The 56,547-nt window shown below is 70.7% G+C and carries 55 protein-coding genes and 3 tRNA genes (2 of these 58 running past the window's edge); 32 read left to right on the forward strand and 26 right to left on the reverse strand.

Translation table 11 applies throughout. From position 1 onward, the window contains the following. Positions 1-235, reverse strand: partial view of a nucleoside/nucleotide kinase family protein gene (locus V6S67_RS01100; RefSeq protein ID WP_334211489.1) — the 5' portion only. The gene continues 401 nt to the left of window position 1, outside the view; 235 of the gene's 636 nt are visible here — the first part of the coding sequence; the start codon lies at positions 233-235; the stop codon falls past the left edge of the window. Positions 236-468: 233 nt separating this feature from the next. Here V6S67_RS01100 and V6S67_RS01105 point away from each other — a divergent pair, with 233 nt between their 5' ends. After that, positions 469-1,119 (forward strand): SGNH/GDSL hydrolase family protein, encoded by a 651-nt coding sequence (locus tag V6S67_RS01105; RefSeq protein ID WP_334208489.1) that lies wholly within the window; start codon positions 469-471, stop codon positions 1,117-1,119. 13 nt (positions 1,120-1,132) lie between these two features. Here the strand turns inward: V6S67_RS01105 and V6S67_RS01110 are convergent, their stop codons facing one another. Then, on the reverse strand, positions 1,133-1,939 hold the full coding sequence (locus V6S67_RS01110; RefSeq protein WP_334208490.1) for a hypothetical protein: 807 nt from the start codon (positions 1,937-1,939) through the stop codon (positions 1,133-1,135). A 194-nt stretch (positions 1,940-2,133) separates the two neighbouring features. Between V6S67_RS01110 and V6S67_RS01115 the strand changes: the two genes are divergently transcribed. The 5 genes from V6S67_RS01115 to V6S67_RS01135 all read left to right on the forward strand — a co-directional run bounded on the left by V6S67_RS01115 (position 2,134) and on the right by V6S67_RS01135 (position 8,723). After that, positions 2,134-2,448: an MmcQ/YjbR family DNA-binding protein gene (locus tag V6S67_RS01115; RefSeq protein WP_334208491.1), complete on the forward strand. Its 315-nt coding sequence runs from the start codon at positions 2,134-2,136 to the stop codon at positions 2,446-2,448. Positions 2,449-2,866: 418 nt separating this feature from the next. After that, positions 2,867-4,327 carry a hypothetical protein gene (locus V6S67_RS01120; protein ID WP_334208492.1) on the forward strand — a complete coding sequence of 487 codons (1,461 nt, stop codon included), beginning with the start codon at positions 2,867-2,869 and terminating at the stop codon, positions 4,325-4,327. Between the two features lie 45 nt (positions 4,328-4,372). Continuing rightward, on the forward strand, positions 4,373-6,067 hold the full coding sequence (pelF, locus tag V6S67_RS01125) for a GT4 family glycosyltransferase PelF (protein ID WP_334208493.1): 1,695 nt from the start codon (positions 4,373-4,375) through the stop codon (positions 6,065-6,067). Further along, a complete protein-coding gene (locus tag V6S67_RS01130) occupies positions 6,064-7,140 on the forward strand; it encodes a putative glycoside hydrolase (protein ID WP_334208494.1) in 1,077 nt (358 codons plus the stop codon). Before pelF ends, V6S67_RS01130 begins: the two co-directional genes overlap by 4 nt. A gap of 128 nt (positions 7,141-7,268) precedes the next feature. After that, the gene (locus V6S67_RS01135; RefSeq protein ID WP_334208495.1) at positions 7,269-8,723 is read left to right on the forward strand and encodes a hypothetical protein; all 1,455 of its coding nucleotides are present in this window, start codon (positions 7,269-7,271) and stop codon (positions 8,721-8,723) included. Between the two features lie 171 nt (positions 8,724-8,894). On the opposite strand, the gene V6S67_RS01140 is transcribed toward V6S67_RS01135, so the two are convergent. Both V6S67_RS01140 and V6S67_RS01145 read right to left on the reverse strand, forming a co-directional pair. Continuing rightward, complete coding sequence (locus V6S67_RS01140; RefSeq protein WP_334208496.1) at positions 8,895-9,866, reverse strand: acyl-CoA thioesterase; 972 nt, start codon at positions 9,864-9,866, stop codon at positions 8,895-8,897. 94 nt (positions 9,867-9,960) lie between these two features. Continuing rightward, complete coding sequence (locus tag V6S67_RS01145; protein WP_334208497.1) at positions 9,961-10,530, reverse strand: TetR family transcriptional regulator; 570 nt, start codon at positions 10,528-10,530, stop codon at positions 9,961-9,963. 90 nt (positions 10,531-10,620) lie between these two features. Between V6S67_RS01145 and V6S67_RS01150 the strand changes: the two genes are divergently transcribed. Then, positions 10,621-11,655 (forward strand): NAD(P)-dependent alcohol dehydrogenase, encoded by a 1,035-nt coding sequence (locus tag V6S67_RS01150; RefSeq protein WP_334208498.1) that lies wholly within the window; start codon positions 10,621-10,623, stop codon positions 11,653-11,655. 1 nt (position 11,656) lies between these two features. Here the strand turns inward: V6S67_RS01150 and V6S67_RS01155 are convergent, their stop codons facing one another. The 4 genes from V6S67_RS01155 to V6S67_RS01170 all read right to left on the reverse strand — a co-directional run bounded on the left by V6S67_RS01155 (position 11,657) and on the right by V6S67_RS01170 (position 17,089). Beyond that, complete coding sequence (locus tag V6S67_RS01155; RefSeq protein WP_334208499.1) at positions 11,657-12,691, reverse strand: alcohol dehydrogenase catalytic domain-containing protein; 1,035 nt, start codon at positions 12,689-12,691, stop codon at positions 11,657-11,659. Between the two features lie 54 nt (positions 12,692-12,745). Beyond that, on the reverse strand, positions 12,746-14,371 hold the full coding sequence (locus V6S67_RS01160) for a BCCT family transporter (RefSeq protein ID WP_334208500.1): 1,626 nt from the start codon (positions 14,369-14,371) through the stop codon (positions 12,746-12,748). Between the two features lie 369 nt (positions 14,372-14,740). Further along, the gene (locus tag V6S67_RS01165) at positions 14,741-15,973 is read right to left on the reverse strand and encodes an MFS transporter (protein WP_334208501.1); all 1,233 of its coding nucleotides are present in this window, start codon (positions 15,971-15,973) and stop codon (positions 14,741-14,743) included. Between the two features lie 195 nt (positions 15,974-16,168). Further along, entirely contained in the window at positions 16,169-17,089 is a 921-nt protein-coding gene (locus V6S67_RS01170; RefSeq protein WP_334208502.1) for an AEC family transporter, read from the reverse strand. Positions 17,090-17,202: 113 nt separating this feature from the next. On the opposite strand from V6S67_RS01170, the gene V6S67_RS01175 reads away from it, so the two are divergent. The 5 genes from V6S67_RS01175 to V6S67_RS01195 all read left to right on the forward strand — a co-directional run bounded on the left by V6S67_RS01175 (position 17,203) and on the right by V6S67_RS01195 (position 22,095). Next, a complete protein-coding gene (locus tag V6S67_RS01175; protein WP_334208503.1) occupies positions 17,203-18,480 on the forward strand; it encodes an Nramp family divalent metal transporter in 1,278 nt (425 codons plus the stop codon). A 37-nt stretch (positions 18,481-18,517) separates the two neighbouring features. After that, positions 18,518-18,859 (forward strand): thiamine-binding protein, encoded by a 342-nt coding sequence (locus V6S67_RS01180; RefSeq protein WP_334208504.1) that lies wholly within the window; start codon positions 18,518-18,520, stop codon positions 18,857-18,859. Positions 18,860-18,912: 53 nt separating this feature from the next. Then, positions 18,913-19,449 (forward strand): GNAT family N-acetyltransferase, encoded by a 537-nt coding sequence (locus tag V6S67_RS01185; RefSeq protein ID WP_334208505.1) that lies wholly within the window; start codon positions 18,913-18,915, stop codon positions 19,447-19,449. 14 nt (positions 19,450-19,463) lie between these two features. Then, complete coding sequence (locus tag V6S67_RS01190) at positions 19,464-20,276, forward strand: spermidine synthase (protein WP_334208506.1); 813 nt, start codon at positions 19,464-19,466, stop codon at positions 20,274-20,276. Between the two features lie 88 nt (positions 20,277-20,364). Further along, positions 20,365-22,095 (forward strand): cation:proton antiporter, encoded by a 1,731-nt coding sequence (locus tag V6S67_RS01195; protein WP_334208507.1) that lies wholly within the window; start codon positions 20,365-20,367, stop codon positions 22,093-22,095. 84 nt (positions 22,096-22,179) lie between these two features. Here V6S67_RS01195 and V6S67_RS01200 read toward each other — a convergent pair whose 3' ends face one another. Then, positions 22,180-23,067, reverse strand: a complete 888-nt coding sequence (locus V6S67_RS01200; RefSeq protein WP_334208508.1) for a LysR family transcriptional regulator — start codon at positions 23,065-23,067, stop codon at positions 22,180-22,182. 129 nt (positions 23,068-23,196) lie between these two features. On the opposite strand from V6S67_RS01200, the gene V6S67_RS01205 reads away from it, so the two are divergent. Further along, positions 23,197-24,603 (forward strand): MFS transporter, encoded by a 1,407-nt coding sequence (locus V6S67_RS01205; protein ID WP_334208509.1) that lies wholly within the window; start codon positions 23,197-23,199, stop codon positions 24,601-24,603. Continuing rightward, positions 24,600-25,385 (forward strand): 3-hydroxybutyrate dehydrogenase, encoded by a 786-nt coding sequence (locus V6S67_RS01210; protein ID WP_334208510.1) that lies wholly within the window; start codon positions 24,600-24,602, stop codon positions 25,383-25,385. The genes V6S67_RS01205 and V6S67_RS01210 overlap by 4 nt, the downstream gene beginning before the upstream one ends. Before the next feature lie 81 nt (positions 25,386-25,466). Here V6S67_RS01210 and V6S67_RS01215 read toward each other — a convergent pair whose 3' ends face one another. Then, positions 25,467-26,918: an NCS2 family permease gene (locus tag V6S67_RS01215; RefSeq protein ID WP_334208511.1), complete on the reverse strand. Its 1,452-nt coding sequence runs from the start codon at positions 26,916-26,918 to the stop codon at positions 25,467-25,469. 124 nt (positions 26,919-27,042) lie between these two features. On the opposite strand from V6S67_RS01215, the gene V6S67_RS01220 reads away from it, so the two are divergent. Next, positions 27,043-27,657, forward strand: a complete 615-nt coding sequence (locus V6S67_RS01220) for a copper resistance CopC family protein (protein WP_334208512.1) — start codon at positions 27,043-27,045, stop codon at positions 27,655-27,657. 33 nt (positions 27,658-27,690) lie between these two features. Here V6S67_RS01220 and V6S67_RS01225 read toward each other — a convergent pair whose 3' ends face one another. Then, positions 27,691-28,344, reverse strand: a complete 654-nt coding sequence (locus tag V6S67_RS01225) for an FAD-dependent monooxygenase (protein WP_334208513.1) — start codon at positions 28,342-28,344, stop codon at positions 27,691-27,693. A 278-nt stretch (positions 28,345-28,622) separates the two neighbouring features. Here V6S67_RS01225 and V6S67_RS01230 point away from each other — a divergent pair, with 278 nt between their 5' ends. Further along, entirely contained in the window at positions 28,623-29,642 is a 1,020-nt protein-coding gene (locus tag V6S67_RS01230) for a universal stress protein (RefSeq protein ID WP_334208514.1), read from the forward strand. 9 nt (positions 29,643-29,651) lie between these two features. On the opposite strand, the gene V6S67_RS01235 is transcribed toward V6S67_RS01230, so the two are convergent. Beyond that, positions 29,652-31,190, reverse strand: coding sequence for a C40 family peptidase (locus V6S67_RS01235; RefSeq protein WP_334208515.1), 1,539 nt, complete (start codon positions 31,188-31,190; stop codon positions 29,652-29,654). A gap of 151 nt (positions 31,191-31,341) precedes the next feature. Further along, positions 31,342-31,713, reverse strand: coding sequence for a metallopeptidase family protein (locus V6S67_RS01240; RefSeq protein ID WP_334208516.1), 372 nt, complete (start codon positions 31,711-31,713; stop codon positions 31,342-31,344). A gap of 186 nt (positions 31,714-31,899) precedes the next feature. Here V6S67_RS01240 and V6S67_RS01245 point away from each other — a divergent pair. From V6S67_RS01245 to V6S67_RS01305, 13 genes are all read left to right on the forward strand, one after another. After that, positions 31,900-31,972, forward strand: a tRNA-Glu gene (locus V6S67_RS01245). An 87-nt stretch (positions 31,973-32,059) separates the two neighbouring features. Further along, positions 32,060-32,133, forward strand: a tRNA-Asp gene (locus V6S67_RS01250). Between the two features lie 70 nt (positions 32,134-32,203). Then, positions 32,204-32,276 (forward strand) — tRNA-Phe (locus V6S67_RS01255). 226 nt (positions 32,277-32,502) lie between these two features. Further along, positions 32,503-32,973, forward strand: a complete 471-nt coding sequence (locus V6S67_RS01260) for a hypothetical protein (RefSeq protein WP_334208517.1) — start codon at positions 32,503-32,505, stop codon at positions 32,971-32,973. Positions 32,974-33,085: 112 nt separating this feature from the next. Next, the gene (locus tag V6S67_RS01265) at positions 33,086-33,568 is read left to right on the forward strand and encodes an Asp23/Gls24 family envelope stress response protein (RefSeq protein WP_334208518.1); all 483 of its coding nucleotides are present in this window, start codon (positions 33,086-33,088) and stop codon (positions 33,566-33,568) included. Positions 33,569-33,575: 7 nt separating this feature from the next. Continuing rightward, a complete protein-coding gene (locus V6S67_RS01270) occupies positions 33,576-33,767 on the forward strand; it encodes a DUF2273 domain-containing protein (RefSeq protein WP_334208519.1) in 192 nt (63 codons plus the stop codon). Further along, positions 33,764-34,177 (forward strand): hypothetical protein, encoded by a 414-nt coding sequence (locus V6S67_RS01275; RefSeq protein ID WP_442884675.1) that lies wholly within the window; start codon positions 33,764-33,766, stop codon positions 34,175-34,177. The genes V6S67_RS01270 and V6S67_RS01275 overlap by 4 nt, the downstream gene beginning before the upstream one ends. Beyond that, entirely contained in the window at positions 34,174-34,782 is a 609-nt protein-coding gene (locus V6S67_RS01280; protein WP_334208520.1) for a DUF6286 domain-containing protein, read from the forward strand. Before V6S67_RS01275 ends, V6S67_RS01280 begins: the two co-directional genes overlap by 4 nt. Continuing rightward, a complete protein-coding gene (locus V6S67_RS01285; protein ID WP_334208521.1) occupies positions 34,779-35,420 on the forward strand; it encodes a hypothetical protein in 642 nt (213 codons plus the stop codon). The genes V6S67_RS01280 and V6S67_RS01285 overlap by 4 nt, the downstream gene beginning before the upstream one ends. 180 nt (positions 35,421-35,600) lie before the next feature. Further along, positions 35,601-36,950, forward strand: coding sequence for an ABC transporter substrate-binding protein (locus V6S67_RS01290; protein ID WP_334208522.1), 1,350 nt, complete (start codon positions 35,601-35,603; stop codon positions 36,948-36,950). 140 nt (positions 36,951-37,090) lie between these two features. Further along, on the forward strand, positions 37,091-38,056 hold the full coding sequence (locus V6S67_RS01295; RefSeq protein WP_334208523.1) for a carbohydrate ABC transporter permease: 966 nt from the start codon (positions 37,091-37,093) through the stop codon (positions 38,054-38,056). A 74-nt stretch (positions 38,057-38,130) separates the two neighbouring features. Continuing rightward, a complete protein-coding gene (locus V6S67_RS01300; protein ID WP_334211491.1) occupies positions 38,131-39,018 on the forward strand; it encodes a carbohydrate ABC transporter permease in 888 nt (295 codons plus the stop codon). A gap of 3 nt (positions 39,019-39,021) precedes the next feature. Then, on the forward strand, positions 39,022-40,032 hold the full coding sequence (locus tag V6S67_RS01305) for a LacI family DNA-binding transcriptional regulator (RefSeq protein WP_334208524.1): 1,011 nt from the start codon (positions 39,022-39,024) through the stop codon (positions 40,030-40,032). A 130-nt stretch (positions 40,033-40,162) separates the two neighbouring features. On the opposite strand, the gene V6S67_RS01310 is transcribed toward V6S67_RS01305, so the two are convergent. The 13 genes from V6S67_RS01310 to V6S67_RS01370 all read right to left on the reverse strand — a co-directional run bounded on the left by V6S67_RS01310 (position 40,163) and on the right by V6S67_RS01370 (position 54,276). After that, positions 40,163-41,002 (reverse strand): hypothetical protein, encoded by an 840-nt coding sequence (locus V6S67_RS01310; protein ID WP_104048764.1) that lies wholly within the window; start codon positions 41,000-41,002, stop codon positions 40,163-40,165. A 5-nt stretch (positions 41,003-41,007) separates the two neighbouring features. Continuing rightward, positions 41,008-41,817 carry an exodeoxyribonuclease III gene (locus V6S67_RS01315; protein ID WP_334208525.1) on the reverse strand — a complete coding sequence of 270 codons (810 nt, stop codon included), beginning with the start codon at positions 41,815-41,817 and terminating at the stop codon, positions 41,008-41,010. 26 nt (positions 41,818-41,843) lie between these two features. Beyond that, positions 41,844-42,668 (reverse strand): ammonia-dependent NAD(+) synthetase, encoded by an 825-nt coding sequence (nadE, locus tag V6S67_RS01320; protein ID WP_334208526.1) that lies wholly within the window; start codon positions 42,666-42,668, stop codon positions 41,844-41,846. Between the two features lie 105 nt (positions 42,669-42,773). After that, positions 42,774-43,772, reverse strand: coding sequence for a sugar phosphate isomerase/epimerase family protein (locus tag V6S67_RS01325; protein WP_334208527.1), 999 nt, complete (start codon positions 43,770-43,772; stop codon positions 42,774-42,776). A gap of 23 nt (positions 43,773-43,795) precedes the next feature. Beyond that, the gene (locus tag V6S67_RS01330) at positions 43,796-44,983 is read right to left on the reverse strand and encodes a Gfo/Idh/MocA family protein (RefSeq protein ID WP_334208528.1); all 1,188 of its coding nucleotides are present in this window, start codon (positions 44,981-44,983) and stop codon (positions 43,796-43,798) included. A gap of 31 nt (positions 44,984-45,014) precedes the next feature. Next, entirely contained in the window at positions 45,015-45,854 is an 840-nt protein-coding gene (locus V6S67_RS01335; protein ID WP_334208529.1) for a carbohydrate ABC transporter permease, read from the reverse strand. Then, positions 45,847-46,830: a carbohydrate ABC transporter permease gene (locus V6S67_RS01340; RefSeq protein ID WP_334208530.1), complete on the reverse strand. Its 984-nt coding sequence runs from the start codon at positions 46,828-46,830 to the stop codon at positions 45,847-45,849. Before V6S67_RS01340 ends, V6S67_RS01335 begins: the two co-directional genes overlap by 8 nt. A gap of 71 nt (positions 46,831-46,901) precedes the next feature. Next, positions 46,902-48,227: an ABC transporter substrate-binding protein gene (locus tag V6S67_RS01345; protein WP_334208531.1), complete on the reverse strand. Its 1,326-nt coding sequence runs from the start codon at positions 48,225-48,227 to the stop codon at positions 46,902-46,904. A gap of 174 nt (positions 48,228-48,401) precedes the next feature. Beyond that, a complete protein-coding gene (locus V6S67_RS01350; RefSeq protein WP_334208532.1) occupies positions 48,402-49,319 on the reverse strand; it encodes a sugar phosphate isomerase/epimerase family protein in 918 nt (305 codons plus the stop codon). A 40-nt stretch (positions 49,320-49,359) separates the two neighbouring features. Further along, positions 49,360-50,598: a substrate-binding domain-containing protein gene (locus V6S67_RS01355; protein ID WP_334211492.1), complete on the reverse strand. Its 1,239-nt coding sequence runs from the start codon at positions 50,596-50,598 to the stop codon at positions 49,360-49,362. Further along, complete coding sequence (locus tag V6S67_RS01360) at positions 50,598-51,692, reverse strand: ABC transporter permease (RefSeq protein WP_334208533.1); 1,095 nt, start codon at positions 51,690-51,692, stop codon at positions 50,598-50,600. The genes V6S67_RS01355 and V6S67_RS01360 overlap by 1 nt, the downstream gene beginning before the upstream one ends. Next, a complete protein-coding gene (locus V6S67_RS01365) occupies positions 51,689-52,762 on the reverse strand; it encodes an ABC transporter permease (RefSeq protein ID WP_334208534.1) in 1,074 nt (357 codons plus the stop codon). The genes V6S67_RS01360 and V6S67_RS01365 overlap by 4 nt, the downstream gene beginning before the upstream one ends. Then, positions 52,759-54,276 (reverse strand): sugar ABC transporter ATP-binding protein, encoded by a 1,518-nt coding sequence (locus V6S67_RS01370; RefSeq protein WP_334208535.1) that lies wholly within the window; start codon positions 54,274-54,276, stop codon positions 52,759-52,761. Before V6S67_RS01370 ends, V6S67_RS01365 begins: the two co-directional genes overlap by 4 nt. 114 nt (positions 54,277-54,390) lie before the next feature. Between V6S67_RS01370 and V6S67_RS01375 the strand changes: the two genes are divergently transcribed. The 3 genes from V6S67_RS01375 to V6S67_RS01385 all read left to right on the forward strand — a co-directional run. After that, positions 54,391-55,626, forward strand: a complete 1,236-nt coding sequence (locus V6S67_RS01375; RefSeq protein ID WP_442884676.1) for an ROK family protein — start codon at positions 54,391-54,393, stop codon at positions 55,624-55,626. Positions 55,627-55,738: 112 nt separating this feature from the next. Further along, positions 55,739-56,314 carry an orotate phosphoribosyltransferase gene (gene pyrE, locus V6S67_RS01380; protein WP_334208536.1) on the forward strand — a complete coding sequence of 192 codons (576 nt, stop codon included), beginning with the start codon at positions 55,739-55,741 and terminating at the stop codon, positions 56,312-56,314. 28 nt (positions 56,315-56,342) lie between these two features. Further along, positions 56,343-56,547, forward strand: the 5' end (the start) of a protein-coding gene (locus tag V6S67_RS01385; RefSeq protein WP_334208537.1) for an alpha/beta hydrolase. Its footprint extends 797 nt past the window's final position; the window shows 205 of its 1,002 coding nt (coding positions 1-205); the start codon lies at positions 56,343-56,345; its stop codon lies off the right edge, out of view.

Raw genomic sequence — 56,547 nt, forward strand, 5'->3', positions numbered from 1 at the left:
AGGTCTCCGGCGCGCCCTTCCGATCGAGCAGCCCGAGCCCCGTGAGGGCCTGGTCGGCCAGGTGGAACCCGTCCATGGGCACCAGGGCATGGGTGGCCGGATCGAGGGCGGCGACCGCGGCGGCGACGGTGGACTTCCCGGCGCCCGGGGCACCGACGATCCCGAGCAGCGCCCGCTCGCCGTCCTCCGGGCGGGGGAGGATCCCGCGCAGGTCGGCGGCGCTGCGGACGGACATGCTGGTCACGGCACTTCCTTCAGGGGTCGGGGCGCGGCGGTGTGCCGTCCCGTCCATCATGCCGTCCCGGACGGGCTTCGCCGGCGGGGACGGGTGATTGCCCCGGGAGGGCGGGTCGCGTAGCGGACCGAGCGGACGGGGTCCAAGCGACGGGGCTTGTACCCCGATTCCCGTGCCGCGGTGCATGCGGTGCGCGCTGGCGGCAGGACCGCCGGCCGGGCCACGATGGGGGGATGAGCGCACCGGGAGGCCGCACGGGACACGTGGTACTGCTCGGGGACTCCATCCTCGACAACGGTCGGTACGTGTCCGGGGGGCCCGACGTCGTCGCGCAGGTCCGCCATGCCCTGCCCCCGGGGTGGCGGGCCACGCTGCTGGCGGTCGACGGCGACGTCACCTCCGGCGTCGCGCGTCAGTTGCGCGCCCTGCCGGCCGACGCCACGCACCTCGTGGTCAGCGCCGGCGGCAATGACGCGCTCGGGTACCGCCACCTGCTCCAGCGCCCGGTGGGAGGTGTCGTCGAGGCACTGCTGGCCTTCGACGGTCCCCGGCGGGCGTTCGCGCAGGACTACGGGGCCATGCTCGACGGCGTCCTCGCGGCGGGGCTGCCCACCGGCGTGTGCACCATCTACGACACGCCCTCCTCCGAGCCGGGCTCCGCGGTGATCCGAACCGCGCTGACCTTCTTCAACGACGCGATCACGCGGGAGGCCTTCGCCCGCGGGGTCTCCGTCGTCGACCTCCGGCTGGTGTGCGACGACGACGGCGACTACGCGAACCCGATCGAGCCGTCCGTCCAGGGCGGGGCCAAGATCGCCGCCGCCATCGCGGCGTTCCTGCTGCCCGACCCGGACCACCGGCGACCGGCGGTGATCGTCCGGTGATGCGGCGGGACGGTCAGCCGGCGGGACGCAGCGAGGTGATCATCGCCCTGATCCCCTGGTACTCCTCCGTCTCCATGTAGGCGTGCGGGGTGTCGATGTGCGGCGGTTTCCCGGGGTACACGAGGAAGGGGTCGTAGACACCGCCGAAGGCGGCGCCGGACGGCGGCCACGGGAAGAAATGGGCGAGGGGACAGGCCGTCGCCCCCGTGGGCTCGGGGGCGGCCGTGATGCCGTACGCCAGCGTGGAGGCGGCCACCGGATCCGCGACGGCGGGGTCGGTGCGCCCCTCGAACACGAACCGCGGGGTGACCGTGCCCTGGGCGAGGGCCGGGAGCGGTTCCGCGTCGAGCAGGGAGTAGGGGAGTTCCGCGGGGCACACGGCCCCGGTGACCAGGTCCGTCTGCAGTGTGGCCAGCTGCCGGCCCGTGGAGTCCCCGACGACGACGGACACCCCCGCGGGCGGTGCCTCCGGGGCGTCCGCGACGGTCCACCCGGCCGGGTGGTCGAAGGCGAGGCTCCCGTCCGCCGTCGTGTAGGTCACCCACCCCTCCGGCGGACCGGCCGCGCCCGGCTCCGACGGCGCACCCGCCGGCGCCGAGGGTGTCGCCGGGTCCTGGGTCGGAGCCGGAGTCGGGGTCGGAGTCGGAGTCGGAGCCGGAGCCGGCGTGGGTGTCGGGGCCGGGGTGTCGGCCGCGGGACGGGCCTGCTGCGACTCGGCGCCCTCGGGCGCGGCGCCCGGACCGGCGCCGCAGCCGGTCACGAGGATCGCGAGGCCCACGGCCCCGGATGACAACAGTACTGGTGCGGTCGGACGACCCATGGCTACTCCTTCGTATCGCGGGTGGACCGTTCCATGGTGCTGTCTGTCCGGGCGCCAGGACAGGGCGGTGACCGAATCGTGGCACCGGGCGCGGGATCGTTGCCGTTCCGTGTGCACCCCGTAAGTGATCCGTGACCTTCCCGGGGAGCCCGGAATCACTGGACCGGCCCGGTGGCCGGTGCGATGGTTGGTCCATGGTCAGCGAAGACGACGTCCGGTCCGTGTGCCTCGCCCTGCCCGGCACCTCGGAGCGTCTGAGCTGGAACCGTCCGGCGTGGTTCGCCCGGACCCTCTTCGCACGCATGTGGGACGACACCGTCCTGACGGTCAAGACGGACGAGCGTGCTGCGCTGCTCGCGACGCAGCCGGGGGTCTTCCTGCTCCACCCCCACCACGAACGCTACGGTTCCCTGGTCCTCGTACGCCTCGGCCGTCTCGACCGGGACCAGCTGGGGGAGCTCATCGAGGATTCCTACAGGATCGCCGGCGAGGTGTCCGCCCGGCGGTGACTCCGGACGAGGCGTCCTGTGGCGTTGGTCACAGCGTGAGGGCGCGGGGCCCGACGGGGCGGTCCCGCCGGGGCAGGGATGCAGGTAGTGCGTGGGCCGGTACGCGAGTAGGGCGGTACGCGCCGTCAGGTAGGGATGGGGCGGAAGGGGTGCAGGTGGCTTCCTGAGGTCGCGGGATGCGTACTCGTGAAGCTGCCCCCGCGTGCTCGATACCTTGAACCAGGTGCTCGCTGGCAGAGCCGGCGACGATGCACCCCCCTCCCTGCGGAGCGGGTGGACGGACCGGCCCTGACGAGGACACACAGCTACCGGGACGGCTGACGCCATACCGCCGGCTGGAAGAACTCCCGTCCCACTTCCGTCTCACACGAGGCCGTCGATGCCGCCCTGCGCGGCGGAGAGCGGCCCAGGGGAAACCATGACCTCTCTGCAGTCCGTCCTCCAGGACTCCTTCGCCCGACGCCGCACGGTGGCCATCATCGTCGCGCTCCTGCTGACGGCCCTCGTGCCGCTCGCCGACACCGTCCTGCCCGCCGGCTGGTCCACCGCGCTGCTGGCCGCGGGCGTCCTCCTGCTGATGGTCACCCTCCTGATGCTCGCCCGCCCCGGCGCCTCGGCCGGCATCGGGGCGGCGGAGTCCGACGGCGGCAACCGCCGCGGCGCGGGACTCCTGCTGTACCTGTCGCCCGTGATCCTGCTGAACCTCGTCTACCCGCTGGTGAGCCCTGCCATGGCGGCGGTCAACGTCGGCGGGGTGCAGCTCACCCTCGTGGTGCTCGCGTCATCGATCACCGTCCCGTGGCTCGCACAGGCCGCCTGCCTCCCCGCCTATCGGGCCATCGGCGACCTCATGGCCGAGCGCGACATGGCTGCCATCACCCGCCGCTTCTGCACCACGTGGCCCGCGATGTTCGTCCAGTCGCTGCCGCTCGTCGTCGTCTTCGCCGTGCCGCTGTGGCTGGCCACGCGGTGGTCCTTCCCGGCCCTCGCCACCTACGCCGCCCTCTGCGCCCTCCACCTGCTCTTCGTGCAGTCCCTCATCCTCACCAACGTGGGGGAGCGCCGCGGTCTCTGGGCCCTCGCCTGGGCGGCCTACGCCGTGGCACTCTTCGCGGCACCCACCCTGTGGTGGCTCCCTCCGGTGCTCGGTACGCTCACGCAGGTCGCCACGATGGGCCGCGGCCTGGCCGCGGTCCGGCTCGCCCGGCGCCTCGACGCCCGCCACTTCTCGGCAGATCTCCTCCGCGGCCTGCTGCTCGGCGCCGTGCTCTGGGCCGACAAGTTCGTCCTCTTCCTCGTCACGGACGGCGACTTCCAGGTGGTGATCGTGTTCCTCGCGATGCTGCCCGCTGTCGTCGCGTACAACTACTACTTCGTGAACCTCGCTCCGCGGGTGGACCGGGCCGTCACCGACCTGCACCGCACGATCGCCGAGGAGCCGCTCACGCGCCTGGCGACGATGTCCCGGGAACTCAGCCGCACGGTGGACCGCGCCATCCTCAGCACCGGCGCCGTCGGCATGGTCCTCACCCTCGTGATCGTCCTGCTCCTCCAGGGCCTCCAGCCCGTGAACGTGCTGCTGGCCGTCTCCGTGGGCGTCGCCTCATGGGCCTTCATGATCCTTACGCTCCTCAGCTACGAACTGGACTACATCGGCGAGAAGGTCCTGCCGCAGATCCTGGGTGGCATCCACCTGGCGCTCTGCGCGGCGGCCTTCCTGCTGGTCGGGGCGGTGCAGGGCTCCACAGGAGCCGTGCTCGCGTACGGCGCCCTCGTGGTGGCGGACCTCGTGCTCGTCGCCGTCGCCTGGGTGCTCTACAAGCGGCACTGGACCCAGCCCGAGTACACCCTGTTCTGGCGCCACGCCACGTCCTGGTAGCCCCACCCCGCCCTACCGACCCGCACTCAGCGACAAGGAAGCCCCATGTACGTGTTCAAGACCCCGAAAGCCCGCCGCGCCGCACTCGCGCAGTCCCCGGCCGTCGTCCATCCGGCCCAGGCCGCCGCGCAGGCCTCCTACGCGGACGTCGACGTCGCCATCGTCATGGAGTCCACCTACCCGTACCTCAAGGGCGGCGTCTCGGCCGTGGTGCACGACATCGTGACGCACAACCCGGACCTCACCTACGGCATCATCCACATCACCTGGGACTCCTCCTCGCCGCAGGAGGACCTGTACGGCATGCCGGAGAACGTGGTGTGGGTGCGCCCCGTGTACCTGAGCATGCAGGAGCACCGCCACGACTTCATGGCGGTCTCCTCTAAGGACCTCGGCATGAGCCCGGCCGAGAGGTCGGCGCTCGCGAACCGCCTGTTCGACGCGCTGTACGCGCTGTCCGAGCGGCGCGAGGTGGAGCCGCTGTGGCAGCTGATCGACGAGGGCTTCAACGAGCGCACCCGCGCGTACCCCCTGTGGGCCCTGCTGGGCTCGAAGGAGTTCATGGAGGCGCTCTCCGTGCGGATGCCCCAGCTCGACCTGTCCCTGGCCGACTCCTTCTGGACCCTGCGGAACTTCCTCTCGCTCGCCTTCGCCATCCTCGGTGAGACCATGCCGAAGGCGCGTGTCTACCACGCCCACACCACCGGCTACGCCTCGCTCCTGGGCGCCGCGGCGGCCCGGGACCACGACACGTCCTTCCTGCTGACCGAGCACAACCTGTACGTGCGTGACACCGTCAACACCCTGCTGGACCGCAACATGGCGCTGTCCATCACCTCCGAGGACTACCGGACGTTCGACGTCACGCCGGACCAGCGGGCGTGGATGGCGTGGTGGACCGAGATGGGCCACTTCTGCTACCCGAGCGCCACCCTCATCACCTACCTGTACCCGACGGCGATCACGGAGGCCGCGCGCCTCGGCACCGACATCGATAAGGCCGTGGTGGTGCCCAACGCCATGGTGATCGAGGAGTTCGACGACAAGTACCGCTCACGGCGGGCCGCCCAGGAGATGCTGGAACGGCACGGCGACAACCACACCTGGAGGCTGGTCTACATCGCCCGTGTGGTCCCCATCAAGGGGCTGCTCGATCTCCTCTCGAGCATCGACACCCTGCGCCGGCACGGCTTCCCGAACCTCCACCTCGACGTCCTCGGTCCCACCGAGCACGTGCCGGAGTACTACGAGGCGTGCCTCGCGAAGATCGAGAGCCTCGGACTGCACGACCACGTCACCGTCCACGGCACCGTCAACGTCCGGGACATGCTCGACCAGTTCGACCTCCTCGTGCTCCCGAGCTACAACGAGGGACAGCCCATCGTGGTGCTCGAGGCGATGGCGGCCGGCATCCCCACCGTGGGCACCGACGTCGGCGGCATGCGCCAGCTGATCGGTGACGAGCTCAACACGCGGGACGGCCGCACGGTGGGACCGTGCGGTGAGCTGGTCCTCGCGGGCGACGTGGACGCGATGGCGGACAGGATCCGTGCGGTCATCGGCGACCTGGACCTGTACAGGACCTACGCGGAGAACGCCCGGGTCCGCGTCCAGGAGTTCTTCCAGATGCACGAGATCATGTCCTCCTACAACGAGATCTACCGGACGGTCGGTGACATCACCGACCTCGGCGCCCTCACCACCACCGGGCTCGGCGATTTCGTGCGGACGGGTTCATGACGGGGGTCGGTGCCTGGATCCGCTACGGCGACCCCCTGCTCCCGGGACAGCTCGCGTTCGCGGCGGAGCACTACCGGGTGGCCATCCTCCAGCCGTGGGAGCTGCAGGCCGCCGGGGAGCTGAAGCGCCTCCGGCCGGACATGACGGTGCTCTGCTACAAGTGCCTGTCCTCGACACGGAGCTACGAGCCCGGGCCGGTCTACACCTCCGGCGTCTCATACCGGGAGGCGGACACCGACGGCGCCTGGTTCGCCACGCGCCTGGACGGCACCCGGATCGAGTGGGAGCGCTACCCGGGGCACTGGCAGATGCGGGTGTGGGACCCCGCCTACCAGCGCCGCTGGGTGGACAACGTCGTCGAGGAACTGCGGGACTCTCCGTTCGACGGCATCATGGCGGACAACGACGTGTTCGACGACTACTACGGTCTGCGGCTGCCCATCGAGGGGGCCACGGAGATGGCGGAGCTGCGGGCGGCCCTCGGTGACCTCGTGCATGCGGCAGGGACGGCGCTCAACGCCGTCGGCAAGATCGTCGTACCGAACATCGCCGAGTCGCGCCGCGAACCGGGCCGGTGGGAGGCGCACGCCGCCTTCGGCGGAGGCTTCGAGGAGGTCTGGCTGGGATTCAGCCCTGTGGACCTGTTCGACCCGGTCACGGCTGAGGCGCAGCTCGCGCAGGCCGCGGGGCCGGGGCTGTCCATCCTGCGCGTCCCCACCGACGGCGACGACCGGCACCCCAACTTCACCTACGGGCTCTCGGCGTTCTGGATCTTCGGGGAGGGCCGCGGTGCCTACAGCGCCACGGCGCACGACGACTACAGCCGGCTCCAGCACGCCCCCGAACTCGACTGGCAGCTCGGCGCCCCGCGGACCGCACCCCAGGGCGGCAGGCACGCCTGGTGGCGGGAGTTCGACGGCGGGTTCGCCGCCGTGAACTTCAACCGGGACGGCAGGCGGCGCCGCAGGGTGCGGGTACCGGCCGGCATGGTGGACGCGGAGGGCCGGCCCGCGCCGTCGTCGGTGGTCCTGCAGCCGCAGCGCGGCATCCTGTTCCGCCGCCCGGCCTCCTGACGGGCGCCTCCTGGCGGGCGCCTGCCGACGCGCGTTCTCCGCGCCCCGTTGCTCAGGTTCTGCTCAGGATTGGCGACGGTCGCACCCCTGACCCGTCCCGACCCTCCCGGCGCAGCCATGATGTGCGTATGAAACCGAGTGCCGCTGGGGCAAGAATCGTTTCGACCGCGCTGGCCGCCGCCTTCGCCATCTGTTCCCTCACCGCACCCGCGAGTGCCGGCACCGTGCCCGCGGGCACCGGCCAGCAACTGCCGGCCTACCTGCAGGGGTACCGGCAGGGCCAGCTGCTCTGCCCGGGGCAGGCACTGACGGGCAAGGTCTCGGTCGCGATCGTCGATCCGATGATGGCCACCACGGATGCACCGGGCGACTGCACGCTCTCCGACATGAAGGCCGCCAACCCCGGCACCACCTTCCTCGCATACCTGAACATCGGCGCCATGCGGGACGCCGAGCCCTGGAACGGGGTGTTCAGGAACTCCTGCGCGGACACAGCGACGGCGGAGGGGAAGCGGTTCGCCGTCACCACGCCCAATCCGAGGGTGGCCGTGAACGAGGACGGCTTCGCCTCCTACCCGGGCTTCCCGTACCTCACCGTGGCGGACCTCTCCCCGGAATACGCCGACGCCTGCGCGGCGACGGCGCGGACCCTCCTCACCACGGATGCGCAGCAGGGCACCACGAACGCGCCTCCCGCGCGGTTCGACGGCATCTTCCTCGACGACGCCTCGATGTCGCCGTCGCACGGCCAGGACATGGTCGACGTCGGGCAGTGGGGGCCCTGGGGCAGCGACGACGCCTACGGCGAAGCCCTGATCTCCGCGGTGCAGCGCTTCGACGCGACGCTCACCCGCACCCTCGGCCGCGACGTCCCCGTCGCCGTCAACCTCGGCGTCTACCCGGCATGGCGCAACCAGGTGGACCTCGCCACCCGGCTCGCCGCCACGGGCAGTGTGGACTTCGCCCTCCGCGAGCACGTCGTGGCGAGCGGCACGGGTCTCCCGGCGCCGCTCGTGGACCTCGAGCAGGCCACCCTCGCGTACCGGACCATCACGGCCGCCGGGATGCCGGTGGTGGAGCACGACTACTCCGTGCCGCTGCGGGAACTCCCGGCCTCGGCCTACCGCCAGGGCGCAGACATCGGCTCGTCGGCCCCGTGCCTGCGCGACACGTTCGGGTCGAGGGCGTCGGTGGTGACCGCGGGCAAGAACCGCCGCACCCTCGACCACCGGATGACGCTCGGGCACCTGCTGCAGACCCGGACGGCCGTGACCCGGCAAATGACGGCCACGCTTTCCCAGGCGGAGACCGCCTGCCAGGACAACGCGTGGGACGACGACGCGAACTTCGAGACCGTGACTACGGCCTCGGTCGGCGCCGCCGACGCGCAGGTCGCAGCCCTCACGAAGGCCGTGACCGGCGGGGCCTATGCCACGGTCAGCCCGACGAGGTTCAGCGGGGTGAACGTGGTGAAGCTCTCGAACGGGAGCGTGGTCGCGGTCAACACCACCACTGCCTCACGCACCGTCACCGCCCACGGCAGGACGCTCAGCGTGCCCGCACGGTCGGCGACCATCGGCTGACACGACCGCCGGCACGACCGCCGGCACGACCGCTTACACGACGGCCGGCACGACCGCTGACACGACGGCCGGCACGACCGCTGACATGACCCCTGGCACGACCGCTGGCACGACAAGTGGACACGACGGCGGACCGGCCCTGGTGCTCGGCCGGCGCGCGGCGGTCCGTGCCTACGCGGGGTCGGCCGCCGCCCGCAGGTGGGTCGGGAGCACGCTGCCCGGCGCACGGCTGCGGATGAGGGCCAGGTTCCGGGCATGCTCGTGCAGGCGCCGGTCCTCCTCCGAGCGGGGCACCCACGGCGGCACCGGGACGGCGGAGCCCTCGTCGTCGCGCGCCACCATGACCGTGAGGCACGTGGTGGTGAGGTCCATCTCCCGCGCCCGGGGGCTGCCGGAGCGGACGTGGACCGCCACGTGCATGCCCTTGGAGCCCGTGTACACGAGGCGCGCCTCCACCTCGACGACGTCCCCGATGTGCAGCGGCTTCAGGAACCGCACGCCGCCGGAGAACACGGCCACGGTGTCCAGCCCGCAGTAGCGCGTGGAGCAGACGTACGCGGCCTCGTCGATCCAGTCCATCACCGTGCCGCCATGCACCTTCCCGCCCCAGTTCACGTCGGTGGGAGCCGCGAGGAACCGCAGTACCGTGCGCTCGGCGGTGCCGGCGTCCGTGTAGGCCTGGCGGTCCATCTCCTCCACGATCTGCTTCCGGACGTCGATGCGCGCCACGGCGTGCTCGCTGTCGAGACGCTCGGCGTCGGTCCGCGGCTCGAACGGAGGCACGGGGACGGGCCTGCCGTCGGGGCCGACCGCCACGAAGATCACGAGGCACTCCGTGCGCTTCCCGCCGTCGTCCCCCGACACCGAGCCGGAGGAGACGACGGTCCGGATGTGCATGGACGAGGTGCCGGTGTGCACGATCGTGGCCTCGACCTCCACGAGATCGCCGACCCTCACCGGGTCCGCGAAGTGGATGTTCCCCACGTAGACGGTCACGCAGTAGGTCTTCGCCCAGCCGACGGCGGCCGCGTAGGCGGCCTTGTCCACCCACTCGAGGACCGTGCCGGCGTCCACCGACCCGCTGTGGCCGAGGTCGTTGGGGGAGGCGAGGAAGCGCAGGGTGACCGTGTTCGAGGGCTGCATCACCCAGTATCACCACGTCCGGCCGGCATCCGGAAGCGTTCCGGGAGCCCGGCGGGCGGGCAGCCCGGATACCCGGCGGCCGGGCGAGGGTGCGTCAGGGCGTGATCAGGCGCTGCACGGCGAGGCGGATCAGCCGGCGCCGCTCCTCGTGCTGTGCCTCGTCGTCGTCGGGGGAGGCGGCGATGGTGGTGCTGACGGGGGACCACGTCATCGACAGGGCGATCACCAGCGAGAACAGGTGGGCCGGGGGGATGGCCGGGTCCACGAGCCCCCGGGCCTGGGCCGCCGCGATCGCCTCGAACTTCGGTCCGTCGAGAGTGCCGATCTCGGGGCCGAGCCCGCCGGAGGGCGCGCGCTCCAGCCGCGTCCACACCGCCAGCTTCACGATGAGCGGATGCGCGAGGTAGTCGTCGTACAGGCGCACGGCGTACCCGGGGAGGTCCTCCCCGTCGATCGGTACGGCGTCGACGATGGCGCGCAGCTGGTCGCGGAGCACGGCGCTGAAGAGCTGCTCCTTGTTGCCGAAGTAGGCGTAGAGCTGGGCCTTATTGGCGCGGGCGGCCGTGGCGATGCGGTCGATCCGCGCGCCGGCGATCCCGCGTCCGGCGAACTCCGCGGTGGCCGCCTCGAGGATCCGCTTCCTGGTCGCGTCGCTGTTGCCCATCCCCCCACCCTATTCCAACCGGTTGGTTTCTTTCTCCACCGATGTCGCGTACGGTGAAGAAAACCAAACGGTTAGTTCTGAAGGAGTCCCATGAGATCCATCGACGGCTACGCATCCGTGCACGGCGGCAGCGGCGTGGCGCCGTGGACCTTCCAGCGGCGGGACCTCCGCCCCGACGACATCGCGGTCGGTATCGACTACTGCGGCGTCTGCCACAGCGACCTCGACGCGCTCGCCTCGGCCGCGCAGGGACCGGCGCGCCTCGTGCCCGGCCACGAGTTCACCGGGACGGTCACCGGGGTCGGCACCACCGTCACGCGCTTCGCCGTCGGCCAGCGCGTCGCGGTCGGCAACATCGTCGACTCCTGCGGGACGTGCGCGGCATGCCTGGCCGACCAGCAGAACTACTGCCATGCCTTCCCCACCCTCACCTACGGCGGCGTGGACCGGCACGACGGCCTGCCCACGCAGGGCGGCTTCTCCGAGGAGTACGTGGTCCGGGAGGACTTCGCCTACACCGTCCCGGCGCAGCTGGACCCCGCCGCGGTGGCGCCCCTGATGTGCGCGGGGGTCACGGTCTGGGAGCCGCTGAGGCGCTGGCAGGTGGGCCCGGGCAGCACGGTCGGTGTCGTCGGGATCGGCGGGCTGGGGCACCTCGCGGTCAAGCTCGCCACGGCGCTCGGCGCGCGTGTCACGGTCTTCACCACGTCACCCGCGAAGGCGGACGCGGCCTACCTGCTGGGGGCCGACGACGTCGTGCTCTCCACCGACGACGCCGCCATGGCCGCGCAGTCCGATACGCAGGACCTGATCCTCGACACAGCGTCCACACCCCACGACATGACGCCCTACCTGCGGGCCCTGTCCATGGACGGCACGCTGTGCAGCCTCGGCATCACCGGACGCCTCGAGTTCGACCCCATGGCGCTGCTGATCGGACGCAAGAGCCTCGCCGCGGCAGGCAGCGGCGGCACCCGTGCCACGCAGGAGCTGCTGGACTTCTGCGGCGAGCACGGCATCACGGCCGACGTCGAGGTGCTGCCCATGGCCGCGGTCGACGAGGCACTCGACCGGCTGCGGCGCAACGACGTGTGCTACCGGTTCGTCCTCGACCTGAACGCGTAGGTCAGACGTCGATGACGGTCACGCCGGCGGAGCGGTCGCCCGCCATCGCGACGAGGGCGTCCGGGACCTCGCCGAGGGTGATCCTGCGCTCGATTAGGTCCTGCGGACGCAGCCGGTCCGCGGCCACGAGATCGAGCAGTCCCGCGTAGTCCTGCGCAGGCATGCCGTGGCTGCCGAGGATCGAGAGTTCCCGGCCGATCACCGCGCCCATCGGGATCACGGGATCGGACGGGAACAGGCCGATCTGCACGTGCCGGCCGCGGGGCCGTAGGGAGAGGATCCCCGCGGCGGCGGTCTCCTCCCGGCCGAGGGCGTCCACCGAGACGTCGAACCCCGAGGGGGCGGCCTCGGCCAGGGCGGCGAGCACCGCGGCGCGGGAGAGGCCGGACGAGTCGACGGTGCGGACGGCGCCGAAGCGGGCGGCGCGTGCGAGGGCGGCGTCGTCGATGTCCACCGCCACCACGCGGGCGCCGAGCGCCGCGCCGATCATGACGGCGCTCAGTCCCACCCCGCCGCACCCGACCACCACGAGGGACTCCCCGCCCTCGAGGCGGGCCTGATGGACCAGGCCGCGGTACGACGTCGCGAAGCGGCACCCGAGCAGTGCTGCGGCCCCGGCATCGAGGGAGGCGGGGACGGGGATCAGGTTGGTGTCGGCGTCGTGGAGCGCCACGAGGTCCGCGAACGAGCCCCAGTGCGTGAAGCCCGGCTGGGTCTGGTTGCGGCACACCTGGCCGTTGCCGGACCGGCACTCGGGACAGCGGCCGCACGCGCAGACGAACGGCGTGGTGACGCGGTCACCGACGGAGAAGCGCCGCACGCCGCCGCCCACCGCCGCGATGGTGCCCACCAGTTCGTGGCCGGGGACGTGCGGGAGGGTGATGCCGTCGTCGTGTCCGAGCCAGCCGTGCACATCGCTGCGGCAGAGGCCCGTCGCCTCGACGCGGACGACGACGCCGCCGGGCGGGGGGACGGGGGCGGGGACGTCCCGGAGGACAGGGCGGGCGGAGAACCCGTCGAAGCAGACAGCGCGCATCGCACCATTCTGCCTCGCGGGTCCCCCACCCGATGCATCGCTCCCGACGCCGGGTCAGCCCTGCGGCGGGGCGCCCCTGCGTGCGATCCGCGACCCGGTGCGCCGTGCGCCGGTGATGAGCGGGTCCTTCGCGAGGTCCATCATGAGTGCCACGCACAGGCCGATCATGACGAGCAGGAACGGGGCCGCGGCGATGATGGTGAGCGTCTGCAGGGCCTCCAGGCTTCCCACACTGAGCAGGACGGCGGCCACGCCACCGGTCAGGGTGCCCCACAGGATGGTCAGCCACTTGCGCGGGACGGCCGCGCCGAAGGAGGACAGCGAGCCGAGCACGATCGAGGAGGCGTCGGCACCCGAGATGAAGAAGATCGCCACGAGGACGACCACGAGGATGGAGGTCACGGAGGCCAGCGGGTACTGGGCGAGGAGCGCGAACATCGCCGACTCCTGGCTCTCCGCGTTGGCCGCGGCGATGTCCACTTCGTTGTTCTGCAGGTGCAGGGCCGAGCCGCCCCACACGCCGAACCAGATGATGCTGATGACGCTGGGGACGGCGACGACGCCGATCACGAACTCGCGGATGGTGCGCCCGCGCGAGATCTTCGCGAGGAACGAGCCGACGAAGGGCGTCCACGAGACCCACCAGGCCCAGTAGAAGATGGTCCACGCCGCCAGCCACTCGTGGCCGCCGAATGCGCCCGTGCGGGACGACATCTGGGGGAGGCCGATGAGGTAGTTGCCGGCCGACGCCGGGATGAGTTCGAGGATGAAGACCGTGGGGCCGACCACGAATAGGAAGAACAGCAGGGCCAGGGCCAGGACCATGTTGCCGTTGGAGAGCCACTTGATGCCCCGGCTCACGCCGCTGACGGCGGAGATGACGAAGCAGACGGTCAGGATCGCGATCAAAGTGACCTGCAGGGCCAGGCTGCTGCCCATGCCGAACACCTCGGTGAGTCCGCCGTTGATCTGCAGGACGCCGAGGCCGAGGGACGTGGCCGAGCCGAAGAGGGTCGCGAAGATCGCGAACACGTCGATGGCGCGCATCCCTGCCGGCGTGGGGCGGCCTCGGAACAGGGCCGTGAAAGCCCCGCTGAAGCCGGCGCCGCGGCCCTTGCGGAACGCCGAGTAGGCCAGGGCCAGGCCGACGACGGCGTAGATGGCCCAGGGGTGGATGGCCCAGTGGAAGAGCGTGTAGTTCATGGCCTGCCGCGCGGCCTCCGAGCTGCCGGGCTCGATGCCCTCGACGGGCGGCGCGAGGTAGTGGGAGATGGGCTCGGTGACGCCGTAGAACATGAGCCCGATGCCCATGCCCGCGCTGAACATCATGGCGATCCAGGACGCCCGCGAGTACTCGGGCTTCTCCCCGTCCTTGCCGAGGGGGATGCGCCCGTACTTGCTGAACGCCAGGAACAGGGCGAACACCACGAAACCGGTGGCGGTGAGCACGAACGCCCAGCCGAAGTTCGCGACGAGGCCGTTGAGCACGGAGGAGGTGATCTCGGAGAACGGGGTGGGGAAGACCACGGCCGCGAGCATCAGCAGGATGACGATTGAGAGCGAGACGAACAGAACCGGCTTGTCCAGCGCAGCCTTGGCGGAAGCCTCGCGCGGGGGGACCTCGAAGGGTGTCTCCTCGCTGGGCGGTGATCCGTGGATGGGCTCGGTGGAATTAGACATAGGGCTTAGGGTACGTGGGCGGCGGGACCCGGGTCCGGGTGGATCGCAGCCGGAATCCGCTTGCCGGAGCGCTCCGGCGGTGGTTCCGGCCGTGCCGCGCGGCGCCCCGCGCGGTCACGCGGGAACGCTCCGCCGGAGGGCACTGCTTCCCTGTCAGGGCGGCGATCCGGGGGGTGTCCGTCGGACGCCCGCGGTGCCGGGGGAGCCGCCTCCCGGGGGCCGCGGAAGCACTCCGGAGGAGCGCCGGGCGGGGCCTCCTGGGCGGCCCGCCGACTGTGACGAACACCCCATCGCAAAAGCTCCTGTGGTGCCGACCGGTCCCGCCCGGGTCCAGCAGACCCTGTCAGCCGATCCCGTCAGCCGATCCCGTCAGCCGGCCCGGAGCCGCCGGCGCTCCCGGCGGCCCGTGGCGGTGTCGGTGGTCAGGCTCAGCCCGAGACCCACGGCCACGAGGAGGATCATGACGAAGGGCAGCGCCTCGAGGCCGATCCCGTCGAGCAGGAGGCCGCCGAGCAGCGCTCCGCCGCCGATGCCCACGTTGAACGCCGTGGTCTGCAGGGCCGCCGAGAGGTCGCGGGTGCGGAAGGACGCGGTGCGCAGCATCCTGGTCTGCAGCATGGCGGGGATACCGCCGAACGCCGCACCCCAGACGATCACCGCGATGAGCACCACGACGGCGTTCGTGGTGGCGAGCGCGAGCGTCAGGACGGCGGCCATGACCACCAGGACGACGCCGGCGAACGCCTTGCGGGGGAAACGGTCGGCGGCGTACCCGGCCCCGACGAGCCCGATGATGCCCGCGCCGCCGTAGAGGAACAGGACGAGGGCCACGGAGCCCGGCTCGAAGGAGGAGACGTCCGTCAGCCAGGGGGCGATGTACGTGTAGAACGTGTTCTGGCCCGTCAGCAGGATCAGGATGACGGTGCACAGCAGGAGGACGCCGCGGAAGCTCGGGTCACGGCGCAGCGGGACGTGGGCCTCGCCGGCCGCGCGTTCCACGTGGTGGTTCACCGGCGGCAGGAACTTCACGATCACGAGGGCGAGGACGGCCACGACCACGCCGATGATGGTGAAGGCGGCGCGCCAGCCGAGGGCGTTGCCGATCGCCGTACCCACGGGGACGCCGAGCACGAAGGCGGCCGTCCCGCCGCCGGCCGTGATGGCCACGGCCTTGCCGAGCTGCTGGGCGGGCACGAGGTGCGCGGAGTAGGCGGCGACGACGGCCCAGAAGAGGCCGTGCGCCAGTCCGCCGAGGATGCGGGCGGCGACGAGGACCCCGTACGTGGGGGCCACGGCCGCGAGGATGTTCGCCGCCGCGATCACCAGCAGCACGACGACGATCAGGGACTTGCGTGAGAACCGCTGCGTGACGGCGGCGAGCGGCGTGGTGGCGACGACCACCGTGCCCGCGAAGATGGTCACGAGGTAGCCGGCCGTGGAGATGCCGACGTCGAGGTCGCGGGCCATCGCGGGCAGGAGGCCGGTGGGCAGGAACTCGCTGGTCACGGAGACGAAGATCGCTCCCGCGAGCGACAGCAGCCCGACGTAGGGGAACGGCGCGGAGGCCTTCGCGGTGGGCTTCGGCGGGAGGGAGACAGACAAAGGGGTACCAATCATGGGGGTGCGGCGGTCGTCGCCCCGGTTGCGCCGTCGAGAACCGGGAGGCGTCGGGGTCGAGGTCGATCGGAGCTCGACTCCACCGGTGGTAACACGGCGGGGCGGCGAAGCATTCCTGCTCCGGTGTCCGGCAGTGGTGCCGCCCCGCCCGCGGGTGCCCGGTCCGGCAGGTCAGGCGGGTCAGGCGAGGAGGGCAGCGACGACGACGAGCGCCGGGATGGCCAGCGCCGAGGACAGCAGGACGGTGTCGCGTGCCAGCGGGATGCCCCGCCCGTAGCGGCCGGCGAACATGAAGACGTTCTGCGCCGTGGGCAGGGCGGACACGACGACGGCGCCCAGCAGGCGCTCGCCGTCCAGCCCGAAGAGGTGATGGGCGGTCAGATATGCAGCGACGGGCATAAGTGCGGTCTTGAGGGCCGTCGCGGTGAGGACCTGCAGGCGGTCCGGCCCGGCCCTGAGGGGGCGGCTCCCGGGGAGGGACATGCCGAAGGAGAGGAGCACCATCGGGACGGCGGCGCCGCCGATCAGGGCGAGCGAGTCCCAGACCGGCGGCGGTGGCCGGAATCCCGTGGCGGACACGGCGACGCCCAGCAGCGACGCGATGATCATCGGGTTCCGGAACGGCTGGGTCAGCACCGCGCGGACGGAGGGTTTCCGGCTGGAGGTGAGGTCGAGGATCGTCAGGTAGAGCGGGGCCAGCAGGAGCAGCTGGACGAGCAGGACGGGGGCGATCAGGGTGGCGTCGCCGAGGGCGTAGACCGTGATCGGGATGCCGATGTTGTTGGCGTTCACGTACGAGCTCGCCATCGCGCCGATCGCGGTCTCCGCCGCGGGCCGGCGGAACAGCAGCCGGCTCAGCGCCACGTAGAGGGACGCGATGGCCAGCGATGAGATGAGCGCGATCGGCAGGTACTCGGAGAAGACGGACCCGAGGTGGGCGTCGGCCAGCACGGTGAAGAGCAGCGCGGGGTTGGTCACGAAGAACGCCACCTGGTTCAGTGCGAAGCCGGCCTGGGGTCCGCCGATCACGAGGCGCCCGGCGACGTAGCCCACGAGGATCACCGCGCCGACGACGACGAAGCCGCCCAGCACTCCCAGCATGCGTGCTCCCTCCCGTCCGGGCGGCCCTCGCCCACGAGTAGACCGTAGTGCACCGCAGATGCTCAGCCCGCTTGCTAAGCTCGGCGGGACCATCACGACTTCAAGGGGGCAGGGTGAGCGCTGAGCGCGTGGATTCCGACGTCGACGGACTCGAGAGACCGAAGTGGAGATTCGTCGGACCCGGGCTGCTCGCCGCGGCCACCGGCGTCGGCGCCGGTGACCTCGTCGCCACCCTGATCGCCGGCAGCCAGTACGGGTACGCGCTGCTGTGGGCGGCGGTGATCGGGTGTGTGCTGAAGATCATCCTCGTCGAGGGTGTGGGCCGCTGGTACCTCGCGACCGGGAAGACGATCTTCCAGGGCTGGCGGACCCTCGGCGCCTGGACCAGCTGGTACTTCGGCCCGTACATCATCATCTGGGGCTTCGTCTACGGGGCGACGGCGATGAGCTCGACGGCCCTCCCGCTCCAGGCGCTGTTCCCCGCCGTCCCGCTGAACGCCTTCGCCATCGCCTCCGGGCTGATCGGCCTCGCCCTCGTCTGGTTCGGCCGGTACGGCCTCTTCGAGAAGATCATGACGGTGATGGTCGGCATCATGTTCGTCTCCGTGGTGGGCTCCGCCATCCTCGCCACCCCGAACCTCCCCTCGATGCTCACCGGACTCGTGCCGACCCTCCCGGAGGGGTCGGTGTTCTACGTCCTCGGACTCGCCGGGGGTGTCGGTGGCACCATCACCCTCGCCGCCTACGGCTACTGGCTGCGGGAGAAGGGCTGGAACAGGCCCAAGTGGATGAAGGTCATGCGGGTCGACAACTCCGTGGCCTACACGATGACCGGCATCTTCGTGGTGTGCATGCTCATCCTCGGCGCCGAACTGCTCTACACCGCGAACATCTCGCTCCAGAGCGGCGACCGCGGCCTGCTGGACATGGGCGTGGTGCTCGAGGAGCGCTACGGGGTGGTCTGGGCGAAGGTCTTCCTCGTCGGGTTCTGGGCGTCGTCCTTCTCCTCGCTCCTCGGGGTCTGGCACGGCGTCAGCCTCATGTTCGCCGACTTCTGGGCGAACTTCCGCAAGCGGGCGGACGACCTCTCGGACGACGACGCCCCCGGTTCGCACAGCAGGCCCGCCCGCGCCTACATGCTGTGGCTCACGATCCCGCCGATGCTCCTGCTGCTGCTGGGCCGTCCGTTCTTCCTGATCCTGCTCTACGGTGTCCTGGGCTCGCTGTTCATGCCGTTCCTCGCCATCACCCTGCTGGTGCTGCTCAACAGCACCCGCCTGGCCCGCCAGTGGCGGAACCGGTGGCTGTCGAACGTGTTCCTCGCGATCACCACGATCGTGTTCCTCGTCCTCGGCGTCAACGAACTGGTGCAGGCGGTCACCGGGGCGTGACCTCCCGGCACCGGCGCCCGCGTGCCAGACTGGGACCATGCTCGTAGCCTTCAGCGTCGCCCCGTCCGGCTCCTCCGACCTCTCCCGCGAGAACCCCGACGGGTCGGTGCACGACGCCGTCGCCGCAGCGGTCGCCGTCGTGCGCGAATCCGGTCTGCCGAACTCCACGGACTCCATGTTCACCACCATCGAGGGCGAGTGGGACGAGGTGATGGCGGTCGTGAAGAACGCCACCGACGCCGTCGCCCGCTACGGCAGCCGGGTGTCGCTGGTGCTGAAGGCGGACATCCGCCCCGGGCGCACCGGCGAGCTGACCGGCAAGGTGGAGCGGCTGGAGGCCGCGCTCGCCGAGCAGGAACAGTTCGAGGGCCACTCGTGACCGCCGTCCGCCGTCCGCCGCATTCGGTGTCTTCAGGCCACTAAACTGGCACGGTGACACAGCCCCTGCTGACCCTGCCCTATGTCATCCGGCCGGCCACGGTCGACGACGCCGAGGCGTACGCCCGCACGCACGTCGCAGGGCTGCACGAGACGTACGAGCAGATCATGCCGCGCGAGTACCACGAGTACTACGACGCGGAGCTGCCGGCCCTGATCGAGCGGCGGAGGAAGGCCTTCGAGGATGCCTCGCGCACGCCCGGCAGCGCCCGGAGCTGGCTGGCGTTCGACGACGACGGCGAGCCGGTGGCGATCGCGACGTCCGGGCCCGGGCGCGACGAGGACAGGCCCGACTTCGAGCTGCACCACATCTACACGCTGCGCTCCACCCACGGCACCGGCCTGGGGCAGCGCCTGCTGGACACCGCGATCGGCACGAGGGCCGCCTACCTGTGGATCCTCAACGGCAACCCGCGGGCCGAACGCTTCTACGTGCGCAACGGTTTCACGCCGGACGGCACGTCCATGCTGTGCGGACCGACATGGCACCACCGGCCCATGTTCCGGATGCACCGCCCCGACCAGGAATGACGAGGCCCTCGAAGATGGCGAAGCCCACGGGGCCCCGGCCCGAGATCGGCGAATTCCCCATCGACACCGGGACGTGCGAACTCGAACCCGACCCGTACAACCCGCACGGCTGGGTGCTGCGCATCAACGGCGTGCCCAGCTCGCACATCGACCTCGAGGACCCGCTGCAGCTCGACTTCGAGTACATGCGGTGGATCGCCTCGCTCGTCGACTCCCGCTGGGCGCCCTCCGACCGCCTCCGCGTGCTGCACCTCGGCGGGGGCGCCTGCTCGCTGGCGCGGCGGTTCGCCGCCAGCCACCCCCAGGCCCGCCAGGTCGTCGTCGAGCTCGACGGACGCCTGGCCGAGCTGGTGCGCGCGTGGTTCGACCTCCCGCGGGCACCCCTCGTCCGGATCCGGGTGGGGGAGGCGCGCGCCGTGACCGAAGCCCTGAGCGAGAACAGCCGCGACCTGGTGATCCGCGACGTGTTCGCCGGAGCCCTGACCCCCGCGCCCCTGACCACGCGCGAGTTCACACGGGCCGCCAGGCGGGTGCTCGCGCCCGACGGCGTGTACGTGGTCAACTGCGGGGACGGTCCCGACCTCGCGATGGCCCGGCGGGAGGCCGCGACCATCGCCGCCGCGTTCACCTCGACCGTGATCATCGCGGACCCCGCGATGCTGAAGGGCAGGCGCTACGGCAACGTGATCATCGCCGGGAGCGACGCACCCCTCGGGGAGAGCCCGGGCCTCGCCCGCGAACTGCTCGGCGGGGGAGTGCCGGCACACCTCTGGCAGGACGCCCGCGTGCGCACCTTCGCCGCCGGAGCGCAGGTCCTCACGGACTGAGCCGCCGCTGCGTCGGGCCCCGGACACGGGATCGTCAAGCGTGCCACCCGCCCCGGGCGGCACGCTTGCCGCCCATTAGGCTGGCCGGGTGGAACTGGGCTTGCTGGGTATCATCGGGATCGCCGTCCTGGTCGGCGTCGCGGTGCTCTCGAAGCGCGTGGGCGTGGCCGCACCGCTGATCCTCGTCGTCGTCGGGATCGGGCTGTCCTTCGTGCCGGGCGTGCCCAACTTCAGCATCCCCGACGAATGGATCCTCACGGGCATCCTGCCGCCCCTGCTCTACGCCGCGGCGATCAAGACGCCCGTGACGGACTTCCGCCGGAACATCACCCCGATCGCCAGCCTCTCGGTGGCGCTCGTCGTCGTCTCGGCCTTCGCCACGGGACTGCTCCTCCACGCCCTGCTGCCCGGCCTCGGTCTCGCGGCCGCGGTCGCCGTCGGCGCCGTCATCAGCCCGCCCGACGCCGTGGCCGCCACCTCGATCGGCCGCCGCCTCGGCCTGCCCCCGCGGCTGCTCACCGTGCTCGAGGGCGAGGGCCTCGTCAACGACGCGACCGCCCTCGTACTCCTGCGCAGCGCCATCGCCGCCTCCGCCGGTGCCCTCAGCGGCTTCGGTGCCGCCGTGGCCGACTTCGCCTTCGCCGTCGTGGTCGCGGTGGTGGTGGGGTACGCCGTCGGGGCCGTGACCGTCTTCATCCGGTCACGGCTCGACGACCCCGTGCTGGACACCGCGCTGTCCCTGGCCGTGCCCTTCATCGCGTTCCTGCCCGCCGAGGAGCTGGGCGCCTCGGGGGTGCTCGCCGTCGTGGTCGCCGGTATCTACACGGGCCACCGCAGCGCGAGTCACCTGGACGCCCGCGCACGCATCACCGACAACGTGAACTGGCGGACGGTGCAGTTCCTGCTGGAGAACGGCGTGTTCCTGCTGATCGGCCTCGAGATCCGCGCACTGCTCCAGAGCGTCGACCAGTCGCTGCTGACCGTCGGGCAGACCATCCTCATCGGCCTCACCGCCACGCTCGCCCTGATCCTGTTGCGCTTCCTCTGGGTGTTCCCCCTCGTGCTGCTCATGCGGCGCCTGCCGAGCCGGGCCGAGCGCCGCACGCTGCAACTGCGCCGCGGACTCGGCAGGCTGAGGAAGCTGCGCACGCTCGACGCCCGGCAGGAACGACGACGGCGCGCGCTGACACGCCTGTACCACCGGCGCAAGGCGGACCTCGATCTCGAACGGCGCGAGGGGTTCGGCTGGAAGGGCGCCACGGTGCTCGGCTGGTCCGGGATGCGCGGCGTGGTGACGCTCGCGGCAGCGCAGTCCCTGCCGGAGACCTTCGCGTACCGGGAGCAACTCGTCCTGATCGCGTTCACCGTCGCCGTGACCACCCTGCTGGTGCAGGGCAGCACCCTGCCGGCGCTCATCCGCGTGCTGAAGATCCAAGGGATCGACATCGAGGCCGACCGCGAGGAGTCCGCCACCCTGTTCGACGAACTGCGCACCGAGGGCCTGCGCGTGCTGGACGATCCGCAGGCCATCATGGGCGAGGACGTCGAGGTGGACGACGACGTGCTTGACCGCGTCCGGGCCGACACCGGGATGCGATCGGAGTTCGAGTGGGAGAAGGCGCGGCTGCCGGAGCAGCGGCTCGTGCGCTCCCCGCACCGCCAGTACAGGGACCTCCGGCTCGCCGTCCTCGAGGCGGAGCGGCAGGCGCTGCTCGCCGCCAGGGCCCGCGGCACCTACTCCTCGCGCGTCCTCGAGAGGGCGCAGCGCGTCCTCGACGTCGAGGAAACCCGCCTCCGGCCGAGGGGCGGGGCCTCGTAGCGGGTCCGCCGTCGCCTCCGACCGGCCGCGCCCTGTGGCATCCCGTCCGAGGAGGGCAGGCGAGGGCAGACGAGGCAGCGGCCGTCAGCGGCCCAGGAGTTGCGGCTCCATCGCCGCGGTCGCGTGCCGCAGCGCGTCGACCACGGCGGCCACCGCGGGCTGCCGCAGGGCGTCCGCCCGGACCACGAGCCAGTAGTCGAGTTCCTCCGCGACGTCGGCGGGAAGGAGGCGCACGAGGTCGGCGTGCCGGTCGGCCATGAAGCACGGCAGCAAGCCGAGCCCCGCACCCGCCCGGGTGGCCTCGACGTGCACGAAGACGTTGGTCGAGCTCAGGGCGTCGCGCATGGAGGGCAGGAGCCGCCGGGGCGCGTCCAGGCTGTCGACCTGCAGCATCGAGTCGATGAAGTACACGAGCGGGTGGCGCATGGCCTCCTCCAGCGTGCCCGGCGCGCCGTGCGCCGCGAGGTACTCCTCGGACGCGTAGAGCCCGAGGACGTACGTGCCCAGCCGCTCCGCCTCCGCCCGATGTACCTGCGGCTCGCCGACCACCACCTCGAAGTCGAGGCCGGTCCGCGTCTGCGAGGCCCGCCGTGTCGCGGTGATGATCTCGATGCTGAGCCGGGGGTGGGCGGCCCGGAGCCGGGCGAAGGCCGGTGCGGCGATGAGGGCGCTGAAGCCGTCCGTGGCGCTCATCCGCACCACGCCCGAGAGCGCGCCGTCGTCGTCGCCCAGCCGGGCGACCGCCTCCGCGACGACGGCCGCAGCGTCCGCCGCCCGGCGGCCCAGGTCCGTCAGCTCCCAGCCGCCGCTGCCGCGGGCGAGCACCCGCCCGCCGAGCGCCTTCTCGAGGGCCGCGATGCGCCGCGACACCGTGGTGTGGTTCAGCCCCAGCGCCTCACCGGCCGTGGTGAACCGCCCGCTCTGCGCGACGGCGAGCAGCACCACGAGATCCTGGGCATTGGGTGGGAGCACATCTGCAGTATTGCAGAGTCAGGGTGCCGATCTGGCCATTGGCGGACCGAAAGGGTGCAGGGATACTCGAAGAAACCCATCGGGGCCTTGACGTACGGGCCCATGTCAGCGTCGACAGAGGAGATCTCCATGAGCGTCAATCAGCGCTCGAACACCCCCGGGAACCGGCAGGACGACGGATCGGGCACGGAGGCGTCGGGCCTCAAGCGGATCGTCGCGGCCGCCATGGTCGGGACGGTCGTCGAGTGGTACGAGTTCTTCCTCTATGCCACGGCGGCGAGCCTGGTCTTCGGGACCTTCTTCTTCCCCAACGCCGGCTCCGAACTCGACGGCATCATCGCGGCCTTCCTCACGTACGCCGTCGGTTTCGTGGCCCGGCCGCTCGGCGGGATCGTCTTCGGGCAGATCGGCGACAAGCTCGGCCGCAAGCACACGCTGCAGCTCACCATCATCCTCGTCGGCGTCGCCACGTTCCTCATGGGCTGCCTGCCCGGGTTCGACTCGATCGGCTACTGGGCCCCTGCACTGCTGGTGATCCTGCGCTTCATCCAGGGCTTCGCCGTCGGCGGGGAGTGGGGCGGCGCCGTGCTCCTCGTCGCCGAGCACAGCCCCGACCGGTCCCGCGGGTTCTGGTCCAGCTGGCCGCAGGCGGCCGTCCCGGTGGGCAACCTCCTCGCCACGCTCGTGCTGCTGGGCATGAGCTGGATCCTGCCGCAGGACGAGTTCCTCAGCTGGGGCTGGCGCGTGGCGTTCTGGGTCTCCGCGATCATCGTGGTGATCGGCTACTACATCCGGACGCACGTCAGCGAGGCCCCGATCTTCCTCGAGGCTCGCGAGAAGATCGAATCCGAGAAGGCGGTCAGCTACGGCGTCCTCGAAGTGGTCAAGCGGTACCCCAGGGGTGTCCTCGGAGCGATGGGACTGCGATTCGCCGAGAACATCCTCTACTACATCATCGTCAGCTTCACGATCGTCTACCTGAAGACGGTGCACCAGTACGACACCTCCCAGCTCCTGCTGGCCCTCCTGATCGCGCACGTGGTCCACTTCGCCGTCATCCCGCAGGTGGGCAGGCTGTCCGACGCGTTCGGCCGCAAGCCGGTCTACCTCGTCGGGGTGGTCCTCGGTGCCACGTGGGCGTTCTTCGCCTTCCCGCTGTTCGACACCCTGAACCCCTTCCTGATCATCCTCGCCGTCACGATCGGCCTCGTCTTCCACGCCTTCATGTACGCGGGGCAGCCGGCCATCATGTCGGAGATGTTCCCGACGCGCATGCGGTACTCCGGCGTCTCCCTGGGGTACCAGGTGACCTCGATCCTCGCGGGCTCGCTCGCGCCGATCATCGCGACCGCCCTCCTGCAGGAATACGACAGCTGGGTGCCCGTGGCCCTCTACCTCGTGGCGGCCTGCGGCATCACCCTGGTCGCGGTGCTGACCCTCAAGGAGACCCGCGGGGCATCACTCCGCGAGGTCGACGCGGAGGACGCCCGCCGCCACGGACTGGACGAGCCGCTCGTGGGACAGGCCAGGCCATGAGCACGACGGCGTCCCGACCCGCGACGGCCCTGACCGCCGGACCCCTGTCCGGGCGCCGCGCCGTCATCACGGGCGGCGCGAGCGGGATCGGCGCGGCCTGCGCCCGCGCACTCGCCGGACGGGGAGCGCACGTCGTCGTCGCCGACCGCGACGAGGCCGGCGCGGCGGAGCTGGCCGCCGACCTCGGCGGCGAGGCGTGGGCGGTCGACCTGCTCGACACGGGGGCGCTCGAGACCCTGACCCTCGAGGCCGACATCCTCGTGAACAACGCGGGCATCCAGACCGTCAGCCCGCTCGAGGACTTCGATCCCGAGGACTTCCGGCGCATCCAGCGGCTCATGGTCGAGGTGCCGTTCCTCCTGATCCGCGCCGCCCTGCCGGGGATGTACGCCCGGGGCTCCGGCCGGATCATCAACATCTCCTCGGTCCACGGGCTGCGGGCCTCGCCGTTCAAGGCCGCCTACGTCACGGCCAAGCACGGCCTCGAGGGGCTCTCCAAGGTCACCGCCCTCGAGGGCGGGGCGCACGGCGTCACGAGCAACTGCGTCAACCCCGGCTACGTCCGCACCCCTCTCGTGGAGAACCAGCTGGCGGACCAGGCACGCGTGCACGGCATCAGCGAGGAGGAGGTGCTCGAGCGGATCATGCTCACCGAGTCGGCGATCAAGCGGCTCGTGGAACCGGAGGAGGTCGCCTCGCTCGTCGCCTGGCTGGCGGGCGACGACGCCGGGATGGTGACGGGGTCCTCCTACGTCATGGACGGCGGCTGGTCCGCGCGCTGAGCCGGGCCCGGCCCTCCCGGGAACCAGCGACGACGGCGGCCCCACCCGCCGTCGTCGCTCTCCCGGGGCGGCACGCGGTGATCAGATGCCGAGCAGCTGCTCGATGGGCCCGATGCCGAAGAACACGACGAACGCCGCCGCGACGGCCCACATCAGCGGGTGCACCTCGCGCCCGCGGCCCTGGATCGCGCGGATCAGCACGAAGGCGATGAAGCCCGCGCCGAGGCCGTTGGCGATCGAGTAGGTGAACGGCATGAGGGTGAACGTGAGGAAGGCCGGGATCGCGACACCCCAGTCCTCGAAGTCGATCCGCCCCACCTGGGCCACCATCATGAAGCCCACCACCACCAGGGCGGGGGCCACGGCCTCGAACGGGACGAGGCTGATGAGCGGCGTGAAGAACATCGCGAGCAGGAACAGCAGGCCCGTGACGACGTTCGCGAGCCCCGTGCGGGCGCCCTCGCCGATCCCGGCGCCGGATTCGACGTAGATCTGGTTGGAGGACACCGAGCCCGCACCGCCGGCGACCGCACCGAGCGCGTCGACCACCAGGACCCGGTTCACGCCGGGGATGTTGCCCTTGGCGTCGACGAGCTTCGCCTCGTTCGCGAGGCCCACCATCGTGCCCATGGCGTCGAAGAAGATGCTGAGCAGGATGGTGAAGGTCAACAGGACGGCGGCGGTGCCACCGAGGTGGCCGAACGCGCCGAACAAGCTCACGTTGCCCACGAGGCTGAGATCGGGCACGCCCACCCACGACCCGGCGGGCAGTTCGGGCACCACGAGCGACCAGCCCGCGGGGTTCAGTTCCTGGCCCGGCGCGACGCTGGGGCCGACGTCGAACACGGCCTCGAGCACCACGGCGAGGGCGGTCGCGGCGAGCACGCCGATGAGGATGGCGCCGCGCACCCGGCGGACCACGAGGGCGATGGTCAGGATGAGGCCGAAGACGAAGACCAGGGTGGGCCAGCCGATGAGCACGCCGCCGAAGCCGAGGCCCACGGGCACGGTGGTGTTCGCGACGTCGGGTACGCGGCGCACGAAGCCCGCGTTGACGAGGCCGATCAGGGCGATGAACAGGCCGATGCCCACCACGATCGCGGTCTTGAGGCTCTCGGGCACCGCGTTGAAGACCGCCGTCCGGAAGCCCGTGAGGACCAGCACGAGCATGGTGAGCCCGGCGAGCATCACGAGACCCATGATGTCCGCCCACGTGAGGCCCGGGTTGGTCGCCACGGTGATGGCGACGAAGGCGTTGACGCCGAGCCCCGTGGCCAGCGCGAACGGGTACCTGGCCCAGGCACCCATGACGATCGTCAGGATGCCCGCCACGAGCGCCGTCACGGCGGCGACGCGTTCGAAGCCGAGCTCAGCTCCGGAGGAGTCGGCACCGGCGAGGATGAGCGGGTTGAGCACCACGATGTAGCTCATGGCGAAGAAGGTGGCGAGACCGCCGCGGATCTCCCGCGAGAACGTGGACCCCCGCTGCGTGATGTCGAAGTAGCGATCCAGCACGGAACCAGTTCTGAGCATGGGGGATCCTCGGGCGAAGGGGAGGGGGTGGTCGGGAGAAGTCTATCCCGGGCCCCTCGACGGACGCGGTTCATGACGGCCGCCGTCCCAGCACCCGGTCAGGGACTCCGCGTAGGGTTGGACCATGTCCGCCCTCCTGCATGCCCGACGCCCCCGGTCGGCGCGTCGTCGCCCCTTCCGCCCCCTCGCCGCGATCGTGCCCGCCGTCCTGCTCGTCCTCGCCGTGCTCCTCGGCACGGGGGGTGCGGCGAACGCGCACGATGAACTGACCGGCAGCAACCCTGCCGAGGGCGCCACGGTGGAGGTGCTGCCGCCCACCCTCGAGCTCGACTTCTCGAACGTCCCGTCCGGGATCGGCGCGCAGGTCCAGGTCCTCGACGAGGCGGGGACCGACTGGGCCGACGGCCCCGTGTCGATCGTGGACCGGTCCGCCAGCCAGCCGCTGCGGTCCGGCGCGCCGGCCGGCTCGTACACCGTCAACTGGCGCGTGGTGAGTTCGGACTCGCACCCGATCGAGGGCACCTTCGCCTTCCGGACCCAGCAGGGCTCGACGACGGTGCCGGATGCGGTGAGCACCGCCGGGCCCGTCGACGCACAGGACGCGCCTGACAACGAGACGCAGGCGGCCGGGGTGAGCGATTTCCCGTGGAGCATCGTGCTGATGATCGGGGTCCTGGTGGTCATCGCCGTCGCGCTCGCCGTCACCGCCCGCCGCCGGCTCGGCGCCGGCCGGCAGTAGCGCCGGCGGGCCCCGTCCGGCGGGACCGGGAACCTACGCCCTCAGCGGTGAGATCGCCGCGCGGGGCGGAACGATCCGGTTGAGCGCCGCCGGCCCCTGGGCCACGATCGCGTCGCTCACGAGTTTCGCCTGCCGCACGATCTCGCGCGTGGTGGGTGTCAGCACTTCCCCGACGCCGACGAGGTGCAGGCCGATCGCGCGCAGGGCGGCCTTGAGGTCCCTGCCGATCGCGATGCCCATGGAGCGCAGGAACCTCCGCAACTCGTTCTGCGGGTATTTCGTCAGGACCACGTGGTCGGCGAGGAGGACGCCGTCGGCGGTCTGCACGGCCCATTTCTTGCGCCCTACGGGGCCCTGGATGAGCTTCGGGTGACCGATGATGCTGAGGTGTTCCGCGACGGTGGTCTGCCGGACGTCCAGCCGGTGGGAGGCGGCATAGGCGCGGAGGAGCCGCATCAGTTCGGTCCGCTCGGACAGGGAGACGGAGTCCGTCATGACGGTGCGCATGGCGCCGGAGTCGGAGCATTCGAGGCTCTCGACCACGATCGAGCTGATACCGCGGCGGCTGAGTTCGCTGGCGACGGCGAGGCCGGAGAGTCCCGAGCCGATGACCACGGTGCTCGTGTGCTCCGCGGACGCTGGGGGCGTGGACGCAGAGCGGACCGGGTCAAGGGGCAGGGAATCCACCGGGTCACCTCTCCACTGAGCAATGGTCCCGTACGGTCCGGCGCCTCTTCCGGACCGTACGGACTCTTGGCTGCGAACGGGTCATCCAAGAGCACTACGCACAGAGGCAACCGGCTCATGGCCCGGCCCCCGCAACGGGTCTTCGCAGCCTATATAACTTTTCAGACCGTGAACAGACCGTGAACGGACCGGTGGATGGACCGCGGCCGAGCCGGTGCGCTACAAATGAGGGACCGACCGCTACAGGCGGTGGGACACGCAACCGAGGGAGGCTTGCCGTGGACAGCGAGCATGCAGAAGGCCTGTCGCACGGGCTGGCGCAGCACGGGATCGTCGTCGGCGTGGACGGGTCGGACCGGAGCACGTGCGCCCTTCTCTGGGCCGCGCGCGAGGCGGAACGGCGCGCGTCGCCGCTGTACGTGGTGACCGCGTACACGGTCCCGGTCTTCGCGGCGTCGAGCATGGACGCCGGCTACGCCACCGTGGACGACGACGTCATCCGGGAGAGCGCGCGGGCCGTCCTCGACGAGGCGCTGACGCACCTCGAGGGGATGGGCGTGGACGTGCACCCCAGGATCGAGACGGGCGACGCCGCGGGCGTGCTCCTCGACCTCTCCGAGGAAGCAGAGCTCATGGTGGTGGGCTCGCGGGGCCGCGGCGGTTTCGTGGGCCGCCTCCTCGGCTCCGTCAGCAGCGCCCTGCCCGCGCACGCCAAGTGTCCGACGGCGGTCATCCCCGTGTGCACCGGGGCGCGCCTCGGCCATCCGGAGCTGGACCGGAAGCCGCGCAGGGACAGGGACCAGGCGGCCGCGCCGGTGGAGCCCGTCGTGGTCGTCGGCGTCGACGGCTCGGAGCAGGCACGCACGGCCTCCCTGGCCGCAGCCGAGGAAGCCCGGTCGCGAGGGCTGGCGCTCCGCGTCGTCTGCTCGGTGGCGCCGTTCAACGGCTCCCTCGCCTGGGTGCCGGCGCCCGTGGACCGGGAGGCGCTGCACGCGGACCTCGCCGTCCAGCTCGCCGCAGGCCGCGACTGGCTCAAGAGCCATTTTCCCGACGTCGACATCCGGGTGGACCTCGTGGACGGACCTCCGGCGGAAGTGCTCATCGAGGCCTCCGCCACGTCGGAACTGCTCGTGGTCGGTACGCGGGGTCGCGGAGGGTTCGCGGGGATGCTCATGGGCTCCACGAGCCAGGGAGTCCTGCACCACGCCCGCGGGCCGGTGCTGATCGTGCCGGACAAGGCCGACCCCCGCCTCGACGACCGCAGCTCCTTCGGGCCGATGATCGCTCCGGCCCGGTAGGAGCAGCGCTCAGACGCGTCCCGCGGAGGGGTTCAGCGGTCCCATGCCGCCCATCGAGGCGAGGTCCGTGACGAGGATGCCCTGCTCGGGATTCAGCGCGTTGACCACCCTGTTGCCGCCGAGGTAGATCGCGACGTGCCAGATGTCGGCGCCGCTGCCCCAGAACACCAGGTCGCCGGGCCGCATCTGCGACAGCGGCACATGCTGCACGGCCGAGTACTGCTGCGCCGCGGTCCGCGGCAGGGCCACGCCGGCGGACGCGAAAGCCTGCTGGGTGAGTCCGGAGCAGTCGTAGCCGCGCGGACCGTTATCGCCCCAGGCGTAGTGGTAGGGGTCCCCCGTCTTCGACAGCGCGTAGCTCATGGCGGCGGCCCCGGCGCCAGTCCCTGACGGCGGTGCCGGGGCGGGACGGACCGGGGTGGGCGCGGGGGCCGGCTGAATCGGAGCCGGCGGAGCCGGGGCCGGCTGAATCGGAGCCGGCCGAACCGGGGCCGGCGGGGCCGGCGGAGCGGGGGCCGGCCGAACCGGAGCCGGCGGGGCGGGCGGAGCAGGGACGGGCTGTGCCGGGGCCGGCCGGACGGGTGCGGGTGCGACCTGGACGGGCCCGGGTGCCGGGGGCGCCGGTGTGACGGCAGCCGGCTGCGGCGTCCGGACAGGGGACACCATCGGAGCGGGCTCACGCAGCGGGGGAGTGCCTGCGGGCGGGCCGGGGTCGGGTGCCGGCGCAGCCGCGGCGGTGGACTCCGCGATGGTCCTTGCGAGGTCGCGCTCGCGCCGGTCCTGCTCGAGGCCCGCGACGCGCCTGTCCTCGAGCGCGGCGGTGGTGTTCCGCAGGGTGGCGAGCTGGCCCACGAGGGTGGAGCGCTCGGCTTCCTTCCGGGCCACGAGCTCCTCCGCGTCCTCGGCCGCGTCCCGGGCGTCGTCGCCGGCCGCTGCGGCGAGGTCCGCCGCCTCCTGGGCGGCCTGCCGTGCAGCCACCGCGTCCTCGGTCAGCGACACCCAGGCCTCACTGGCGGACTCGGCATCCTGCAGGGTGCGCGTGCTGCTGCTGGACAGCCCGTACAGGGTCGAGGCCCGGTACATGACCTCCTCGGGGCCGCTGCCGTCGAGCACGCTCTCGATCCCGGGGTTCATCCCGCCGGAGCGGTAGAGGTCACCGGCGAGCCGGCCGACCTGCTGCTCGGCGGCGTCGTGCTTCCGCGCCGCGTCCGCCGCACGCCGGTCCGCCAGGTCGGCGGCGGTGCGGCGCTCCTGGAGGACGGCGAGGGCGACGTTGTAGGTGTTCTGGGAGCGGAACGCGGTCAGCTGCGCCTCCTGGAGCTGCTCGCCTGCCGCCGTGATGATGCCCTCGATCTCCGTGACGAGCCCCGCGGCAGCATCGGCGTCGTCCTGTGCGCGCCGGATGTCGTCGGCGGAGGGGAGCGCTGTGGCGGGGGGCGGCTCGAGCGCGGGAGCCGCCAGGGCCGTACCGGCGGTGCAGCCGATCAGGACGGCGGCGGCCAGGACCGGGGTGATCCTGCGGAGGAGGGAAGTTCTCGATGACTGCACGCTGCAACGCTCTTTCGCCGGGATCCGTCGCTGGCGGACGGCCAACACAGAGCTGACCCTAGGGCGCATCAGTCACAATGGCAACAGGTGCCACACCAGTATCCTAAACAACACTCGTGTCATTTGCCGCCGCATGCGACCGCGTGTCGCGTCAGTTCCAGCCGAGTTCGTGGAGCCGCTCGTCGTCGATGCCGAAGTGGTGAGCCACCTCATGGACCACGGTCACCAGGATCTCCTCCACCAGTTCCTCGCGGGATGCGCACAGGCGCATGAGGGGTCCCCTGAAGATGCTGATGCGGTCCGGCAGCGACCCGGCATCCCACCACGAGTCGCGCTCGGTGAGCGGTGTCCCCTCGTAGAGGCCCAGCAGTTCGGTGTCGGCCGGCTCGCCCGGTGCGGGCTCGTACTCCTCCACCACGAAGATCGCCACGTTGTCCATGGCGCGGGCGAGATCGTCGGGAATCAGGTCGATGGCGTCGTCGACGGCTTCCTCGAACTCTTCACGCGATACATTGAACGGCACGCCCTGATCGTACCGAGCGTCCCGTGTGGTCCCGCCGGACGCCGTGCACCCCTCGGCCCGCCCGCCCGTCGGCGATTTTGTGTAATCGCGGAAGTGCCCCTATAGTTTTATAGGTCCACGACAGGGAAAGATCCGCCGGAAATGTTTGCACTCCGGAAGGTCGCAGGAACCCGAACTGTGGTCCGGGCCCCCATCGTCTAGCGGCCTAGGACACCGCCCTTTCACGGCGGCGGCACGGGTTCGAATCCCGTTGGGGGTACGCAGGAGACGCCCTCGCGGGCGGTCGAACGGCACGAAAAGTGCTGGTAGGCTGGAACTCTTGCAAACGAGCAAGTGAAGTTAGCAAGGCCCTGTAGCGCAGTTGGTTAGCGCGCCGCCCTGTCACGGCGGAGGTCGCGGGTTCAAGTCCCGTCAGGGTCGCTCAGGCGGCTGGATCCCTTCGGGGAGCCGGCCGGGCTGGATACGGTGATCATCATCGCGATGGTCGCAAGGCTCTGTAGCTCAGTTGGTAGAGCGTTCGACTGAAAATCGAAAGGTCACCGGATCGACGCCGGTCGGAGCCACCGCAAAACCCCGTAGTTCCCCTTTCGGAACGCGGGGTTTTTTCGTGCCCGGTTCCGATGCGGCCTCCGCTCTCCCAGCCAATGCGGTGGTTCGCGCCGTAGCATCACGCGGGACACCTCCCGACGGACTCGCCGTCCTTCCAGTTGCCCAGGAGAACCACCTGGGAGAGTAGTGGAGGCTTCACGCGTTGAACCTCCGGGATCGCGCCGAGACGAAAGGGCACCTGTGAGACTCCTGCACTCCGCGGCCGGGCTGTGTGCGCTCGCCGTGGCCCTCACCGGATGCAGTCCGGGTTCGCCCTCGCCCGAGGAGACCATGCTCACCATGCCGGCCAGCCCGTCGGCCGGTGCCGTCACCGGGACACCCCCGTCCACCGCATCCGGCAGCGGCGCCGGCACGGCGACCGCGACGGCGTCCGATCCGCACTGCGTGATGGTGGCCGGCGGGGTCACTACCGCCATGCTCGCGCCGCTGAGTCTGCGCTCCACCACGGATCCGGAGGAACTGCTCGCCCTGGAGCAGCAGATCCTCGATCTGAGGGACAAGGTCCCGGCCGAGCTGCACGACGACTTCACCACCCTCGCGTACTCCGTGGAGGCGCCCCCCAAGGGCTCCGGCACCTTCGACGAGAAACGCTTCCGCCGCGCCATGGTGCCCGTGCAGGAGTGGCTCGGGAAGCACTGCACGAGTTCCTGAGGCCCGCGGCCCCGCGCCGCTCCGGCCCCGGGCGGCGCGGGGCCGCGGGCCCTCCTGCCCGGCGCCGGGTGCGGTGGCTTAGGCTGGGCACAAGCGAAAGGGGTCCACGTCGATGACCGAGCAACCCATGGGGCGGCCACTGCCCGTCCTCCCCGGCGCACCGGCCGGCCGGACCGTCATCGGTGATCCCGCCGCCATGAAGATCGCGACCATCGCCGCCCGCTCGGTGCCGGGCGTCCACGCCCTGGGGCCCGGTGCCGGGCGCGCGCTCGGGGCGATCCGCGACGCCGTCGGAGCGAGCGACCCGTCCCACGGCGTCAAGGTGGAGGTCGGGCAGACCCAGCTCGCGGTGGACATCAGCCTCGTCGCCGAGTACGGCTACGCCCTCCACGCGCTCGCGGACGCCGTGCGGGTCGCTGTCTACGACGCCCTCACCGACCTGATCGGGCTCGAGGTCATCGAGGTCAACGTCGAGGTCCTGGACGTACACCTGCCGCAGCCGGGCGAGACCAAGGCGGAGCGCGTCCGCACCACAGCACCCGCGGTGTCCGGGGCACCCACGGGGGCCACCCAGATCAAGCCGCCCGTCGAGTGAGGAAGCCATGACACCCACCACCATCGGCATGGCTGTCGGAGCGGTCCTCGCCTTCGCCGCCCTGATCTTCGGCTTCTGGGGCTTCCTCCTCACCCTGGTGCTGGTGCTCTGCGGCGCCGTCATCGGCAGGATCGCCGAGGGCAGACTCGATCTCCGTGGTGTCCTCGACGCCCTGTCCGGCCGACGCTCCTCCTCGTGACCACTGCGTCGGTCCCGGCAGCGTCCCCGATGACCCCGGCCCCACCCCTCCGGGAGCCGGCGCCCCTCACCGGCCACAACCGCATCACCACGCAGGCGCTCACGAGCCTCGCCCAGGCCGCCGCCGCCGACGTCCTCGGGGTGCCGCCCGGGCAGGTCCGCGCGTCGTTCTCCGACGACCGCGGGCTCCTCGCGCTCCTGCTCGCCCTGTCCCTGCCCGTTCCGCCCCTCGCCCGCGTCCTCGACGACCCGGGGGTCGTCGAGTCCTTCGGCGGCCCGCTCCTGGGCCGTGCCGAGGCCGCCCGCACCCCGATCCTCGAACGGATCCAGGAACTCAGCGGAGCGCGGCTGAGCCGCGTGGACATCCGCATCATCGGCAGTACCGTGACCAGGGGGGCGAGGGTGCTGTGAGTGCCGACCCGCTCCAGCGCACACCCCCTGCGCCGCCGTCGACGGCCCGGCTGGTGCGCCGGGAGCTGCATTCGTCACGCGCCCTTCCCTCGGTCGTCGTCGCCGTCCTCCTGATCGCCGGGTGCCTGGTCCTCCTGTTCGAGGCCGTGCTCAAGGCCGTGGGGGACGAGCCGTTCCTGCTCGACGTCGAGGCGGCGGCCGCTCGGCTCGGCACGCTTCCCTCGGGGGTCCCGGCGTCGCTGCTCGGGGCGGCCTCGGTCCTGCTCCTGGTGGTCGGCGGTCTGCTGCTCCTCCTCGCCGTCCTGCCCGGGCGCCGCGCGCGCTACACCATCCCGAACGAGCGCACCGCCGTCGTCGTCGACGCCGAGGTGGTGGCCTCGTCCCTCGCCCGGCGGGCACGCGTGGCGGCGGGCGTCGCACCCGAGCAGATCCTCGTGACGGTGGGGCGCAGTACCGTCACGGTGCAGGTCAGGCCCACCTCCGGGGTGCCCGTCGACGCCGAGGCCGTCCGTGCGGCCGTCGCGGACGACCTCCGGCGCTCCAGCGTGGAACCCGAGCCGAGAATCGGTGTCGTCGTCGCCGAGTCGGGGGTGATCGGGCAGTGAACACCACGCCGCGGCTCCTGAACCGCCTCGTGCTCGCCGTCGTCGGGCTCGTCCTCCTGGTGCTGGGGGCTGCCGGACTCGGTCTCCTCGTGCTGCCCGCCGTCGCCGCGTGGTGGCGGTCCGCGGCTCCGCGTGCGGGTGAGGCCATCGAAGGGCTGCGGACACGGACCACGCTCGAGGGCCAGGCGGACACGTGGCTGTGGATCGCGCTCGCCGTGGTCCTGGTGGCCCTGATCGTGATGCTCGGCGCCTGGATCGCCGCGCAGGGGAGGGGCCGGACGGGCCTGTTCGCGACCGGCACCGGGTCCGGGCCGGAGTCCTCCCACGGACCGGATGCGGGCTCGACGGCGGGATCCGTGACGATCACGGCGGCCGCGGCGGAGCAGGCGCTGAAGGCCGCGCTGCTCGAACGCTCGGACCTCGCGGGCGCGTCGGTGAGCACGTGGCAGATCCGGGGGGTGCCGGGGCTCCGGGTCCGCGTGTATCCCCGCAAGGGCGTTCCGCCCTACGCCGTGGCCGAGGAGGTCTCCCGCCTCGTCGAAGCCCTGGACGCCGTGACCGGTTCCCGGCCGCCGGTCCTCGTGAGCATCGGCTCCGGCGCCCGTGTTCGCTTCACGCGGCCCGAGCGGGTCAGCTAGCTCCGACGTGTGGAGCATCACGATTGCGCATCGAAGCAGCGCCACGTGTCCATTTCGGTCGGACGACCGGTTGTAAGCGCTTACGCTGTCCCCATCATTCAGGATGCGTGACACCGCCGGTGACAGGGCCCCGCCCTCCCTGCGGTTCCCGACGCACCCAGGACAAAGGAGTCTGTTTCAATGGCGACCATTCGCTCACGGAAGTTCCTGCTGCCTGCCGCAGCACTCAGTGTTTCCCTCTTCGCGCTCGCCGGGTGCGGCGCCGGAGGATCCGACAGCGCCGGGGATTCGAGCGACGCGGACTGCGCCGACTACGAGTCCTACGGCACGTTCGACGGCGCAGAGGTCAGCGTCTATGCCTCCATCGTCGATCTCGAAGCGGAATACCTCGAGAACTCATGGGCCGACTTCTCGGAGTGCACCGGCATCGAGGTGGCCTTCGAGGGCTCCAAGGAGTTCGAGACCCAGGTCGGCGTCCGCGCCCAGGGTGGCACTGCTCCCGACCTCGCGATCTTCCCCCAGCCGGGCCTCCTCGCTGCCCAGGCGGGCAACCTGAAGCCGGCACCGCAGGCGGTCTCGGACCTCGTCGATGAGGGCTGGAGCCCGGACTGGAAGAAGTACGGCACCGTCGACGGCACCTTCTACGGAGCGCCGATGCTCGCAAACATCAAGGGCTACGTCTGGTACGTCCCTGCGACCTTCGAGGAGAAGGGCTGGGAAGTCCCCACCACCTGGGACGAGATGACCGAGCTCACCGAGAAGATCGCCAGTGAGGAAGAGGAGATCAAGCCCTGGTGCGCAGGCTTCGAATCCGGCGAGGCCACAGGCTGGCCGGGGACGGACTGGGTCGAGGACGCCGTACTCCGCGAGCACGGCCCGGAGGTCTACGACCAGTGGGTCGCCCACGAGATCCCCTTCGACGATCCGCGGATCGTCGAGTCCTTCGACCGCGTCGGTGAGATCCTGAAGAATGACGACTTCGTCAACGGAGGGTTCGGCGACTCGCGCTCCATCCTCTCGACCGCCTTCGCCGAAGCCGGCCAGCCGGTCCTCGACGGACAGTGCGCCATGCACCACCAGGCATCCTTCCAGGCCGCCAACTGGCCCGAGGGAACCAACGTCGCCGAGGACGGCGATGTCTGGGCCTTCATGACTCCTCCCGTCGATCCTGCCGCCGGCACTGCGATCACCGGCGGCGGCGAGATGGTCGGCGCGTACGCGGACCGTCCCGAGGTCGTCGCACTGCAGACCTACATGGCCACGGCTGAATTCGCCAACGCCCGCGTCGCCCAGGGTGGCGCTATCAGCGCCAACAAGGGACTGGACCCGGCACTCGCCGGATCCGACCTCGATCGCCAGTCGATCGAACTGCTGCAGGATCCCACCACGGTCTTCCGGTTCGACGCTTCGGACCTGATGCCTGGTGCCGTCGGTTCCAACTCCTTCTGGAGCGGCATCGTGAACTGGATCAACGGCTCGTCCACCGAGGAGATCACGCAGTCCGTCGAGGACAGCTGGCCCAGCTCCTGATGCACTGACCGACCGGTGCCGGCCCGCGTGGGCCGGCACCGGTCGTCGTCGGCGGCACCGGGCACACCACCCGAGCGTGGTGCGCCCGGTGCCGCCGGCGCTCACCGTCATCACGTCATGCGCACCAAGGAGGCTGTGCTGTGGAAGATATTGCAGAAAAAGGGCTACAGGTGGTGGTCGGACTCGCCGTCTTCGCCGCCATCATCGGTCTGATCATGCTGGTTGTCGACCGCGCCCCGAAGTCGGGCCGGGAAAAGGTCCAGATCGCCGGCTTCCTCGCTCCGGCCCTCGTGCTGCTGGCGTTCGGACTCGTGTACCCCGCGCTCCAGACCTCGTACCTGTCATTCACTGATCGCAACGGCGAGTTCGTGGGGCTGGACAACTTCGTCTGGATGTTCACGCAGCCGGAGGCCCTCGTCACCCTGAGGAACACCGTCATCTGGGTGGTCCTCGTGCCGCTGCTGGCCTCGTCGATCGGTCTCGCCTACGCGGTGTTCATCGACCGGGCCCGTGGCGAGAAGGCCCTCAAGGCCCTGGTGTTCATGCCCATGGCCATCTCCTTCGTCGGTGCCGGCGTCATCTGGCGGTTCGTCTACGCCTACAAGGGCGCCGAGCAGGATCAGATCGGGCTCCTCAACCAGATCCTCGTGTGGTTCGGGCAGGAACCCAAGCAGTTCCTGCTCGATGCCCCCGAGAACACACTCTTCCTCATCGCCGTCATGATCTGGATCCAGACGGGCTTCGCCATGGTGGTCCTGTCCGCGGCCATCAAGGGCATCCCCACGGAGATCGTCGAGGCGGCGCGGCTCGACGGCGCCAGCGCCTGGCAGCAGTTCACCAACGTCACGATCCCCACCATCCGCGGCTCCCTCATCGTGGTGGTCACCACCATCACCATCGGCACGCTAAAGGTCTTCGACATCGTCAGGACGATGACCGCGGGGCAGTACGAGACCTCGGTCGTCGCCAACGAGATGTACACCCAGGCGTTCAGGGCGGGTGAACCCGGACGGGGTGCCGCGCTGGCCCTGATCCTGTTCCTGATGGTGCTGCCCGTGGTCGTCTACAACGCCCGGCTGCTCCGCAAGCAGAAGGAGATCCGATGAGCACCGTTCCCCTGGAGAACACGAAGAGCCTCGCGTCGGACGTCGCCGACGACGCCACGCAGGGCCACCCCACGATGCAGCGGCGGGTCCGGCAGCGACTGACCTCCCGCACCGCGACGGCGGCCGCGGTCATCATCGCCGTGATCTGGACCATCCCGACGTTCGGCCTGCTCGTCTCGTCCTTCCGGCCTGAGGACAACATCAAGGGCAACGGCTGGTGGAACGTCATCACGGACCGCCAGTTCACCCTCGAGAACTACGCCGATGTCCTCAGCCCGGGCGGCAGCCAGTCCCCGAACCTGCTGTCCTACTTCGTGAACTCGCTCGCGATCGTCATCCCCGGCACCATCTTCACGCTGGTCCTCGGTGCCATGGCGGCCTACATGTTCGCGTGGGGCCGGTTCAGGGGCAAGGACAGCCTGTTCATCTTCGTGTTCGCCCTGCAGATCGTGCCCCTCCAGATGGCGCTGATCCCCTTGCTGCAGCTCTTCACGCAGGTGCTGAAGTTCGGGGACGTCCAGCTGCTGCCGAGCGGCACGTACGCCCAGCTCTGGGTGGCCCACACGATCTTCGGGTTGCCGCTGGCGATCTTCCTGCTCCACAACTTCATCGCGGAGATCCCCGGTGAGGTCATCGAGGCCGCCCGCGTGGACGGCGCCGGTCACAGCACCATCTTCTGGCGGATCATCGTCCCGCTCGCCACGCCCGCCCTGGCGTCGTTCGGCATCTTCCAGTTCCTCTGGCTCTGGAACGACCTGCTGGTCGCCCTCGTGTTCTCGGGAGGCGGCGCCGACGTCGCCCCGATCACGCAGCGCCTCGCGGAGATCCAGGGCTCCAGGGGCGGCGAGTGGCAGCGGCTGACCGCCGGGGCCTTCGTCTCGATCATCGTGCCCCTCGCCGTGTTCTTCGGGCTGCAGCGCTACTTCGTGAGAGGACTTCTGGCGGGTGGTCTGAAAGGCTGAGGCATGACAAGCATCGATGACGTCGCTGCAGCCCTCGGAGTCTCGACCGCCACGGTGTCCCGCGCACTGCGCGGGCTGCCGGGCGTCGCCGAGGAGACGCGTGCCCGGGTCACCTCGACCGCCAAGAGCCTCGGGTACGTGCCGTCGTCGGCGGCGTCCGGTCTGGCGTCCGGCCGCACCATGGCGATGGGCGTCCTCGTCCCGGCGATCGACCGCTGGTACTTCTCCGCGGTGCTCGAGGGCATCGACCGGCAGCTCCGCGCCGCGGGATACGACCTGATCGTGTTCAGCCTCGGCGGCGACGGCGTGAACCGCGACCGCGTGTTCCACCGCTCCATCCTGCGCAAGCGCATCGACGCCCTCGTGGTCATGTGCATGCACCTGACGGCCGAGGAACGCGAGGCCGTCCAGCAGCTCGAGTACCCCCATATCGTGGTGGGCGGCGCGGTGGAGGGTGTGCGGCACGTGGGGATCGACGACGCGCGGGCGGCACGCGACGCCGTCGAGCACCTCATCGGGCATGGCCACACGAGGATCGCCCATATGCGCGGCGGCGGGTCGTTCGACATCGACTTCGAGGTGCCCCGCCTCCGCGGGGAGGCGTTCCGGCAGACCATGGCGGACCACGGCCTTCCCGTCCGCGAGGACTGGTCCGCGTTCGGCGACTTCACGTTCGCCACCTCACGCGTCTCCGCCCTGGCCCTGCTCGCCGACCCGGCGGACCGGCCGACGGCGGTGTTCTGCTCCTCCGACGAGATGGCGTTCGGGGTACTGAGGGCCGCGGCGGAGCTCGGCATCGACGTGCCGGGCGAGCTGTCCGTCATCGGGATCGACGACCACGAGTTCGCGGAGCCCATGGGCCTGACGACCGTCCGTCAGGACCCGGGAGATCAGGGCGCGTACGCGGCGGACCTGCTGCTGGGGGAGCTGCTGCGGCACGAACCCGCCGAGTACCCACCGTCGCGCCCCCATCTGCTCATCGAGCGGGCGTCCACGGGGCCCGTCCGGCGCTGACCGCCGGTCCTCGTCCCTGGTTCTTGCCCGCATCCCGGCGGGTCGGCGGGCGACGCGCCGGGGCCTGCAGGTAGGGGCCCCAGGAGGTGGGAACGACGGCGGCGGCCGGGCACCGACCTTCGGTGGGAGGTCAGGAGGCGCGGGCGAGCTGGCGGATCGGGATCCACCGGGAGGCGAGGCGCCGGTACGAGGCGGCCGCGCCCATCATGTCGGCCTCGGCCAGGCTCTCGATGCCCAGGCGCACGTCCATCGGCGAGTCGTCGGGGAACACGCGGTCCGCCACCGGACCGTAGTCGACCTCGACCACGGCGTCGCGGCGGAACACCTCGAGCCACTCGACGATCTCCGTGAGCTCGTCGAGGAGGTCCATCTCCGGGGCGCCGATGGCGAGCTGTGCCACGGAGCGCCTGCCCCGGTCGATGCAGTCGCCGATCCTCGCGGAGATCCGGACCGTCGACACCCGGCCGTCGTCCTCGACCACCTCCGTCAGGTCGTCCTCGTGGATCAGGACGAACCACGCGAACGGCACACCCCACGTGGCCGAGCGGGTGTGCAGCTTCGCGACGGTGTCGGCGAACGTGTCCGGGTCCAGTCTCGCCTGGTGCGCCTCGCGGGCGGCCTCGGGGACGAGGACGTCGATCAGGGGGCCGCGCAGGCTCTGGTCGAGCGACTCCGCGGCCAGCGTGGTGCGGACGGCCAGCTGGTTGGGGCAGTAGTAGGGCGCCGTGGTGCCGCTGAGGGCGGGGAAGTGCGTGACGCGGACGAGGTCCGGCTCATGGTGCGGGAAGGGATCCGACACGCTGCGCAGGATGCGCCGGAGCGACTGCTCGTGCTCGAGCGTCTCGGTGAGCGCCCGCTCCCGTGCACGCTGCTCGAGGATCATGAGCTGCTGCGCGTCGGAGAAGGCGTCCAGCGGCTCGTACACGCGGAGGTAGGAGACGTACGGGAACGGCCGGGCGGCACCGCCCATCGGGCTCACGGCCCGCTGAGTTCCACGACGACGGGAGCATGGTCGGAGGCGCCCTTGCCCTTGCGCTCCTCACGGTCCACGAACGCATTCGTGGCGCGCGCTGCCAGGGCGGGAGAGCCGAGGACGAAGTCGATGCGCATGCCCTCCTTCTTCGGGAACCGCAGCTGCGTGTAGTCCCAGTACGTGTAGAGGCCGGGGCCCGGGGTGTAGGGGCGGGCGACGTCGGCGAACCCGGCGTCGAGGAACGCCTGGAACGCGGCGCGCTCGGGCGGGCTGACATGCGTGTACCCGCCGTTGACGAAGAGGTCGATGTCCCACACGTCCTCGTCCTGCGGCGCGATGTTCCAGTCACCCATGAGGGCGATCTGCGCCTCGGGGTCCTCGCCGATCCAGCGCTGCGCATGGCCGCGGAGGACGTCGAGCCATTCGATCTTGTACGGCATGTGCGGGTCGTCGAGTGCCCGGCCGTTCGGTACGTACAGGCTCCAGACGCGCACGCCGCCACAGGTCGCGGCGATGGCGCGGGCTTCCTGCACCGCCTCCGTCCCGGGTTTGCCGAAGGCTGGCTGGCCGGGGAAGGTGCGTTCGACGTCGTCGAGCCCCACGCGGGAGGCGATGGCGACGCCGTTCCACTGGCTCAGGCCGAAGTGCGCCACCTCGAAGCCGCTGTTCTCGAACAGTTCCCAGGGGAAGTTGTCGTCCTTGCACTTCGTCTCCTGGATGGCCAGGACGTCGACGTCGGACCTGTCGAGCCACGCCTCGACGCGGTCGGCACGGGCTCGGAGGGAATTGACGTTCCAGGTGGCGATCTTCACGGACCCTACGTTACCAACGAGGGTGTTTACTCCCGCCACCAGGAATCGAAGACGGTCACCGGCACGGTGCGCTTGTGCCGCGTGATCCAATAGCGGTGCTCGATGGCCTTCGCCGCGTCGGGGTCCACCTCGCGTCCCTCGAGGTAGTCGTCGATCTGCTCGTAGGTCAGCCCCAGCTCGTGCTCGTCGGCGCGGCCGGGCAGGTCGTCGAGCAGGTCCGCCGTCGGGATCTTCTCGTAGAGGGACGCGGGCGCTCCGAGTTCCTTCAGCAGGGCGCGGTTCTGGCGCTTGTTGAGGCCGAAGAGCGGGAGGATGTCCGCTCCGCCGTCGCCGAACTTCGTGAAGAAGCCCGTCACGGACTCGGCGCCGTGATCGGTGCCGATCACGAGCAGGTTGTGCTGCCCGGCCATCGCGTACTGCGCCACCATGCGGGCGCGGGCCTTCGTGTTGCCCTTGGTGAAGTCGGAGATCCGCTCGCCGGTGGTCTCCGCGTACTCCTGCTGGAAGCCGTCGACGGCGGGCGCCACGTTGAACACCCTCGACGTGCGCGGCTGGATGAAGGCGAGGGCGGCCTGGGCGTCCTCCTCGTCCTTCTGGACGTTGTAGGGAAGGCGCATCGCGACGAAGTCGGCGTCGGCCCCCTCGGACCGCAGCTCGTCGACGGCGAGCTGGGCGAGCTTGCCGGCGAGGGTCGAATCGAGCCCTCCGCTGATGCCGAGGACGAACCCGCGGGTACCTGTGGACCGTACGTAGTCCTTCAGGAAGGCGACCCGGCGGCGAACCTCCGCCGCGGGGTCGATGGTGGGCTTGACGCCCATTTCCTCGATGATCTGAGCCTGGAGTTCACGCATGGCCCAAGGCTACTCCGCTTCGATTTCTACGAGGTTACGAACGGGGGATTTCCTGCGGGGGGACGCCGCGCCGGCTGGGCCCGGCGCGGCGTCCCGTGCCGGAGGCTACTGGCTGAAGGCCGCGTCGAAGGAGGTCTCCGACGGCGCGAAGTCGAACGTCTTCAGGAAGGCCAGCGCCTCGGGTGCGCCCTGCAGGCGGTCCATGCCGGCGTCCTCCCACTCCACCGAGATGGGCCCGGTGTAGCCGATGGCCGTCAGGGCGCGGAAGCTGTCCTCCCAGGGCACGTCACCGCGGCCCGTGGACACGAAGTCCCAGCCGCGCCGCGGATCCCCCCAGGGCAGGTGCGAGGACATGATGCCGTTGCGGCCGCCGCCCATGCGCATCTTCGTGTCCTTGCAGTCCACGTGGTATATGCGGTCCTTGAAGTCGGAGATGAACGCCACCGGGTCGATCTGCTGCCACATGAAGTGGCTCGGGTCCCAGTTCAGGCCGAACGCCGGGCGGTGGCCGATGGCCTCGAGGGTGCGCTGCGTGGACCAGTAGTCGTAGGCGATCTCGGAGGGGTGCACCTCGTGGGCGAAACGGACACCGCACTCGTCGAAGACGTCCAGGATGGGGTTCCAGCGGTCGGCGAAGTCCTGGTAGCCGGCATCGATCTTGGCGGCGGGTACGGGCGGGAACATGGCCACGTACTGCCAGATCGAGGAGCCGGTGAAGCCGACGACGGTGTCCACGCCGAGCTTCTTCGCGAGCCGGGCGGTGTGCTTCATCTCCTCGGCGGCGCGCTGCCGTACCCCCTCGGGGTCGCCGTCGCCCCAGACCGTCGGGCCCACGATGGCCTGGTGGCGGAAGTCGATCGGGTCGTCGCAGACCGCCTGGCCCTTGAGGTGGTTCGAGATGGCCCAGACCTTCAGGCCGTTGCGCTCGAGGATGTCGAGCCGGTCCTGGATGTAGGCGTCGTCGTCCCAGCGCCAGGCGTCGAGGTGGTCTCCCGAGACGGCGATCTCGAGGCCGTCGTAGCCCCACTGGCCGGCGAGCTCGGCGACCTTCTCGAAGGGGAGATCGGCCCACTGGCCGGTGAACAGGGTGAAGTTGCGGGTCATGCAGTCTCCTTGGATGGGATGGACTAGTGGGCGGGGGTGGCGGAGCCGACCTGGACGACGGCGCTCTTGGCCGCCGCGCTCTCCTCGACGGCGGCGAGCACGCGCTGGATCTGCAGGCCGGCCTCGAAGGACGGCTGGACCGGCCGGCCCGTGCGGATGGAGGTGAGGAAGTCGCGCAGCTGGTGCGTGAAGGTGTGCTCCCAGCCGATGATGTGTCCCTGCGGCCACCATGCCTCCAGGTAGGGATGGCCCGGCTCGGTCACGAGGATGCGGCGGAAGCCCTGCTCGGTCACGGGGCCGGTCGCCTCCATGAACCAGAGCTCGTTGAGGTTCTCCAGGTCGAAGCGGAGGGCGCCGCGCTCGCCGAAGACCTCGATGCGGAGTCCGTTCTTCACCCCGGTGGCCACGCGCGAGACCTCGACCGTGGCGATGGCACCGCCGGCGAGTTCGGCGGTGATCCACGCGGCGTCGTCGACCGTCACGGGTTCCCGGCCGTCCGGGCCGGGCCGCTCCTCCACGAAGGTGCGCAGACGGCCCGATACCTCCGTGACGTTCTCGCCGGTGAGGAACTGCACCTGGTCCAGGGCGTGGGAGGCGATGTCGCCGAGCGCGCCGGATCCGGCGGTCTCCCGGCGCAGGCGCCACGTCATCGGGGACTCGGCGTCGACCAGCCAGTCCTGCAGGTAGGCGACGCGCAGCTGACGGACGGCGCCCAGCCGGCCGTCGGCGATGAGGTCGCGGGCGTGGGCGAGGGCCGGCACGCGCCGGTAGTTGAACCCGACCATGGACTGGACGCCGTGCTCCCGCGCCCCGGCCGCCGCGGCCACCATCTCGGTGCTCTCGGCGATGGTGTTGGCGAGCGGCTTCTCCACCAGCACGTGCTTGCCCGCCTTCAGTGCCTCGATGGCGATCTCGGCGTGGAGGTAGCCGGGGGTGCAGATGTCCACGATGTCGATGTCGTCCCGGTGGATCGCCTCCCGCCAGTCCGTGGAGGATTCCTCCCAGCCGTAGAGCGCGGCGGCCTCGGCGGTCCGCCCGGCATCCCTGCCGACGATGACGCGTCGTGCGGTGGCCGGCACGTCGAAGTGGCTGCCGACCGTCCGCCAGGCCGCGGAGTGCGCCTTGCCCATGAAGGCGTAGCCGATCATTGCGACGCCGAGCGGGCGCGACGCGGGACGATCCGGTACCTGACCGGAAAGGGGGGATGTCATGGTGTTTCTCCAGGGGTGCGAGGGGTGCCGGCTACTTGACCGAGCCTGCGGACAGTCCTGCAACGAGGTGCCGCTGGACCATCATGAAGCCGATGAGGACCGGAAGCGAAACGACGACGGATGCCGCCATGAGCTGGTTCCAGTAGACGTCGGTCTGGTTGGCGTAGGCCTGCAGGCCGATGGCGAGGGTCCGGGTGTCGTTGTTGGTGAGCACCGACGCGAAGAGGACCTCGCCCCACGCGGTGATGAAGGAGTACACGGCGACGGCGATGATCCCCGGCTTGGCCACCGGGATGACCACCCGGATGAAGGCTCCCGCGCGACTCGTCCCGTCGATCATCGCCGCTTCCTCGAGCTCGCGCGGGATCGACGCGAAGTAGCCGGCGAGCATCCAGATGGCGAAGGGCAGCGTGAACGTCAGGTACGTGATGACGAGTCCCGTGTACGACCCGTTGAGCTGCAGCCCCACGGTCCGCTGGATCTGCGTGAAGATCAGGAACAGCGGCAGGAGGAACAGGATGCCGGGGAACATCTGCGTGGACAGGACCACGAGGCTGAAGGACCGCTGGCCCCGGAAGTTCAGCCGCGCCACCGCGTAGGCGGCCATGATCGCGATGATCACGGAGAAGATCGTGGCGAGGGTGGTCACGATCAGGCTGTTCTTGAAGTAGTGCCCCAGCGGGACGGTCTGCCAGATCTCGAGATAGGGCTCGAAGGTGACCGTCGACGGCACCCAGGTGAAGAGGCCCCGGACGTCGGAGAGGGGCTTGAAGCTCGTCACCACCACCACGTACAGGGGGAGCGCGACGAGGAGGAAGAGGAAGGTCAGGCCGATGCGGCGGAACCAGCGGAAGCCCGGTGTCTCAATCAATGTCTTTTCCCTTCGGGAGGACCATGCGGACGTAGATCACGGAGGCGATGAACAGGAGGATGAGCAGCAGCACGCTCATGGCACCGCCGAGCCCGAAGTTCCAGTTGGAGAACGAGTGCTGGTAGATCAGCGGCGAGATGAGCTTCGCCGACTCCGGAGGGGCCGCGCCGAAGAGCACGAACGGCACGTTGAACTGGTTGAAGATCCACAGGCTCATGACGAGCAGCAGGACGCCGTTGGCGGGGCGGATCATCGGCAGCGTGATGAGGAGGAACTGCTTCCACAGCGAGGCGCCGTCGATCGCGGCGGCCTCGTACACGTCCTTCGGGATGTTCTGCAGCGCCGCCAGGAGCATCAGGAAGGCGAAGGGCCACATCTGCCAGGCGGTCACGATCACCGTCACCCAGAAGGCGTTCCCGCCGAGCAGCCAGAACGGACGCTCGTCGAGGATCCCGAGGTCGTCCACGAGGATCTTGTTGATGGCGCCGTCGCGCTGGCTGAACATGAACGCCCAGGCGATCGTCGCGACATAGCTGGGCAGCGCGTAGGGGATGAGGAAGAACGTGCGCAGGAAGCCGTTGCCCCGGAAGGAGCTGTGGAGCAGGACGGCGGCCATGATGCCGAGGACCCAGACGATGGCCAGCACGACGACGGTGAACACGAGGGTGCGGCCGAAGCTGGCGAGGAACTCGCCGCCGATGGGCCCGTTCGGGTCGAGGCCCGCGACGAAGTTGTCGAAGCCGACGAACGGCGCACGGAGCCAGTTGCGGATGTTGAGCTGGCTGAGACCGAGGAAGGCGATCCAGACGCCCAGGACCATCGGGATGATATGGATCAGGAGCTCCATGATCACCGCCGGGGCGATCAGGATGTAGGCGAACGGGGACCTGCGCCTGCGCCGGACCGCGGGGGCCGGGCGCTGCGGCGCTCCGGGCTCACCGCCTGAGGCGGGCGGCTTCTCGATGAGCTGGGACATCGGTGCTCCTTGGGCTGAGCGGGGTCAGGAGCAGGTGCCCGCCCGGGGGCGGGCACCTGCCGGAGGCGGAGTTACTGGGCGGCCGCCATCTGGCTGTTGGCGTCTTCGAGCGCCGTGCGGATGTCGTCCTCCGTGACGGTCCCCGTGGCGGCCTGTGCGAACAGGTTCTTGATCGCGGTGCCCACGAGGGTCTCCATCTGGCCCTCCTGGCTGATGAGCGGCATCGGCTTGGCGTTGTTCTCGAGGATGCCCTGCTTGAGCGTGATCTCCTCGGACTGGAACGCCTCGTCCTCGTACGCGGCCGACAGCACCGGCAGTGAGGTGAAGGCCTTGTTGAGGTAGACCTGCTCCTCGTCGCTCGTGAGGTGCGCGGCCAGCTTCAGGGCGCCCTCCTCGTTGTCCGTCTCGTTGAAGACGCTGAGGTTGATCCCGGCGACGTGGCTCATGGTCGCCTCGTCACCCGTGGCGGCCGGGTCGGTCAGCGGGACGGGTGCGGCCGCGAAGTTCTCGAAGCCGCGCGCGTTGAGGGTCTTGGCCGGCGCCTGGTCGAAGAACATGGCCGCGTTGCCCGCGGCGAAGTCCTCCACCATCTGGCTGCCGCCGGTGAACTCGGCGTTCGACGGCGAGACGACCTTGTCGACGGCCATCAGGTCCACCCACTGCTTCACCCCGGCGACCTGCTCGTCACTCGCGAACGTGGGCTCGCCGTTCTCGTCGAAGAGCGACCCGCCGGCCTGCAGGCCGCGGACGAACGCCTGGTGCGCGTTGTTCGAGATGGAGCTGCCGGCGAGGGAGACGCCCCACTGGTCGATCTCGCCGTCGCCGTCGGTGTCGATGGTCAGCTTCTTCGCGGTCTCGACGAACTCGTCCCACGTCTCCGGCGGCGCCTCGATGCCGGCGGCCGCGAACATCTCGGTGTTGTAGTAGAGCGAGTAGCTGAGGCCGTACAGGGGGATCGAGGTGGGGGCCTCGCCCTCCGCGCCGCCGGTCGACCAGCTGCTCTGGATGAAGCGGTCCTGGCCGCCCACGGCCTCGAGCGCATCGCCCTCGAAGGGCAGGAACGCACCGGTCTCCTGGAGCGTGGTGGCCCAGGTGTTGCCGATGTTGAGGACGTCCGGGCCCTCGCCGCTGCTGACGGCGGTGAGGATGCGGTTGTAGAGGTCGGTCCACGGGATGACCTCGAGCTCCACTTCGGTGCCGGTCTCCTCGGTGAAGCGGGCGAGTGACTCCTCGAGTACCTTGCGGTCGTCCTCGACCGTGGTGCCCTGGTTCGACGCCCAGTAGGTGAGGGTGTCGCCCGAGGTGGCTTCGCCGGATCCGGAGCCGCAGGCTGCGAGGCTCGTCATCCCGAGTCCCAGGACGGCGAGCGTGGACAGGGCCTTGACGGGTGCTTTCACGGTTCATCTCTCCTTTGAGTAACTGCGATCGGCCGAGCCCACATCTCGACGGTTCCCGTGACGCCTGGCGTGCCGGGAACCTCGTGCGAGCTGGTTCCCTCCCAGTATGGCGAGCTTTTGACGAGCGTCAATCAAAAGATGCATAAGTCTTGACGAATCGTGACACGTGAAGAGTCAGAACTCGGAGGAGACGTCCTGCAGCGTGGAGTCCGCGGGATGCCGGTGCTGCCCGGCGCCCATCCGGCGCAGGAAGGCCAGTCCGTCCTCGGCCAGGCGGTCCTGGCTCGCGGCGAGCGGACGCCAGATCGATGCGGCGACGGCGATGCTCGCGTTGTGCGCGGTGAAGCTCTCGATGTTGACCGGCCCGCCGTACCCCACGTCGTCGAGCGCGGCGAAGAGCGAGGGCCAGTCCGTCTGGTCGCCACCCGGCGCGCCGCGGTCGTTGCCGCACACCTGCAGGTGCACCAGGTGCGGGCCTGCCGCCCTGATCGCGCCGGCCGAGGACCGTTCCTCGATGCCGAGGTGGTAGGAGTCCAGTGCGAGCCCCACACCGCTGCCGAGCAGAGGTCCCAGCGCCTCGAGTGCCTGGTCCACGGTGTTCATGAGGGAGGTCTCGTACCGGTTCAGCGGCTCGATGCCGAGGACGACTCCCGCGGCGACCGCCCGATCGGCGAGGGGCGCGAGGTTCTCCCGCAGCTCGGCGTAGGCTGCGGCGCGCTCGTCGTCGCCCATCCTCCAGACACGGCCCGTCGCGGAGTAGAACGGGCCGCACACGCTCCGGGCGCCGATCGCCTGCGCCAGGTCGATGCACGCGAGCAGGTAGCGCTGGGTCCTGCGGATGTCCGCGGGAGAGGCGCCGACGAGGTCCCTGCCCGGCGCCATCGCACCGACGACGGTGGCCGAGAGCCCTGTCGCGGCGAGGGCGTCCCGCACAGCCCCCGCCGTGAGGTCCCCCGCGTTCTCGAGGGGGAGCTCCACGCCGTCGAAGCCGAGGTCTGCGATCCGGGCCAGGAGGGGAGGCAGGTCCGCGTCCGTCAGGGGCGATGCCCATACCCACGTGTTGATGCCGATGGGGCGCACGTTGTCGTCCACGTCCTGCCTCCTCTCCCGATCCTCGTCCCGGATTGTCGCGTCAGGGGATCTGGCGCTCCTGCCACACCGTCGGGTACCCGGGCAGGTCCTCGCCGCCGAACTTGGCGTAGTGCCCGTCGGGCATGCCCTCGTTCGCGGTCAGGAACTCGGCGCGCTCGTCCTCGGTGATGGGGGACTGGGGGAGGACCCACTCGGCAGGGACCTCCTCGCCCGCGAAGATCTTCTGCAGCGCGAGCAGCGGGGTGCGCCACTGGAAGTTCGAGTACACCGGGGCCAGGGCGTCGATGCCGGTCTCGTCCCACTTGCGCAGGAAGCTCATCTCGTCCTCGCCCGTCATGACGGGGAGGTCGGCACCGGCGTCCTCGAACGCCTCGATCGCGGCGACGGCGCCGTCCCCCGCGTCCATCCACACGCCCTGCACGTCGCCGGTGGCGAGTTCGTCCGAGATGATGGACTTGATCTCCACCGGATCGGCGCCGGTGAAGTAGTCCACCGCCTCGATGCCGTTCTCCTCGAAGATGCGCTCCGCCGCCGCCCAGCGCTGTTCCAGCACGTCGACGCCGGGGAGGATGCGCAGTGCCACCACCTTGTCGCCCTCGCCGAGCCGTTCGCTCAGGAACTCGGCGGTGTCGATGCCCCAGGCGAAGCCGCCGATGGGGTGGATGAACGTCACGGCGCAGTCCGTCTGCACGCCGCGGTCGAATACGATCACGGGCTTGCCGGTCTCGCACGCGCGCTCGACGGCGGGCGTCATGGCCGCCGTCGAGTTCGGGGAGATGATGAAGGCGTCGCAGTTGCCCTCGGCGATGAAGTAGTCGATGTCGGCGATCTGCGTGTTGTCGTCGTCCTGCGCGTCGCGTGTCTCCATCTCCGAGATGACGCCCGCCTCCTGCAGCACCTGGAGCTGCTGGTTCATGGTGATCCAGCCCGTCTGGCGCCAGGGGTTGGAAATCGAGGCGTTCGAGAAGCACGCCTTCTGCGGCCCCTCGGCGGCGAAGGCCGCGGTGTCCGTCATCTCCCCGTCGATGTACTGGAGGTACGGCTGCTCGGGGTCACCCTCGAAGGTGGCCGAGCGCTGCTCGTCCTGCTCGTCGTAGACGGCCTGGTCGAACCACTCCGTGCTGTCCTCACTGGGCTGCGCGGCCTCGGTGGACTCCGCGCTCGCGCTGCCCTCGGCAGCCGGCGGATTCTCGATGGACGAATCGGTGGTGCAGGCCGTCAGGGCGAGCAGCGACGTCGCTGCGATCACCGTGACCTTGCCCAGGATGCTTGTGCGCATCATGTTCCTCCCTCATTGGTGCCCGGTGCGGGCGTCGGTGCTGCTAGTGGACGGTGCTCGTCATGGGCCTCGGCGCTCGCGCCGCGGCGTCTGCGCTGCCAGTTCCGCGACGCGGCTGCCACGGCGACGATGATGATCGCGCCCTGGACGCTGTCGCGCCAGGTGGATTCGACGCCGAGGAAGTTCAGGAGGGTGAACAGCAGTTCGAGGGCGAAGGCTCCCGCGGCGGCGGAGAGGACCCAGCCGCGCCCGCCGCCGATCACCACACCGCCGAGCACGACGGCGGTGATCGCCGTGAACTCGTAGCCCTGGCCGACCGACGGGTGGACACCGGCGTAGCCCACGAGGATCACGCCCGCCACGGTCGCCGCCAGCGAGGACAGCATGAACGCCCGCGTCCGCACCCACCAGACGGAGGCGCCGGTCAGGGCGGCGGCGCGCGAGTTGTCGCCCACGGCCACGAGCGTGCGCCCGTAGGGCCTGCGCATGAGCCAGAAGGCCGCTGCGGCGACGATCGCGAGGATGATGACGGGGTAGGGCAGCACCTCGAGGACCGGGATGTCCTGGATGCCGCCGCGGCCGATCTGCCGGAAGCTGTCCGCCGGGTTGCCGGTGGCCGCGCCGCCCGTCCAGAACAGCACGAGACCGAGCAGCGCCAGCATGGTGCCGAGGGTCACGATGAAACTCGGCACTTTCAGGAGGGTCGTCGCCAGCCCGTTCACGAGTCCCACGAAGGCCCCGAACACGATCATCAGGGCGAGCACCGGGAGGACCCGCGCCTCGTCCTGGCCGATCAGGTTGCCGGCGATGATGACCTGCGCGGTGACCACCGAGCCCATCGAGAGATCGAATTCGCCCGAGACGATGACGAAGTACTGCCCGATCGCGGCGATCGCGATGGGTGCCGTGCGGCCGATGAAGCGGATCAGGGAGCCCGGTTCCCCGAAGGAGGGGTTCGCGGCCAGGACGGCGAGGAAGAGGACGGCGGCGAGGACGAAGATCGCCCCGCTGGGTGTGCGCAGGGCCCGGAGGACGCGCTCGCCGCGGGGCGAGCGGTTCTGCTGCAGGACGGCGCGTCCGGTCGCGACGCTCATGCGGACACCTCGTTCCGTGCGTCCGTGCCGTCACCGCGGGCCGGACCCTCGCCCTGCGACGGGTCGCCCCGTCCCCCCGGTGGCGCGGTATCGCCCTGGTGGGTGCCCCGGCCGAACCGGGCGGGCCGGTGCACGGTCCTGCGCCGCGCGTAGACGGCCACGGCGACCACGATCACGATGCCGCGGACCACGTCCTTGAGGAACGGGTTGACCTGCAGCACGCTCATGATGTTGTCGAGCATGGCGAAGATGAGCACACCGCCGAGGGTGCCCACGAGCGAGCCCTTCCCGCCGGCCAGGAGCGTCCCGCCGAGCACGACGGCGGCGATCGACAGCAGGTCGTACCCGCCCTGGGACCCGATGGTCGGGCTGCCGACGCCCAGGCGCGCGGCCAGCAGCAGGCCGGCGAGGCCCGCCATCGTGGAGCAGATCACGTGCGCCGCGATGACCGGCGTGCGGGTCCTGACGCCGGACATCCTCGCCACGGCGGAGTCACCCCCGACCGCATACATGGCGTGGCCGAGGCGGGTGGTGTTCAGCATGACGAGCACGACGGCGGCGCAGGCCAGCATGATGAGCGTGGAGACGGGGACCGGTCCGATGCCCGTGGCCCCGATGAGGCGGAACGCGAGCGGCGCCTGCCCCGCGCTGCCCTGGTAGGTGGAGCCGAGGTATCCGCTCACGATCAGTCCCATGCCGAGGGTCGCGATGAAGCCGTGCACCCTCAGCCCCGCCACCACGGCACCATTGGCCAGGCCGATCAGGGCGGAGACGAGCAGCGCCAGGAGTACCCCGGGCACGATGTTCCCGGCCTGGTTCGCCATGACGCCGGCCCCGATGAGACTCGAGAGGCTGATGACGTAGGGGACGGACAGGTCGAGGCTGCCCACGAGGATGACGAGCGTCTGGCCGATCGCGATGAAGCCGAGGATGCTCGTCCCGGTGAGGATATCGGAGATGTTGCCGGTGCTGAAGAAGTTGCGGCCCGTGGTCCCCACGAGGACGGTGCCCGCGATGATCGTCGCGAGGGCCACGAGGTAGACGATGTGCGTCGAGCCCAGCCGGTTCACGGGGCCACGCCCCGGGCGCCGGTCGCCAGCTGGAGGACCTGCTCCTCCGACGCCGACGGCGGGATCTCCCCGGCGATCCGCCCGTCCCGCATCACGATCACGCGGTCGGACATGCCGAGGACTTCGGGGAGTTCACTCGAGACCATGAGGATGGCCTTGCCTTCCTGCGCCAGCCGGCGCATCAGCGAGTAGACCGCGACCTTCGCGCCGACGTCGATCCCGCGCGTGGGCTCGTCGAGCAGCACCACCTGCGGGTCGATCGCGAGCCACTTCGCGAGGACGACCTTCTGCTGGTTCCCGCCCGAGAGGAACTGCACCTCCTGGTCGAGGTCCCGGGCGACGACCTCGAGGGACGAGAACACGCCCGGTGCCCGACGCCGGGCGAGCGCGGTGCGGCGGGGGTCGACGGACCGGACGACGCTGAGGGCGTTGTCGAGGATGGACTGGTTGAGGCTGAGCCCCTGGGCCTTGCGGTCCTCCGTGATCAGGGCGATCCGCTGCCGGATGGCGTGCCGCGGAGATCGCGGGCTGTACGGGCGGCCCTCGAGGGTCATCTCCCCGCGGGTGAAGCCGGCGGCCCCGAAGATCGCCTCGACCAGTTCCGTCCGCCCCGAGCCCTGCAGCCCGGCGACGCCGACGATCTCGCCTGCGTGAAGCGTCAGGTCCACGCCGTCGAGCTGGTCGTTGCCGCCCCCGTCGACCTGCAGCAGCGCGCCCCCCACGGTGGTGCCGGGGAGGGCCTCGGGGAAGTATGCCGAGATGGGCCGGCCGACCATCGCGCGGACCAGCGAGGCGTCGTCGAGTTCGGACGCGGGCGACGAGGTGACGATCCTGCCGTCCTTGAGCACCGTGATGGTGTCGCACAGGTCGAAGATCTCCTTCAGCCGGTGCGACACGTAGAGGATGGCCGTCCCGCGCTCGCGGAGCCGGTCGATGATGCCGTAGAGCAGGTCGACCTCCGGCCCCGCGAGCGCGGCGGTGGGCTCGTCCATCGAGATGATCCTGGCGTCGTAGCTCACGGCCTTCGCGATCTCCACGATCTGCTGCTGCGCCACGGAGAGCGAACTGACCGACGCGGTGGCACGGATGCTCGTGATGCCGAGCTCCTCCAGCAGGTCGGCGGCGGCCCGGTTCATGGCCCGGCGGTCGACGAGCAGCCCCTTCCGCGGTTCCCGTCCGAGGTAAATGTTCTGGGCGACGGTGCGCTCGGGCAGCAGGTTGAACTCCTGGAACACCGTGGACAGGCCGGCCTGGTGCGCCTGCACGGGATGCGTGAACTCGACCGGTGCGCCGTCGAGCTCCACCCGGCCGGCGTCGCGGACGTAGACGCCCGCGAGCAGCTTCATGAGGGTCGACTTGCCGGCCCCGTTCTCGCCGACCAGGCCGTGGACCTCGCCCGGGAAGAGGTCGAGCGAGGCGTCCTGCAGCACGGGCACTCCGAAGAAATTCTTCGAGAGCCCTGTCACGCGCAGGATCGGGGTGGGAGCCCCTGGGGTGTTGACTTCATCGTCCACGCGGCCACTGTGACACGGCCTCCCCCTTTTGTCGAGGGACCGTCAAAAGATGCTCCGCGAATGTTATGTGAGGTCGAGGGCGCCATTGGAAGTGCCGAGTGCTTTACTGAAAGGGTGTCCATCACATCACCGACCCGGCTGCCCAGCGATGGGGGATTCACCCAGCGGCCGTCGACGCTGGGCGCATCCGGTGCCAGCGAGGTGTTCCAGGTGCTGCGGGACGGCCAACCGCGCACCCGGTCGGAGCTGGCGCAGTTGACGGGCCTGGCCCGTTCCACCGTCGCCGCGCGGATCGACACGCTCATGTCCCTCGGGTTCGTCGCCCCCTTCGGCGGTGCGGCGTCCACGGGCGGCCGTCCGCCGTCGCTGTTCGCGCTGAACCCCGGGGCGCGCGTGGTGATCGGTGCCGACCTCGGTGCCACCCACGCGATCGTGATCCTCGCGGACCTCGCCGGGCAGGAACTCGGCCGTGCCCAGCAGCAGATCAGCATCGGTGACGGGCCGGAGGCGGTCCTCGGCTGGCTGGCGTCGGCCATCACGGGCCTGCTGGAGCGCGACGGCCGCACGGCCGGCGATCTCTCGGCCGTCGGGATCGGCCTGCCGGGACCGGTGGAGCACGACACCGGGCGGCCCATCAACCCGCCCATCATGCCCGGCTGGGACCGGTTCGACGTGCCCGGTTTCATCCAGCACGATTTCCCCGTGCCCGTGCTCGTGGACAACGACGTCAATATCATGGCCCTCGGCGAACTGAACGCGAGCTGGCCCGAGGTCGCGGACCTGATGTTCATCAAGGTGGCCACGGGCATCGGGGCCGGCATCATCCTCGGCGGTGTGCTGCAGCGCGGCGCCCAGGGGACGGCGGGCGACCTCGGCCATGTGCGGGTGGCGCGGGGAGGGGAGACCATCTGCCGCTGCGGCAACGCGGGATGCCTCGAGGCCATCGCCGGAGGGCCGGCATTGGCCGCTGCGCTGAGCGCGTCCGGGGAGCAGACCCTCTCGGGCAGCCAGGACGTCGTCGGGCTGGTCCGGTCCGGTGACGTCCAGGCCCTCCAGGCGGTGCGCCAGGCCGGCCGGGACATCGGCGACGTCCTCGCCACGTGCGTCAACCTGGTCAACCCGTCGGTGATCGTCGTCGGCGGTGCCCTCGCGCAGGCCGGCGAGCACCTCCTCGCCGGCATCCGGGAGGTCGTGTACACGCGCTCGCTCCCGCTCGCCACCGAGCACCTGCGCATCGTCCCCTCGGTCTCGGGGCAGAACGCCGGCGTCGCCGGGGCGGCCGTGCTCGCCATCTCGCACGTCCTCTCGCCCGAGGCGATCGATGCGGCGAGCGCGAGCCTGGCCGGCTGATCCTCCCGGCCACGGCGCCCGCGGGGCGGTGTTCCGCCGCGTCCCGCAGCGCCGCCGCCCTGACCACCCCGGCCGTTTCAGGACGCCGACGGCCCGTCGATAGACTGGCCGCATGACCGCCGAGACCTCCGCGCAGACCACCGACCGCACCCGGCTCCTGGAGCTCATCAGGGAACTCGCCGTGGTGCACGAGCGCGTGACGCTCTCCAGCGGCGTCGAGGCCGACTACTACATCGACCTCCGCCGCATCACGCTGCACCACGAGGCGTCCGCCCTCGTGGGCCGCGTCATGCTCCGGCTCCTCGACGACGCCGGCATCGCCTTCGAGGCCGCCGGCGGCCTGACGATGGGCGCCGACCCCGTGGGCACCGCCGTGATGCACGCCGCCGCGCAGGACGGCCGCCCGATCGACGCGTTCGTGGTCCGCAAGACCCAGAAGACGCACGGCATGGGCCGGCAGGTCGAGGGGCCCGACGTCGCGGGGCGCCCCGTCGTCGTGCTCGAGGACACCTCGACCACGGGCGGCTCCGCGCTCACCGCCGTCGAGGGAGTGCGGCGTGCCGGCGGCGACGTGCGGGCCGTCGCGGTGATCGTGGACCGGAGCACGGGCTCGAAGGAGCGCATCGAGGCCGAGGCCGGCGTGCCGTACCTCTTCGCCTTCGGCAAGGACGAGCTGGGACTCGCCTGACCCGGGCCGGGGCCGCGGGGGCCGGCAGGTGACGGATGACGACGGCCGCGCCCTGCTGCGGGCGCATGCCTTCCGTGATTCCTCCCGCCGGTCCTTCCTCATCGGGTCGGCGGCCGCCGCCGTGGTGACCACGGACCTCGTGGTCACGCGCGTCATCCAGTCGCAGCGGGAGCAGACCCGCATCCTGCCGCTCGACGACGACGCCGCGCGGGCCCGGTTCCCCAACGACCGCT

Origin of the sequence: Arthrobacter sp. Soc17.1.1.1, from assembly GCF_036867195.1 — a bacterium.
Taxonomy (GTDB): domain Bacteria; phylum Actinomycetota; class Actinomycetes; order Actinomycetales; family Micrococcaceae; genus Arthrobacter_D.

What these genes read in the sequence shown, in the direction of transcription:
- V6S67_RS01105 (WP_334208489.1), top strand. Translation starts at nt 469, where the DNA reads ATGAGCGCACCGGGAGGCCGCACGGGACACGTGGTACTGCTCGGGGAC.
- V6S67_RS01110 (WP_334208490.1), bottom strand. Translation starts at nt 1,939, where the DNA reads ATGGGTCGTCCGACCGCACCAGTACTGTTGTCATCCGGGGCCGTGGGC.
- V6S67_RS01115 (WP_334208491.1), top strand. Translation starts at nt 2,134, where the DNA reads ATGGTCAGCGAAGACGACGTCCGGTCCGTGTGCCTCGCCCTGCCCGGC.
- V6S67_RS01120 (WP_334208492.1), top strand. Translation starts at nt 2,867, where the DNA reads ATGACCTCTCTGCAGTCCGTCCTCCAGGACTCCTTCGCCCGACGCCGC.
- pelF (WP_334208493.1), top strand. Translation starts at nt 4,373, where the DNA reads ATGTACGTGTTCAAGACCCCGAAAGCCCGCCGCGCCGCACTCGCGCAG.
- V6S67_RS01130 (WP_334208494.1), top strand. Translation starts at nt 6,064, where the DNA reads ATGACGGGGGTCGGTGCCTGGATCCGCTACGGCGACCCCCTGCTCCCG.
- V6S67_RS01135 (WP_334208495.1), top strand. Translation starts at nt 7,269, where the DNA reads ATGAAACCGAGTGCCGCTGGGGCAAGAATCGTTTCGACCGCGCTGGCC.
- V6S67_RS01140 (WP_334208496.1), bottom strand. Translation starts at nt 9,866, where the DNA reads ATGCAGCCCTCGAACACGGTCACCCTGCGCTTCCTCGCCTCCCCCAAC.
- V6S67_RS01145 (WP_334208497.1), bottom strand. Translation starts at nt 10,530, where the DNA reads ATGGGCAACAGCGACGCGACCAGGAAGCGGATCCTCGAGGCGGCCACC.
- V6S67_RS01150 (WP_334208498.1), top strand. Translation starts at nt 10,621, where the DNA reads ATGAGATCCATCGACGGCTACGCATCCGTGCACGGCGGCAGCGGCGTG.
- V6S67_RS01155 (WP_334208499.1), bottom strand. Translation starts at nt 12,691, where the DNA reads ATGCGCGCTGTCTGCTTCGACGGGTTCTCCGCCCGCCCTGTCCTCCGG.
- V6S67_RS01160 (WP_334208500.1), bottom strand. Translation starts at nt 14,371, where the DNA reads ATGTCTAATTCCACCGAGCCCATCCACGGATCACCGCCCAGCGAGGAG.
- V6S67_RS01170 (WP_334208502.1), bottom strand. Translation starts at nt 17,089, where the DNA reads ATGCTGGGAGTGCTGGGCGGCTTCGTCGTCGTCGGCGCGGTGATCCTC.
- V6S67_RS01180 (WP_334208504.1), top strand. Translation starts at nt 18,518, where the DNA reads ATGCTCGTAGCCTTCAGCGTCGCCCCGTCCGGCTCCTCCGACCTCTCC.
- V6S67_RS01190 (WP_334208506.1), top strand. Translation starts at nt 19,464, where the DNA reads ATGGCGAAGCCCACGGGGCCCCGGCCCGAGATCGGCGAATTCCCCATC.
- V6S67_RS01205 (WP_334208509.1), top strand. Translation starts at nt 23,197, where the DNA reads ATGAGCGTCAATCAGCGCTCGAACACCCCCGGGAACCGGCAGGACGAC.
- V6S67_RS01210 (WP_334208510.1), top strand. Translation starts at nt 24,600, where the DNA reads ATGAGCACGACGGCGTCCCGACCCGCGACGGCCCTGACCGCCGGACCC.
- V6S67_RS01215 (WP_334208511.1), bottom strand. Translation starts at nt 26,918, where the DNA reads ATGCTCAGAACTGGTTCCGTGCTGGATCGCTACTTCGACATCACGCAG.
- V6S67_RS01220 (WP_334208512.1), top strand. Translation starts at nt 27,043, where the DNA reads ATGTCCGCCCTCCTGCATGCCCGACGCCCCCGGTCGGCGCGTCGTCGC.
- V6S67_RS01265 (WP_334208518.1), top strand. Translation starts at nt 33,086, where the DNA reads ATGACCGAGCAACCCATGGGGCGGCCACTGCCCGTCCTCCCCGGCGCA.
- V6S67_RS01270 (WP_334208519.1), top strand. Translation starts at nt 33,576, where the DNA reads ATGACACCCACCACCATCGGCATGGCTGTCGGAGCGGTCCTCGCCTTC.
- V6S67_RS01290 (WP_334208522.1), top strand. Translation starts at nt 35,601, where the DNA reads ATGGCGACCATTCGCTCACGGAAGTTCCTGCTGCCTGCCGCAGCACTC.
- V6S67_RS01300 (WP_334211491.1), top strand. Translation starts at nt 38,131, where the DNA reads ATGCAGCGGCGGGTCCGGCAGCGACTGACCTCCCGCACCGCGACGGCG.
- V6S67_RS01305 (WP_334208524.1), top strand. Translation starts at nt 39,022, where the DNA reads ATGACAAGCATCGATGACGTCGCTGCAGCCCTCGGAGTCTCGACCGCC.
- V6S67_RS01310 (WP_104048764.1), bottom strand. Translation starts at nt 41,002, where the DNA reads ATGGGCGGTGCCGCCCGGCCGTTCCCGTACGTCTCCTACCTCCGCGTG.
- nadE (WP_334208526.1), bottom strand. Translation starts at nt 42,668, where the DNA reads ATGCGTGAACTCCAGGCTCAGATCATCGAGGAAATGGGCGTCAAGCCC.
- V6S67_RS01325 (WP_334208527.1), bottom strand. Translation starts at nt 43,772, where the DNA reads ATGACCCGCAACTTCACCCTGTTCACCGGCCAGTGGGCCGATCTCCCC.
- V6S67_RS01330 (WP_334208528.1), bottom strand. Translation starts at nt 44,983, where the DNA reads ATGACATCCCCCCTTTCCGGTCAGGTACCGGATCGTCCCGCGTCGCGC.
- V6S67_RS01340 (WP_334208530.1), bottom strand. Translation starts at nt 46,830, where the DNA reads ATGTCCCAGCTCATCGAGAAGCCGCCCGCCTCAGGCGGTGAGCCCGGA.
- V6S67_RS01355 (WP_334211492.1), bottom strand. Translation starts at nt 50,598, where the DNA reads ATGCGCACAAGCATCCTGGGCAAGGTCACGGTGATCGCAGCGACGTCG.
- V6S67_RS01360 (WP_334208533.1), bottom strand. Translation starts at nt 51,692, where the DNA reads ATGAGCGTCGCGACCGGACGCGCCGTCCTGCAGCAGAACCGCTCGCCC.
- pyrE (WP_334208536.1), top strand. Translation starts at nt 55,739, where the DNA reads ATGACCGCCGAGACCTCCGCGCAGACCACCGACCGCACCCGGCTCCTG.